51 protein-coding genes and 4 pseudogenes (1 of these 55 running past the window's edge) are annotated in these 56,000 nt (G+C 69.5%); 10 read left to right on the top strand and 45 right to left on the bottom strand.

Translation table 11 applies throughout. The annotated features are described in order from the left end of the window. Positions 1-95: 95 nt before the first annotated feature. The 13 genes and pseudogenes from ACE37J_RS10955 to ACE37J_RS11015 all read right to left on the bottom strand — a co-directional run bounded on the left by ACE37J_RS10955 (position 96) and on the right by ACE37J_RS11015 (position 14,954). A complete protein-coding gene (locus ACE37J_RS10955; RefSeq protein ID WP_409711256.1) occupies positions 96-323 on the bottom strand; it encodes a transposase in 228 nt (75 codons plus the stop codon). Continuing rightward, positions 323-1,487 (bottom strand): annotated as a pseudogene (locus ACE37J_RS10960) (IS3 family transposase). Before ACE37J_RS10960 ends, ACE37J_RS10955 begins: the two are co-directional and overlap by 1 nt. Before the next feature lie 67 nt (positions 1,488-1,554). Continuing rightward, positions 1,555-2,243, bottom strand: a pseudogene (locus ACE37J_RS10965) (IS66 family transposase zinc-finger binding domain-containing protein); the annotation flags it as partial. 61 nt (positions 2,244-2,304) lie between these two features. Further along, positions 2,305-2,652: an IS66 family insertion sequence element accessory protein TnpB gene (gene tnpB / locus ACE37J_RS10970; RefSeq protein WP_409711258.1), complete on the bottom strand. Its 348-nt coding sequence runs from the start codon at positions 2,650-2,652 to the stop codon at positions 2,305-2,307. Between the two features lie 185 nt (positions 2,653-2,837). Further along, positions 2,838-3,038, bottom strand: a pseudogene (locus ACE37J_RS10975) (hypothetical protein); the annotation flags it as partial. Between the two features lie 121 nt (positions 3,039-3,159). After that, complete coding sequence (locus ACE37J_RS10980) at positions 3,160-4,065, bottom strand: DMT family transporter (RefSeq protein ID WP_409711260.1); 906 nt, start codon at positions 4,063-4,065, stop codon at positions 3,160-3,162. A gap of 37 nt (positions 4,066-4,102) precedes the next feature. Further along, positions 4,103-6,055, bottom strand: a complete 1,953-nt coding sequence (locus ACE37J_RS10985) for a hydantoinase B/oxoprolinase family protein (RefSeq protein ID WP_409711262.1) — start codon at positions 6,053-6,055, stop codon at positions 4,103-4,105. A 3-nt stretch (positions 6,056-6,058) separates the two neighbouring features. Further along, positions 6,059-8,086 carry a hydantoinase/oxoprolinase family protein gene (locus ACE37J_RS10990; RefSeq protein ID WP_409711264.1) on the bottom strand — a complete coding sequence of 676 codons (2,028 nt, stop codon included), beginning with the start codon at positions 8,084-8,086 and terminating at the stop codon, positions 6,059-6,061. Between the two features lie 66 nt (positions 8,087-8,152). Beyond that, entirely contained in the window at positions 8,153-9,334 is a 1,182-nt protein-coding gene (locus ACE37J_RS10995) for an NADH:flavin oxidoreductase/NADH oxidase (RefSeq protein ID WP_409711266.1), read from the bottom strand. Between the two features lie 2 nt (positions 9,335-9,336). Further along, a complete protein-coding gene (locus ACE37J_RS11000) occupies positions 9,337-9,804 on the bottom strand; it encodes a nuclear transport factor 2 family protein (protein WP_409711268.1) in 468 nt (155 codons plus the stop codon). 3 nt (positions 9,805-9,807) lie between these two features. Continuing rightward, positions 9,808-11,886 carry a hydantoinase/oxoprolinase family protein gene (locus tag ACE37J_RS11005; protein ID WP_409711270.1) on the bottom strand — a complete coding sequence of 693 codons (2,079 nt, stop codon included), beginning with the start codon at positions 11,884-11,886 and terminating at the stop codon, positions 9,808-9,810. A gap of 12 nt (positions 11,887-11,898) precedes the next feature. Further along, a complete protein-coding gene (locus ACE37J_RS11010; RefSeq protein ID WP_409711272.1) occupies positions 11,899-13,668 on the bottom strand; it encodes a hydantoinase B/oxoprolinase family protein in 1,770 nt (589 codons plus the stop codon). Between the two features lie 68 nt (positions 13,669-13,736). Next, complete coding sequence (locus tag ACE37J_RS11015; RefSeq protein WP_409711274.1) at positions 13,737-14,954, bottom strand: ABC transporter substrate-binding protein; 1,218 nt, start codon at positions 14,952-14,954, stop codon at positions 13,737-13,739. A 391-nt stretch (positions 14,955-15,345) separates the two neighbouring features. Between ACE37J_RS11015 and ACE37J_RS11020 the strand changes: the two genes are divergently transcribed. From ACE37J_RS11020 to ACE37J_RS11040, 5 genes are read left to right on the top strand one after another with little or no spacing between them, the layout of a single operon-like run. Further along, positions 15,346-16,071, top strand: coding sequence for an ABC transporter ATP-binding protein (locus tag ACE37J_RS11020; protein ID WP_409711276.1), 726 nt, complete (start codon positions 15,346-15,348; stop codon positions 16,069-16,071). Between the two features lie 2 nt (positions 16,072-16,073). Further along, on the top strand, positions 16,074-16,811 hold the full coding sequence (locus tag ACE37J_RS11025; RefSeq protein ID WP_409711278.1) for an ABC transporter ATP-binding protein: 738 nt from the start codon (positions 16,074-16,076) through the stop codon (positions 16,809-16,811). After that, positions 16,811-17,728 (top strand): branched-chain amino acid ABC transporter permease, encoded by a 918-nt coding sequence (locus tag ACE37J_RS11030; RefSeq protein WP_409711281.1) that lies wholly within the window; start codon positions 16,811-16,813, stop codon positions 17,726-17,728. Before ACE37J_RS11025 ends, ACE37J_RS11030 begins: the two co-directional genes overlap by 1 nt. A 1-nt stretch (position 17,729) precedes the next feature. After that, positions 17,730-18,791, top strand: a complete 1,062-nt coding sequence (locus tag ACE37J_RS11035; RefSeq protein WP_409711283.1) for a branched-chain amino acid ABC transporter permease — start codon at positions 17,730-17,732, stop codon at positions 18,789-18,791. After that, on the top strand, positions 18,788-19,714 hold the full coding sequence (locus tag ACE37J_RS11040; protein WP_409711285.1) for an aminotransferase class IV: 927 nt from the start codon (positions 18,788-18,790) through the stop codon (positions 19,712-19,714). Before ACE37J_RS11035 ends, ACE37J_RS11040 begins: the two co-directional genes overlap by 4 nt. Before the next feature lie 18 nt (positions 19,715-19,732). Here ACE37J_RS11040 and ACE37J_RS11045 read toward each other — a convergent pair whose 3' ends face one another. The 17 genes from ACE37J_RS11045 to ACE37J_RS11125 form a co-directional block, all read right to left on the bottom strand. Then, a complete protein-coding gene (locus ACE37J_RS11045) occupies positions 19,733-20,698 on the bottom strand; it encodes a biotin-dependent carboxyltransferase family protein (protein ID WP_409711287.1) in 966 nt (321 codons plus the stop codon). Beyond that, a complete protein-coding gene (locus tag ACE37J_RS11050; RefSeq protein WP_409711289.1) occupies positions 20,688-21,563 on the bottom strand; it encodes a 5-oxoprolinase subunit B family protein in 876 nt (291 codons plus the stop codon). The genes ACE37J_RS11045 and ACE37J_RS11050 overlap by 11 nt, the downstream gene beginning before the upstream one ends. Continuing rightward, positions 21,560-22,951: an acetyl-CoA carboxylase biotin carboxylase subunit gene (locus ACE37J_RS11055; protein ID WP_409711291.1), complete on the bottom strand. Its 1,392-nt coding sequence runs from the start codon at positions 22,949-22,951 to the stop codon at positions 21,560-21,562. Before ACE37J_RS11055 ends, ACE37J_RS11050 begins: the two co-directional genes overlap by 4 nt. A gap of 1 nt (position 22,952) precedes the next feature. Further along, positions 22,953-23,189, bottom strand: coding sequence for an acetyl-CoA carboxylase (locus tag ACE37J_RS11060; RefSeq protein ID WP_409711293.1), 237 nt, complete (start codon positions 23,187-23,189; stop codon positions 22,953-22,955). A 15-nt stretch (positions 23,190-23,204) separates the two neighbouring features. Continuing rightward, positions 23,205-23,987 carry a 5-oxoprolinase subunit PxpA gene (gene pxpA / locus ACE37J_RS11065; protein ID WP_409711295.1) on the bottom strand — a complete coding sequence of 261 codons (783 nt, stop codon included), beginning with the start codon at positions 23,985-23,987 and terminating at the stop codon, positions 23,205-23,207. Between the two features lie 72 nt (positions 23,988-24,059). Further along, positions 24,060-25,457: an aspartate aminotransferase family protein gene (locus tag ACE37J_RS11070; RefSeq protein WP_409711297.1), complete on the bottom strand. Its 1,398-nt coding sequence runs from the start codon at positions 25,455-25,457 to the stop codon at positions 24,060-24,062. 24 nt (positions 25,458-25,481) lie between these two features. Next, entirely contained in the window at positions 25,482-25,676 is a 195-nt protein-coding gene (locus tag ACE37J_RS11075) for a hypothetical protein (protein WP_409711299.1), read from the bottom strand. Beyond that, positions 25,673-27,376 carry a hydantoinase B/oxoprolinase family protein gene (locus ACE37J_RS11080; RefSeq protein WP_409711301.1) on the bottom strand — a complete coding sequence of 568 codons (1,704 nt, stop codon included), beginning with the start codon at positions 27,374-27,376 and terminating at the stop codon, positions 25,673-25,675. Before ACE37J_RS11080 ends, ACE37J_RS11075 begins: the two co-directional genes overlap by 4 nt. A 10-nt stretch (positions 27,377-27,386) precedes the next feature. Further along, positions 27,387-29,411: a hydantoinase/oxoprolinase family protein gene (locus tag ACE37J_RS11085; protein ID WP_409711303.1), complete on the bottom strand. Its 2,025-nt coding sequence runs from the start codon at positions 29,409-29,411 to the stop codon at positions 27,387-27,389. Further along, a complete protein-coding gene (locus ACE37J_RS11090) occupies positions 29,408-30,118 on the bottom strand; it encodes a GntR family transcriptional regulator (RefSeq protein ID WP_409711305.1) in 711 nt (236 codons plus the stop codon). The genes ACE37J_RS11085 and ACE37J_RS11090 overlap by 4 nt, the downstream gene beginning before the upstream one ends. 277 nt (positions 30,119-30,395) lie before the next feature. After that, positions 30,396-30,989, bottom strand: a complete 594-nt coding sequence (locus ACE37J_RS11095) for a hypothetical protein (RefSeq protein WP_409711307.1) — start codon at positions 30,987-30,989, stop codon at positions 30,396-30,398. A gap of 13 nt (positions 30,990-31,002) precedes the next feature. After that, positions 31,003-31,815: an Ig-like domain-containing protein gene (locus tag ACE37J_RS11100; RefSeq protein ID WP_409711395.1), complete on the bottom strand. Its 813-nt coding sequence runs from the start codon at positions 31,813-31,815 to the stop codon at positions 31,003-31,005. A 60-nt stretch (positions 31,816-31,875) separates the two neighbouring features. Beyond that, on the bottom strand, positions 31,876-32,301 hold the full coding sequence (locus tag ACE37J_RS11105; protein ID WP_409711309.1) for a hypothetical protein: 426 nt from the start codon (positions 32,299-32,301) through the stop codon (positions 31,876-31,878). Positions 32,302-32,598: 297 nt separating this feature from the next. Next, positions 32,599-33,993, bottom strand: a complete 1,395-nt coding sequence (locus ACE37J_RS11110) for an ABC transporter ATP-binding protein (protein WP_409711311.1) — start codon at positions 33,991-33,993, stop codon at positions 32,599-32,601. Then, positions 33,990-34,769: an ABC transporter permease gene (locus ACE37J_RS11115; protein ID WP_409711313.1), complete on the bottom strand. Its 780-nt coding sequence runs from the start codon at positions 34,767-34,769 to the stop codon at positions 33,990-33,992. The genes ACE37J_RS11110 and ACE37J_RS11115 overlap by 4 nt, the downstream gene beginning before the upstream one ends. Then, positions 34,766-35,692, bottom strand: coding sequence for an ABC transporter permease (locus ACE37J_RS11120; RefSeq protein WP_409711315.1), 927 nt, complete (start codon positions 35,690-35,692; stop codon positions 34,766-34,768). Before ACE37J_RS11120 ends, ACE37J_RS11115 begins: the two co-directional genes overlap by 4 nt. 9 nt (positions 35,693-35,701) lie before the next feature. Further along, the gene (locus tag ACE37J_RS11125) at positions 35,702-37,210 is read right to left on the bottom strand and encodes an ABC transporter substrate-binding protein (protein WP_409711317.1); all 1,509 of its coding nucleotides are present in this window, start codon (positions 37,208-37,210) and stop codon (positions 35,702-35,704) included. A 387-nt stretch (positions 37,211-37,597) separates the two neighbouring features. Here ACE37J_RS11125 and ACE37J_RS11130 point away from each other — a divergent pair, with 387 nt between their 5' ends. Further along, a complete protein-coding gene (locus tag ACE37J_RS11130; RefSeq protein WP_409711319.1) occupies positions 37,598-38,449 on the top strand; it encodes an alpha/beta hydrolase in 852 nt (283 codons plus the stop codon). Between the two features lie 30 nt (positions 38,450-38,479). Next, complete coding sequence (locus ACE37J_RS11135; protein WP_409711321.1) at positions 38,480-40,027, top strand: ABC transporter substrate-binding protein; 1,548 nt, start codon at positions 38,480-38,482, stop codon at positions 40,025-40,027. 60 nt (positions 40,028-40,087) lie between these two features. On the opposite strand, the gene ACE37J_RS11140 is transcribed toward ACE37J_RS11135, so the two are convergent. Continuing rightward, positions 40,088-41,056, bottom strand: a complete 969-nt coding sequence (locus ACE37J_RS11140; protein WP_409711323.1) for an alpha/beta hydrolase — start codon at positions 41,054-41,056, stop codon at positions 40,088-40,090. A 99-nt stretch (positions 41,057-41,155) separates the two neighbouring features. Here ACE37J_RS11140 and ACE37J_RS11145 point away from each other — a divergent pair, with 99 nt between their 5' ends. Next, positions 41,156-41,758, top strand: a complete 603-nt coding sequence (locus ACE37J_RS11145; protein ID WP_409711325.1) for an FMN-binding negative transcriptional regulator — start codon at positions 41,156-41,158, stop codon at positions 41,756-41,758. Here the strand turns inward: ACE37J_RS11145 and ACE37J_RS11150 are convergent. From ACE37J_RS11150 to ACE37J_RS11175, 6 genes are read right to left on the bottom strand one after another with little or no spacing between them, the layout of a single operon-like run. Continuing rightward, a complete protein-coding gene (locus ACE37J_RS11150) occupies positions 41,739-42,482 on the bottom strand; it encodes an MOSC domain-containing protein (RefSeq protein ID WP_409711326.1) in 744 nt (247 codons plus the stop codon). The genes ACE37J_RS11145 and ACE37J_RS11150 overlap by 20 nt on opposite strands. Before the next feature lie 3 nt (positions 42,483-42,485). After that, a complete protein-coding gene (locus ACE37J_RS11155; protein ID WP_409711327.1) occupies positions 42,486-43,322 on the bottom strand; it encodes an alpha/beta hydrolase in 837 nt (278 codons plus the stop codon). Further along, positions 43,319-44,935, bottom strand: a complete 1,617-nt coding sequence (locus ACE37J_RS11160; RefSeq protein ID WP_409711328.1) for a dipeptide ABC transporter ATP-binding protein — start codon at positions 44,933-44,935, stop codon at positions 43,319-43,321. The genes ACE37J_RS11155 and ACE37J_RS11160 overlap by 4 nt, the downstream gene beginning before the upstream one ends. Beyond that, positions 44,932-45,747 carry an ABC transporter permease gene (locus tag ACE37J_RS11165; RefSeq protein WP_409711329.1) on the bottom strand — a complete coding sequence of 272 codons (816 nt, stop codon included), beginning with the start codon at positions 45,745-45,747 and terminating at the stop codon, positions 44,932-44,934. The genes ACE37J_RS11160 and ACE37J_RS11165 overlap by 4 nt, the downstream gene beginning before the upstream one ends. Further along, complete coding sequence (locus ACE37J_RS11170) at positions 45,744-46,685, bottom strand: ABC transporter permease (protein WP_409711330.1); 942 nt, start codon at positions 46,683-46,685, stop codon at positions 45,744-45,746. The genes ACE37J_RS11165 and ACE37J_RS11170 overlap by 4 nt, the downstream gene beginning before the upstream one ends. A gap of 3 nt (positions 46,686-46,688) precedes the next feature. Continuing rightward, a complete protein-coding gene (locus ACE37J_RS11175; protein WP_409711331.1) occupies positions 46,689-47,828 on the bottom strand; it encodes a C45 family autoproteolytic acyltransferase/hydolase in 1,140 nt (379 codons plus the stop codon). A 135-nt stretch (positions 47,829-47,963) separates the two neighbouring features. On the opposite strand from ACE37J_RS11175, the gene ACE37J_RS11180 reads away from it, so the two are divergent. Continuing rightward, entirely contained in the window at positions 47,964-48,926 is a 963-nt protein-coding gene (locus ACE37J_RS11180; protein ID WP_409711332.1) for an FCD domain-containing protein, read from the top strand. 371 nt (positions 48,927-49,297) lie between these two features. After that, a pseudogene (locus ACE37J_RS11185) lies at positions 49,298-50,797 on the top strand (TonB-dependent receptor plug domain-containing protein); the annotation flags it as partial. Here the strand turns inward: ACE37J_RS11185 and ACE37J_RS11190 are convergent. From ACE37J_RS11190 to ACE37J_RS11225, 8 genes are all read right to left on the bottom strand, one after another. Continuing rightward, positions 50,773-51,699 carry an iron chelate uptake ABC transporter family permease subunit gene (locus ACE37J_RS11190; RefSeq protein WP_409711333.1) on the bottom strand — a complete coding sequence of 309 codons (927 nt, stop codon included), beginning with the start codon at positions 51,697-51,699 and terminating at the stop codon, positions 50,773-50,775. The pseudogene ACE37J_RS11185 and the gene ACE37J_RS11190 sit on opposite strands and share 25 nt — an antisense overlap. Before the next feature lie 25 nt (positions 51,700-51,724). Then, positions 51,725-52,627, bottom strand: coding sequence for a siderophore ABC transporter substrate-binding protein (locus ACE37J_RS11195; RefSeq protein WP_409711334.1), 903 nt, complete (start codon positions 52,625-52,627; stop codon positions 51,725-51,727). A gap of 182 nt (positions 52,628-52,809) precedes the next feature. After that, positions 52,810-53,187 carry a DUF2218 domain-containing protein gene (locus tag ACE37J_RS11200; RefSeq protein WP_409711335.1) on the bottom strand — a complete coding sequence of 126 codons (378 nt, stop codon included), beginning with the start codon at positions 53,185-53,187 and terminating at the stop codon, positions 52,810-52,812. Then, entirely contained in the window at positions 53,184-54,263 is a 1,080-nt protein-coding gene (locus ACE37J_RS11205; protein ID WP_409711336.1) for an energy transducer TonB, read from the bottom strand. The genes ACE37J_RS11200 and ACE37J_RS11205 overlap by 4 nt, the downstream gene beginning before the upstream one ends. Positions 54,264-54,266: 3 nt before the next feature. Further along, on the bottom strand, positions 54,267-54,680 hold the full coding sequence (locus ACE37J_RS11210) for an ExbD/TolR family protein (RefSeq protein ID WP_409711337.1): 414 nt from the start codon (positions 54,678-54,680) through the stop codon (positions 54,267-54,269). After that, the gene (locus ACE37J_RS11215) at positions 54,677-55,090 is read right to left on the bottom strand and encodes an ExbD/TolR family protein (RefSeq protein WP_409711338.1); all 414 of its coding nucleotides are present in this window, start codon (positions 55,088-55,090) and stop codon (positions 54,677-54,679) included. The genes ACE37J_RS11210 and ACE37J_RS11215 overlap by 4 nt, the downstream gene beginning before the upstream one ends. Further along, entirely contained in the window at positions 55,053-55,814 is a 762-nt protein-coding gene (locus ACE37J_RS11220; RefSeq protein ID WP_409711339.1) for a MotA/TolQ/ExbB proton channel family protein, read from the bottom strand. The genes ACE37J_RS11215 and ACE37J_RS11220 overlap by 38 nt, the downstream gene beginning before the upstream one ends. A 4-nt stretch (positions 55,815-55,818) precedes the next feature. Beyond that, positions 55,819-56,000, bottom strand: partial view of a hypothetical protein gene (locus ACE37J_RS11225; protein WP_409711340.1) — the final stretch only. Its footprint extends 241 nt past the window's final position; the window shows 182 of its 423 coding nt (coding positions 242-423); its start codon lies off the right edge, out of view — the gene reads right to left on this strand; the stop codon is at positions 55,819-55,821.

Genomic DNA, 56,000 nt, shown 5'->3' on the forward strand with positions numbered 1-56,000 from the left:
ATCCACGACGGATCGAGGAGCTTCTCCCATGGATGTGGAAGGCCAGTCGTGACGCCAAGGCGAAGGCCGCCTGACGACGGGCGCCGAGCGGCCGGTTACGCTCGTTCGGCCGCGTTGTTGTCGATCTCCAGGACGCCATGGTCGAGCCATGGCCGCAGGCGGGCCGTTCGGGACAAGGCGTAGCGGATCGCCGCAGCGAGCGGCGTCTTGGTGGAGAGAGTCGCGCTCTGTGCGGCGAGCCAGGCCTCGAAGTCGTCGAAGATCGGTCTGGCATTCGCCCGCCGGATCTCGACGCGCCGGTCCGGTTGGCCTTTCCCCGTCATTAGGGCCACGGGGCTCTGGAATTCTCCGTTGGGGATTGAGTGTCGAGCGCGGGCGCGGAGACCGCAAGAGTCTCGAGCGCCGGCGCGGCGATGGTGTTCAGGAACTCCTTCGGTGAGAGATATCCGAGCGCCGAATGGGGGCGTTCGGTGTTGTAGTGGGACCGCCAGCGATCGACTTCCTCGCGGGCGTGGCGAAGCGAGCGGAACCAGTGGGGGTTCAGGCATTCATCCCTGAACTTTCCGTTGAAGCTCTCGACGAAGGCGTTCTGAACCGGCTTGCCTGGCTCGATGAAGCGCAGGTGCACGCCGGTTCGCTCCGACCACTCGAACATCGCCCGGCTGGTTCCCTCCGGGCCGTTGTCGAGGACGATCTCCTCCGGCAGGCCGACGCCCAGCGCCAGTTCGTCGAGGAACCGGGCGATCCGCGCGCCGGAGATCTAGACATCGACGATCTGGCCGGGGCAGATGCGACTGTGGTCGTCGACGGTGTTCAGGACCCGGAAGCGCCGGTAGTCGGAGAGCTGATCGCTGACGAAGTCCAGGGACCATCGCTGCATCGGACGCTCCGGCGCCTCGGCCGGGACCCGGTCGCGCCGCGGCAGCTTGCGTCGCTTCTTCGTCCTGACCTGCAGACCCTGCTCGGCATAGAGCCGCCAGGTCCGCTTGCGGTTCACGACGAGATCCTCCCGCCGCAGCATGGCATGGAGCCGCAGATAGCCGTAGCGCCGGTTCTCCGACGCCAGCGCCTTCATCCGCTCGATCACCGCATCGTCGTTCCGTGGCGTCGGGTGGTATTGCCGGACCGACCGCGACAGCCCGACGATCCGGCAACTGCGCCGTTCGCTCAGGCCGAACGTCTCCATGAGATGGCCCACGGCGCGTCGCCGCTCCGCGGGCCTACCAACGCTTTTCCAGGAGGTCTTTCATCGCCGACATGTCGAGCACCTGATCGGCGACGATCCGCTTCAACTTAGCATTCTCGACCTCAAGCTCGCGGAGCCGCCGCGCCTCGCTCACTTCGAGGCCGCCATACTTCTTCCGCCACGCATAGAAAGTCGCCGTGCTGATGCCGTGACGCCGGCAGAGGTCGTCGGCCTTCGAGCCCGCCTTGCTCTCCTTCAGCACGCCGATGATCTGCTCTTCGCTGAACCGCTTCCGCTTCATGGGTCTTCCTCCTTCGCTCATTCAAAGGTGGAAAATTCCAGCTCGCAACGGCCCGGATTCCGGGGGGAAGGTCAAAACCTTCACGGGCGTAGCGCTCGCCCTGGCGGTTCAAGGGCTGGTGCTGGCCGTACTTCTCGAACACGATCATCGCCAGCAAGCTCGGCCCGGCCCAGCCGCGGGGCGTCGGGTGGAACGGCGCCGGCGGCTGGGTGATGCGCTCACAGTCGCGGCAGGTGAACTTCTCACGGACGGTCTGGATCACCTTCCACTGGCGGGGAACGACCTCCAGCGTCTCGGTGACTTCTTCCCCCATCTTCGCCAGCCGCGCCGAACCGCAGGCGGCGCAGACGCAGGGCGCGGGCAGCACGACCCGCTCGCGCGGAAGATGCTCGGGGAACGGTTTGCGCGCCGGCTTGCGGCGCTCGAAGGCGGTGACCTCGACCTTCGCCTTCGCCGCGGCCGCCTCTGCGAGGGCTTCGTCCTCCGAGGCCGTCGCCTCCATCTCCTCGAGCTGGAGTTCGAGCTGATCGAGGAGCCGCTGCTTGCGCTCGGAGCGCTGGCGTAGAGCTCGCGCCGGAGCTTCTCGATCTCGAGCCGCAGATGGGCGATCAGAGCCTCGCTGCCCGACAGCACCGCCTTGGCGTGAGCCGCCTCGGCCTCCACGAACCCAAGCCTGCCTTCGGCCGTCTCGGCCCGTGCTTCGGCGGCCGCCAGTGCGGCGCGCAAGGCATCGATCTGGTCGGCGGCGTCCATCATGCGATGAAGTTTACCGCATGGAGTCAGGGACTTGGAGAAGAATAGACTCTCCGCGCAAGGATTATCCCGCCGCCTGCGGCCGCCAGGTGTGGCGCGGATTTCGCCAGTCGATTCCGTCGAGCATATAGGCCATCTGAGCCGCCGATATCTGAACCGCGCCGTCCGTTGCCGTCGGCCAGATGAACTTCCCCGCCTCCAGCCGCTTCATGTAGAGCGACATGCCGACCCCGTCATGCCAGAGGATCTTGACGAGCGACGCCCCTTTCCCACGGAACACGTAGACGTCGACCGCATGCGGGTCGCGGCCGAGCCCCTGCTGCACCATCAGCGCCAGGCCGGGCATGCCGCGGCGCATGTCGGTCACGCCGCAGGCCAGCCAGACTCGCGCCCCCGGAGGCAGCGCGATCATGCCCGCTCCGCCGCGGCGATGATCCGCGCCAGCGCCGCGGCGTCCACTGTCTCGGACACGATGAGCCGCCGGCCATTAGTCAGAACAATCTCAAAACGGTCGGCCCGTTCGCCGAGTGCGGCTGCGTCCGGCGTGATGAGAACCGGTGCAAATCCCGCCACCCCGGTCGCCCGAACCATCTGGCGGCGCCATCGATAGAGAAGGCATCGGATCGATGCCCCCTCCCGCGAAAACGCCAGCACCGACACGCCAGGCGCGAACGCGCGCGAGACCAGCTGGGCCTTCTCCTCAGGAGCGAAGCGACGACGGCGACCGCCGTCGGAGATCACTTCCACACAATCGAAGACCATAGGGACAGCCACATGGATAGCCTCAGGGACAGCCATGTCGCTCACACATCAGGCCAATAAAAAAGACGGCCCACGCCGGATGGCTACGATGCACTGTGGAAGAAAGAAGGGCCGAAGTCCTTCATAGCGCTTCGAAATCCTAGTTCCATGCACCCCGTCAGGGCCCCGAGGCCCGCGGCCTGAGCGCTACGTGCATGCCGAGGAGCATCAGCGCCCCCGCGACCCAGAAGGCCGGCGCCGGGGCTTCCCCGAACGCCGCCATGCTCCAGAGGATCCCCGCCGCCACCGCGAGATAGTTGAAGATCGAGAACCGCGCCGCGCCGATCGCCGCGACGATCATGAAGAAGAGCGGATAGAAGAGGGCGTTTAACACCGACGCGAGGACGAAGGGCGGCAGATGCCCGGCCCCGGGCGCGCCCGGCGCAAGCGGCGCGCCTATGGCGAGCGCGATGATCACGGCGATCAGCGCGCCGCCGAGGAGCGTGCCGGTCGCCATGACAAGGGCGGAGGCGGCGGGCGGTCGGAGCCAGACCGCGCAGTTGTTCGCGAGGGCGAACATGGCCGGTGCGATCAGCGCAAGAAGAAACCATTTGACATTCCCCGCTCCGATAACCCCGCTTTCCGGCCAGACGATCAGCGCGATCCCGGCGGTCCCGAGAAGCATTCCGAAGAGTACGCGCCGGTCGAACGGTTCCGAGCCAGTGGATGCAGCGATGACAAGCGTGAGGATCGGCGAGAGACAGAGCACAAGCGTGAGGATGGAGGCGTCGAGATGCTGCGCCGCCTCCACGAGGATGCCGATCGGCGCGCCGATCACGAGGCCTCCCAGCGCCAGCCAGGCGATGACGTGGCGCCGCCCGATCCCGCGCCCTTCGCCCCGCGCCAAAGCGAGCAGAAGCAGCACGATACCCGCCGCCGCCGCCGGCCAGAGCGCAAAGGCCACCGCCGGCCAACCGGATTCCGCGGCGAACCGGTTTATCGGAAAGACCCCGCCATAAAGCACGGCGGCTCCGAGCAGGTTCGCGGCGTCCCGGCGCGTCACCGCCGGCGCGGCGGTTGTCACGAGGCGCTCTCCGGCGGGCCGCGCCGAAGGGCGCTTCTCATGCCCATCCCTCCACCGTGCGGAGCCGGAACATCTCCCGGAACTGCGCCGTGCTCTTCGGCAGGACCTCGCCGCTCTCCCAGTCGAGGATCACGGCGAAGCGGCGCACGGCGTCAAGCCGGTCGATTTTCCCGGCCCGATAGTCCGCCGCCACAACCTCCGGGTCAGCTTCGGCCCAGTCCTTGCGCGCGGCGCGGATCGCCTCCCGGGCCTTCTTCGTCTCCGCCGCGTCGATCTCGTAGGCGAGGATTTCCGGGTCGATCGCGCGTATGACGACGCCGTAATCCTTCGCCGCCCGCTCGACGGACACGTAGTCGTCGATAACATCCTCCAGCACCGCCGCCGGATCCCGCTCCAGCGGGTCGCCATAGCCGCCCCCGCCCGCGGTGGGGCGGGAGAAGACGTCCCCCGTCTTCATCGGCAGGTCGGAGAAGACCGAACCGAGCCAGTCCTCATGCGTCTTGCCGGCCCGGACCATGTGGAGCCCGTGCGGCATCGACGGCAGGCCGCCCTTGATGCCCCAGACGACCGCGCGCTCCCGGTCGCAGATATAGGAGAGCACGGCCTTGTCCGCGTCCAGCAGGATCGAGGTCTTCCGCACGCCCGCGCCGCCCCGCCATTTGCCGGGACCGGGCGAGTCCCGCATGATCTGGAATTCGGTCGTGCGGATCGGGTTCGCACGCTCCTGGCCTTCGACTGGCTGCGTCTGGAGCCCGGTGCCGAAACAGGCGGTGGTGCAGTTTGACCCGTCCTTCCCGTTCCGCCCGCCCCAGCCGCCCGGCAGCCAGTCATAGAACATGAACAGCGGCTTGCCCGCGAGCCGCGCGTCCTGCCCGCCGGCGAGGAGGTATTCGAGGTTGAAGGCGCAGGCGATGGCGCGCTCCGGCATGATGTCCGACCACATCTCGAAGATCGAGTTCATGATCTTTTCGAACGGCATCAGGAAGCCGGTGACGGCGACGGGCCATTTCGCGTCGACGATGCTGCCCTCCGGCGCGGTGATCTCGAAGGCGCGGTAGAAGCCGGAATTGAGCGGCAGGTCGGGGAAGAAGGTCTTCATCCCGGCCGCGACGGCGGAGAAGGTCGCGCCCTCCGCCGAGTTGTAGATCGAGGCGATCACGTCGTGGCTGCCGGCGAAATCGTAATAGGCCTTGTCGCCCTTGATCGTCATCCGGATCTTGATCGGGATGAGGCCTTCGGAGCCCGCAGGGTCCCGGTCGATGAAGTCCTGCGTGGCCCATTCGCCGTCCGGCAGGGCGGCGAGGCGGGTGCGCACGGCGCGCTCGACATAATCCTGCACTTCGGCGAAGCCGGCCTCCACCGTCTCCACGCCGTATTTCTCGACAAGGCGGAGGATGTCGCGCTGGCAAACGGCGGTCGCCTCGGCCTGCGCCTGCATGTCGCCGATGATCGAGGCCGGGTCGCGGCTGTTCTGGGCGATGAGCGTGGCCACGTCATCGATGAGAACGTTGTTCTCGAAGAGCCTCACCGGCGTGATGCGCAGCCCCTCGCGGAACATCTCCCGCGCCATCACGTCGAAGGAGCCCGGCACGGAGCCGCCGACGTCGGACCAGTGGCCGTTCGCCTGCGAAAAGGCGATCACCCGCCCTTCGTGAAAGATCGGCCGGACCAGCCGCACGTCGCTGAAATGGGTCCCGCCGGCATAGGGGTCGTTGATCGCATAAACGTCCCCCTCCTTCATCTTGCCGCGAAAGGCCTCGATCACCGCCTTGCATGTGTAGTGCAGCGTGCCGACATGGACCGCGATGTCCTGGTTGCCCTGCGCGATGCAGTTGCCCTCGGCGTCATGCAGGGCGTTCGAGAAGTCGCGGTTATAGATGACGAAGGAATAGCAGGTGCGAAGCACCTGTTCCCCCATCTGGTCCACCGCAGAGATGAACGAGTTCTTCAGAACCTCGAAAGTGACGGGATCGAGCGTTTGCTGCGCCATGGATCAGGCCTCCACACGGATGACGAGGTTGAGACGGGGATCGACCTCCGCCGAGGCGCCCGGCGGGACGAGGACCGTCGAATCCACCTGTTCGAGAACGGCGGGCCCCTCGAAGCGGAAGCCGGCCGGCAGGTCCCAGCGATCATAGACCGGGGTGTCGGTCGGCGCGTCGGGCTCGAACCAGACCTCTCGCCGGCTGATCGGCGCCGGCGTCTTTCCGGTCGGCGCATGGCTAGCCAGTTCGGCCTTCGGAACGACGCCGATGGCCGTCAGGTTGATCCGGAAAAGGCCGACCGGGGAGCCGTCCCGCCGGAAGTTGTATTCCCGCTGATGTTCCCGGTGGAACTGGGCGACGAGGGCGGAGATGTCCGCCACCGGGCTCGGCGCGCTGACGGCGAGGGAGCGCCACTGGCCCTGATACATCATGTCCACGGTCCGCTGTAGGACGATATTCTCCGCCGTGACGCCCTCGTGATGGAGTCGGGCCGCCGCCTCCGCCTCAAGCCGGGCGAAGGCGGATTCCAGCTCTTCCGCGGTGATGTCGGACGCGGCGCGGAGGAAGCTCTCCGAATAGTCGTGCTGAATGTCGACGAGGAGGCAGCCGAGCGCGGAGGTCACGCCCGGATTCGGCGGGACGATCACGTAAGGGATGGCGAGGTCGCGCGCGACATGGACGCCATGCAGCGCCCCGGCCCCGCCGAAGGCCACAAGCGCGAAATCCCGCGGGTCGAAGCCGCGCGCGACGGAGATGAGCCGCACCGCGTCCGACATGTTGGCGTTGGCGACGCGGAGGATGGAGTCGGCGGCTGCGTGCGCCTCGATCCCGAAGGACTTCGCCACCGTATCCTCGACCGCCTGCCGGGCGAGTCCGGCGTCCAGCATCACCTTGCCGCCGGCGAGGCTGGTTCCGAGCCGCCCGAGAAGCACGTTGGCGTCCGTATTGGTCGCCTGCGTCCCGCCTGCGCCATAGCAGGCGGGGCCGGGGCGGGCGCCGGCGGATTGCGGGCCGTTGCGGAGGGAGCCCGCCTCGTCCCGCCAGGCGAGCGAGCCGCCGCCTGCGCCGATGGTCAGCACCTCGATGGCGGGGAAACGGATCGGGTAGCCGTATTCGACATACCAGTCCTTCGTCGTGCGGGACTGGCCGTCATAGGCGAGCGAGACGTCCGTGGACGTGCCGCCCATGTCGAGACCGATGGAGTTGCGGAAGCCGCAGAGCATGGCGATGTGCCGGCTCGCGATGGCGCCGGCGGCGATGCCGGAGCCGGCGAGGCGCGCGGCGTAGTCCTTCACGCTTGCCGGCGTCATCACGCCGCCGCCGGTGTGGAGGAGGAGAAGGTCGCGCTTGTATCCCTCCTCCTTCAGCCGGTCGCCGAGGCGGTTGACATAGGAGACGACGATCGGGCTCAGCGCCGCATTCGCAACCGTGGTGGAGAAGCGCTCATGCTCGAAGATCTCGGGCAGCACCTCGGACGAGGTGGAGACGGGAACGCCCGGCAGCGCTTCCTGAAGGATCTCCTTCATCCGCTTCTCGTTCGCCCCGTTCACATAGGCGTTCATGAAGCACACGGCGACGGCGGCTACCCCGCGCTTCGCGAGGATGCGCGCGACCTCCCGCGCCCCCGCCTCATCCAGGGGCTCGACAACCGCTCCGTCCGCGCCGACGCGCTCCTTCACCGTCAGGCGGTGGCGGCGCGGAACATAGGGCTGCACCACGTCCTTGTAGGTGTCCCACAGCTCCTGCTTGTTGCCGCGCCGGATCTCGATCACGTCGCGGAAACCCTCGGTGCAGACCATCGCCGTCACCGGCAGGCGCCGGGTGATGAGCGCGTTCGTCGCCACCGTCGTCCCGTGCGAGAAGAGCGCGACCTTCGTCAGGTCGATCCCCGCCTGGGCGACGCCGGTGAGGATGCCGTCGATCGGGTCGGCGGTCGACGCGGTCTTCTCGATCCGGATCTGTCCGGTCGTCTCGTCGAGGATGCAGATGTCGGTGAAGGTCCCCCCCACATCGACGGCGACGCGTATCGTTTCCACTCGGCTCTCCTTCCAGTCCCGGCGCGCGGTTCCGCAGAGCCGGGCGCGAAAATTCTTCGTTCCGCCTCAGCCCCGGCCCATCCGCGCCTTCAGCGCCTCGGTGTCCGAATCCCCCGCGCGCGCGCCGAACATTCCCTGCGCCCGGAGCCGCAGCCAGTGCCCGTACTGTATCGGCATGTCGGACCAGGGATCGTCCTCGTTGAGCTCGATCGCGGCGTGGCGCGGCCAGTAGGGGTCCAGCAGGACCTCGCGCGCCAGCGCCACGAGGTCTGCGGCCCCGGCGCGAAGGATCGTCTCCGCCTGCGCGCCCGAGGTGATGAGGCCGACCGCCTGCGTCGGCATGTCCGCCTCGCGGCGGATGCGGGCGGCGTGCCCGACCTGATAGCCCGGCGTGGAGGGGGGCAGGACATTCTCGCCATAGCCGGCGATCCCGCCCGAGGAGCAGTCGATCACGTCCGCGCCGAGGGCCTTCGCCTGTTTCGCGAGCGCGACCGAGTCCGCCACGTCCCAACCGTCCCGCTTGCCGTCGGTGCAGGAGAGGCGGAGGAAGAGCGGCTTTTCCGCCGGCCAGACGGACCGCACCGCCTCCACCAGTTCGAGCGTGAAGCGCATGCGGTTCTCGAGCGGGCCGCCATAGCGGTCCGTCCGTCGGTTCGAGAGCGGGGACAGGAAGGAATGGGAGAGGTAGCCGTGCGCCGAATGGATCTCCACCGCGTCGAAGCCGAGCCGCTCCGCGCGCTCCGCCGCCGCGACCCAGGCGGCCTGCACCTCCGCGATCCCCGCGAGGCTCAGCGCCTCCGGCACGAGCCAGCCCTCGCCGAAGGGAACGTCGGAGGGGCCGACCGTCTCCCAGTTCATTTCGCCCTTCGCGAATTCGCGTTCGGAGAGCGGGCAGTCGCCCTCCCATGGACGGCTGATCGAGGCCTTGCGCCCGGCATGGGCAAGCTGGACGCCAATCGCCGCTCCGGCGGACTTCACCGCGTCGACGACAGCGCGCATCGGCTCCATGTGTTCGTCCGACCAGAGGCCGACGCAGCCATGCGTGATCCGCCCGCGCCGCTCCACCGCCGTCGCCTCGGTGAAGACGAGCCCGGCGCCGCCGAGCGCGAACTGCTTCAGATGCGCGAGGTGCCAGTCGTTCATCAGCCCCTCACGGGCGCTGTACTGGCACATCGGGGAGATGACGATGCGGTTCTTGAGCGTCAGCCCACGGACCGCGAAGGGGGTGAAAAGCGTGGACTTCGCCATGGTCAGGCCCGCACGCTCTCGCGCCCGGCCCAGCTTTCCAGCGCGGGCACGTTGAAATTCACCACGAAGTCGATCTTGCGGAACAGCCAGACGCCGTTCTTCCGGACATAGAGCTCATCGTAGTCGCCGAGGATCCAGCGGGCGACCTTCTCGTCGCCTTCCATCATCGTGCAGGGCATCAGGATGCGCCACTTGCCGGTCGCCTCGTCGCCGTTCACGTCGATCACGAAGTTCATCGCCAGATGGGCGGCGAAGGTGATCTGGGCGGAGATGCCGCCGAAGAACGCCTCAATCTCCGCCCGCCCGCGATGCGTGCCGAAAACGGCGCTCGTCCAGACCGCCTCGGTCTCGAAGAGCGGGCCGAGATGGGCGGGCGGATAGCCGAGGTCGCACCAGTTCATGTAGACGTGCTTGAGGCGCTTGATCGCCTCGGTGGATTCGAGCCTGTCGATCCGATCCTCGAGCGTCATGGGTCAGCCTCCCTTCGCCGGCTTGATGGACAGGCCGCCGGAAGCGGTCCGCCGGTAGGTCGCGCCGGGGCCGACCACGACCGTGGTGAACGAACTTTCGACGAGTGCGGGGCCTGCGAATTCGGCGCCGGCGGGCAGCGCCTCGAACCGGCGCGCCTCCGCCTCGACCCAGCCGACGCGCTCGAAATAGGCGCGTCGTCGGGAGACCGGGGCGGCGGCGGTCTCCTTCTCGACGCCGAGCGAGGGCAGCTTTCCCTCCCGGAGCCTGCAGCTTGCCCGCGCGGTCCAGCTTACGACCTCGATTTCGGATTCGGGGTCGGAGATCGCGAAGATCTCGTCATGCGCCGCATGGAAATCGGCCACCATCGCCCGGATGTCCGCCTCACCGCCGAAGACGCCGCCCCGGAGCGGGAGGTCGATCTCCCAGACCTGGTGCGGGTACCGCGCCTCAGCGCCGAAGGCGATGCGGCTTTCCACGGCATCGTCCCCGGCCTCCGCGATGAAGGCCTCGCAGCGCGCGCGCAATCCTGCGAGGATGGCGTTGACGGCTTCCGCGTCGAAGGCGCCGGACTGGGCGAAGAGCGCGGCGCGGCATTCGAAGACAAGCTCGGACATGAGCGCGCCCGCGGCGCTCAGCGCCGCGCCGACATCGGGGATCAGCAACGTCGGGCAGCCGAGCCGCGCCGCGATGCGCTCCGAATTCAGGCCCGCCGCGCCGCCGCCGCCGATCAGCACGGCCTCCCGCGGGTCGATCCCCTGGTTGACCGTGATGTCGAGGATCGCCTGGACCATGTTCTCGGTCGCGACCCGGATGACCGCGAGCGCGGCGTCTTCGACGGAGAGGCCGAGCGGGCCGCAGAGCCGCGCCTCGATCGCCCCGCGCGAAAGGTCCGCCCGCAGCTTCATCGCGCCGCCGAGGAAGAAGTCGGGGTCGAGCCAGCCGAGCGCCACGCAGGCGTCCGTCACCGTCGGCTCCTCGCCGCCGCGCCCGTAGGCCGCGGGGCCGGGCTCGGCCGCGGCGGATTGCGGGCCGACGCGCAGGAGCCCGCCGGCATCCACCCAGGCGATGGAGCCGCCGCCCGCGCCGATGGAGCGCACGTCCACCGAGGGAAAGCCGGTCATGTGTCCGCGATAGGCGCCGCCGATCCATGTTTCCCGCGTCAGCGGGATACTGCCGCGCCGGACGACGGAGAGATCGTAGGTCGTCCCCCCCGTGTCGGCGACGATGGCCGTCTCCGCCGCCGCGTCCGCCTCCGCGAAGTGGCGGCCGGCTACCGGGGCCATGGCGGGGCCCGAATTGATGAGGTGGATCGGCGCGCGCGCCGCTTCCGAAGCGTCGATCACGCCGGCGTTCGACGTGACGATGAGGACGCGCCCGGCATAGCCGGCGCCGCGGAGCCGCGCCGTGAGGTCGCCCATATAGGCGCTCATCAGCGGTTTCAGCGAGGCGTCGATTGCGGTGGAGGAGGCGCGCCGGTATTCGCGCAGCGAAGGGTTCACCGCGTGGGAGAGCGTGTAGGGCACGCCGGGCAGATGCGCCTCGATCAGTTCGCCGATGCGAAGCTCGTGCGCCGGATTGACGATTGACCAGAGCAGGCAGACCGCCACCGCCTCCACCTTCGCCGCCTTCATTTCGCCGAGCGCGCTGACGAGCGCCGCCTCGTCGAGCGCGCGGCGCACCGAACCGTCCGCCATGATCCGCTCGTCCGCCTCCCAGGTCAGGGAGCGGGAGACGTAGGGCTCGGGGAAGGGCACGGTGAAGTCGAACACGTCCTTCCGCCCGCCCTCGCGCAGCACGAGGATGTCCGGGTGGCCGCGCGTCGTCAGGAAGGCGGTCCGCGCCGTCGCGCCGGTGACGATGGCGTTGATCGCGCGGGTCGTGCCGTGGATGAAGAGGTCGCCCTGCGCCAGAAGGTCGGCCAGCGTCACCCCCTCCGCCTCCGCGGCCCTGGCGAGGCTGTCGATCACGCCGGCGATCGGGTCCTGCGGCGTGGTCGCCGCCTTGTGCATCGTGAGCCGGCCGTCGTCATGCTCGACGAGGAGGTCGGTGAAGGTGCCGCCGGTGTCGACCGCGAAGCGCATTTTCGATACCCCTCAGCCGGCCGCGCCGCGGAGGCGGGCGGTCTCCGCCGCGTCCACCGCGCCCGCCCCGTCGAGCGCGACGCGATAGACCGCGCGCGCGCGGTCCGCGCTCACCCAGCCCTCGCGCACGTCGCGCGCGACGCGTTCCGGCGCCCGCTCCTCCGGCCGGCCGTAGCCGCCGCCGCCGCAGCAATGGGAGATGATGGTCTCGCCCGTGGCGAGGGTGACGACGGCGCAGTTCGGCGTCGGCTCGACCGCCCCGTCCTTCCGCCTTATCGCCTGATAGGCCGCGCCGCCGAGGCCGCCGCCGCGCACGCCCTTCGCCGGGTTGTAGGTCCCGTCGGAAACGAAGGCGACCGCCATGTCGCCCCGCGTCGGGCCGAACTCCACGAGCATCCCTGCCCCGCCCTTGGTGCGCCCGGCGCCCTCGGAATCGGTGAGGAAGCGGCGGGTTTCCACCAGAAGCGGCTGGCGCAGCTCGTCGAGCTCGATGCTGTCCTGATAGCAGAGGCCGGCGTTGCCGACATGGCCGAGCGTGATCCACGCATCCGCATGGGGCCCGGCGGAGCCGCCGGTGAAGGCGAGGAAGAGCTGGTTCACATAGGGCTCCCCCTTCTCCGGGTCGAAGCCGGAGACGACGCCGATGGAGGCGGGGAGGATCGCGCCCGTCTCGGCCATGCCGATCCCGTCCTTCATCTCGGCGAGCGCGGCCTGGACGGAATTGGCGACCCGGTCGGCGATGTTCGTCGTCGCCACGGAGCAGCTCGTCGGGTGCCGGGGCACGCCGCAGACGCTGTTTTCCTTCAGCCTGATGTCGATGCGGCGGAAGGCTCCGGCGTTCTTCGGCACGGTCGGGTCGATGGAGTTGAAGACGCCGATCATGGCGGAGGTGCGGGCGCAGGCCTCCGACAGGTTCAGCCCGCAGGGCAAGGCGTCCATGTTGTCGGTGAGGTCGACAGCGATGCGCTCCGCCTTCGCGTCCACCTCCACCGTGACGTTGATCGGCACCCCGCCTTCGGGCGTGCCGGGCACGGCGTCATGCGTGCTCGTCCAGGAGCCGCGACCGCTCGGGAGCGCGGAGAGCGCGGCGCGCATCCGGGCCTCGGAATAGTCGAACCATGTCTCGGTGAAGTCATCGAGGCGCTCCCACCCGATCTCGGCGCCGAGCGCGAGGAGCTCGCGCTCCCCGATCCGCGCGGCGCCGAGCATGGCGAGGTAGTCCCCCCACCACTGCTCCGGCACGCGGATGCGGAGCATGCACATGCGGATGATGTCCTCGACGTCCCGATAGTCCTTCTGCACGCGCACGCCGGGGAAGATCAGCGCGCCCTCGTGATAGACGTCCCGCGCCGCGCCCATGTAGGTCGTCGGCTCCGAGTTGCCGCAATCGGCCTGGTGCGCCTTCGCGACGACGGTGAAGCGGTGCACGCCCGCATCGTCCACGACGGGGACGAGCAGCGTGTGGTCCGCCGGGTGCGAGCAGCCGTGATAGGGCGAGTTGTGGAGGAAGGCGTCGCCGCGGGCGAGGACGGGATGATGCTCCCGCACCGAGGCGGCCATCATGTCCGGCCCGCTCAGCACATGGATCGGCAGGCTTTCCGCCGTGGCGAGCAGCCGGTCGTCCGCCGTGATGATGCAGCAGGAAAAGTCGCGGGCGATGTTGAGGACGCCGGAACGTCCGGTCCGCAGCAGGGTGTTCGCCATCTTCCGCGCGACGCCTTCGACGCGGCTGATGAGAAGGGCGAGCTCGACCCCGTCGAGCGCCCCGGTCCGGGCGGTCATGCGCGCCTCCGTCGGCGATGCGGGATGGGAGCCGCGCGCGGCGCGCCGCGCGCGGCGTTCGGCCAGGTTCAGCGCGCGATGTACTCGTAACGCTTGCCGAAGAGCACATCCATCGGGACGGGCTCGGAGATCTGGAACTCAGCCGCGACCGCCGGCTTGCCGTCCGTCGTCTCGATCACGAGATAGGGGGCCGAGTTCTGGTGGTGCAGCTCCGGGGTGAAGGTGCGGGTGCCGATCAGGAACGGTTCATCCTTGAACTGGTTCATCTCGGCCAGCACCGCGTCCGTCTCGAAGGAGCCGGCCCGCTCGACCGCCCGCGCCCACATCTCGACCACGAGATAGCCGGGATAGGTGTACTGGCTGTTCGGATACTCGCCGAACCGCGCCTTGTACTTCTCGTTGAACTCCTGGACGGCAGGGCGCGGATCGTCGCCGTAGATCGACGCCTGCTCGGGCACGTAATGGCCAGTGAGGCCCGGCACGGAATCGAGCCAGTAGGTGCCGCTCATGGAGCTGCCGCCGCCGAGCGCCGAATTGATGCCCGCCGCCCGGATCTGCCGGAGCGCGCTGGCGCCGCCGGGGATGTAGGAGCAGTTGATGATGAAGTCCGGCTCGGTGGGCAGGCCCTTGATCCGGGTGATCTGCGCGGCGATCGAGGGATCGTCGTTCTTGTAGACGTCGTGGCCGAGGATCTCGAGCCCCAGCTTCTCCCGCCACATCCAGTCGAAACCGTAGCAGATGCCCTTATTGTACTCGATGGTGGTGTCGAGGAGGATGTAGGCGGTCTTCCAGCCCTTCTCCTTGGCGCCCCATTCCGCGAGCGTCGCGCCCTGCACCGCGGCGAGGACGGAGGAGGAGAAGGAGGCCGGGCCGACGCCCTGGATGCCGGCCAGCACGCTTTCCGCGCAGAGGAAGATCGAGATCTTGTTGGCGTTCTGCGCCGCGAGCGCGGCGGGCGCGCCGAAGTCATAGTCGCAGTCGACGGCGACCATCTGCGCGCCCTCGGCGAGGACCTGCTGGCCCGCCTTGGCGCTCTCGGCCCGGTCCGTCTTCGCGTCCGCGACGACGACCTTGATCTGCTTTCCGAGCAGCCCGCCCTTCTCGTTGATGTCGTCCACCGCGATCAGCATGGCGTTGTAGGAAGGCTGGCTATACGCCTGCATCCAGCCCGAGAAGGAAGCGGCGACGCCGATCACCACCTCGTCCTCGGCCGCCGCCGCGATCGGCGCCGCCGTCACGCCCAGCGCCGCGACTGCGGCGATCACATTCCTCTGGAAGATAGACATTCCCTGTTGACCTCTCTGTAAGAAAGCACCTGCGCCGAATCGGCTCTCCGACCGTTTCCCGACGCGTGACAGGACGAATACTGCGAGGTTGTGGACAGAACGCAAGCGAATCGTTCCCGGCTCTCCCCGCCCGCGGCCGTCGCCGGCGCCCGCGCGCACGCCCGAATTGATCCGGACAAGCTGGACGCTTCGTGTTATGCAACATAATCGCGACAAGTTGCCGCAATTCGCGTGCTTTCTTCGCGGTCGCAAAAAATCCGTTGACGGCGCGCCGGAAGCTGGCGTGGACTGTAGACATGAGGACAGCCGGGGGAGTTCAGGGCGTGAACGACGAAACGGTGTGCAATCGGCCTCGGCCGGCGAACCGGAGGGGCGGAGGCCTCCACGGTCGATGAGGCGGCAGGACACACTCGAGATTTCCGGTGTCACGGTTCGCTTCCAGGGCCTGACGGCGATCGACAGCGTTACGGACGCGCTCGTCTCGGGAGAGATCCTGGGGCTGATCGGGCCGAACGGCGCGGGCAAGACGACGCTCGTCAACGTCATATCGGGCTTCCAGAAGCCCACCGAGGGCTCCGTTCTGCTCAACGGCCGCTCGACCGGCGCGGAGACGCCGCACTCGCTCCGGCGGCGCGGCGTCGCCCGGACCTTCCAGGCCGGGCGCCTGTTCCGGGAGATGAGCGTGCTCGAGAACGTCGCCGTCGCCGGCGTCGGCATGGGGCGGACCCGCGCCGCCGCGCATGCCGAGGCGATGGAGTTGTTGGACTGGATCGGCCTCGCGCCGAAAGCCAACCTGATCGCCGGCGCGCTTCCCTATACGGACGAGCGGCGCGTCGGCATCGCGCGGGCGCTCATGCAATCCCCGCATTTCGTCCTGCTCGACGAACCGGCGGCCGGCATGTCGGACCTTGAATGCGACGAGCTGATGCGCCTCGTCCGCGACATAAGGGACCGGTTCGGGTGCGGCGTGCTGCTGATCGAGCACAACATGCGCGTCGTCATGGAGGTCTGCGAGCGGATCCACGTGCTCGACAGCGGCAGGACCATCGCGCAGGGCAAGCCCGAGGCGGTGCGGAACGATCCGGCCGTGATCGAAGCCTATCTCGGGGGAGGATGAAGATGCTCGAAGTCCGGGATCTGCATGTTCAGTACGGGCGCCTCGTCGCGCTCAGGGGCGTCTCGTTCTCCGTCGCCGAGGGCGAGATCGCCTGCATCGTCGGCCCGAACGGGGCTGGCAAATCCACCACGCTCCTCACCGTCTCCGGCGTGCTGAAGCCGACCATGGGCGAGGTGATCTATGACGGAAAGCCCATCGCCGGCCGTTCGCCGGAGGCGATCGCCGGGCTCGGCGTCACGCAGGTGCCCGAGGGGCGGCATATCTTCACCGGCCTCACGATCGAGGAGAATCTCCGCGTCGGCGCCGCCCTCCGGCGGGACCGGGACGAGACGCGCAAGGACATGGAGCGGATCTACGAGACCTTCCCGATCCTCGGGCAACGCAAGGGGCAGGCTGCGGGCAAGCTTTCCGGCGGGGAGCAGCAGATGCTCGCCATCGGCCGCGCGCTGATGAGCCGGCCGAAGCTGATGACGATCGACGAGCCTTCGCTCGGCCTCGCGCCCAAGATCGTGGACCGCGTTTATGAAGTGCTGACCGAATTGCGCGCGAGCCGTGGCCTCACGCTCCTCATCGTGGAGCAGAGTTCGGAACGCGCGCTGAAGGCGGCGGACCGGCTCCATGTCCTGCGCAGCGGGGAGATCCAGCTTTCCGGCCAGGCGGCCGATCTCAGGGACGGGGCCGAGGTCCACAAGGCCTATTTCGGCTTCACCAAGGCGCATGAAGGCGAGGTGATGATCTGATGGCGTTCGCATTCCAGGTGATAATCGACGGCCTCAGCCTCGGGAGCTTCTACGCGCTGGCGGCGCTCGGGATCGGGCTCCTTTTCGGGGTGCTGAAGCTCATCAACTTCGCCCACGGGTCGTTCATCACGTTCGGCGCCTACGCGCTGATCCTCCCCTCGGCGGCGACTGAGGCGACGCTCGGTATCGGCGCGCTGCCGGTGGTCCCGCTCGTGATCCTGATCGTCGCCGTGGTGGTGGCGCTTGCGCTTCTCTCGGAATTCGCAGTGTTCCGCCCCCTGAGGGATTCCTCGCCGGCGACGCTGATGGTCGGCTCCTTCGCGCTCGGCTTCGTCATCCAGAACCTCATCATCATGATCTACGGGGGCCGTCCGAAGGCGGTCGGCCTCTGGTCGGATCTCTCGGCGGGCGTGACGCTGATGGAGGGCGTGAGCGTGCCGAAGCTCCAGCTCATCATCATCGGCGTGACCATATCCCTGATGCTGGCGCTGGTCTTCTTCCTGAAGAAGACGCGCTGGGGCATCCACATGCGGGCGGCGGCGGAGGATTTCCGCATGGCCCGGATGCTCGGCGTGAAGGCGGACCTCGTCATCATGCTCGCCGTCGCGATCAGCGGGATGCTCGCGGCGGCGGTCTCGCTCCTCTATGTGGTGCAGACCGGCATCCTCGATTTCCGCATGGGCGTGCCCATGATGCTCTTCGCCTTCATCGCCACCGTGGTCGGCGGGATGGGCAGCCTCGTCGGCGCGGTCGCCGGCGGCTTCGCCGTCGGGATGCTCAGCATCCTGCTGCAGACCTTCCTTCCCTCGGACATCAGGGCCTATCGCGACGTGTTCGTCTTCCTCGTCGTGATCGTCGTCCTTCTGATGCGGCCGCAGGGCCTCTTCCTCTCGTCCGCCGTCAAGGAGCGCGTCTGACATGGAGCCGAACAGCCCCTTCCAGCGCACGCTTCGCGAGTTCTGGCCGCTCATCATCCTCTCGGCGCTGGTGACCGCCGTCGTGGTGATCATCCAGGCCTTCGGCGACCCGATCATCAGCCGTTCGCTCACCGAGGCGCTGATTCGTCTGGTCGTCGTCGTGGCGCTCTTCATCTTCATCGGCAATTCTGGGCTCATGTCCTTCGGGCACATCGCCTTCATGATGATCGGCGCCTATGCGACGGCCTGGCAAACCATGCCCGTGATGACGAAGGGCATCTTCGCGCCCGGCCTGCCGCAATACCTGCTGGAGAATTCGCACCACTGGATCCCGGCGACGCTGATCGGCGGCGTCGCGGCCTCCGTCGTCGCCCTTGTGGCCGGGCTGGCGCTGATGCGCCTCTCGGGCATCGCCGCCTCCATCGGCACATTCGCCTTCCTGATGGTGTTCTACTCCTTCTATCTCCAGTGGAGCACCTGGACGGCGGGGCAAAGCTCTCTAGTCGGCCTGCCGATGACGACGACGCCCTGGGTCGGCCTCGTCTTCTCCCTCGTCGCCATCGTTGTCGCGTTCTTCTACGCCCGCTCCCGCTTCGGCCTCGCGCTTCGGGCGAGCCGGGAGGATGCGGTGGCCGCGCAAGCCTCCGGCGTGAACGTGCAGGTCCAGCGGCTGATCGCCTTCGTCGTCAGCGCCTTCCTCTGCGGGCTGGCCGGCGGCCTCTACGGCCACTTCCTCGGCCTCCTGACGGTGGACACGTTCTACCTGCCGCTCACCTTCATCACCATCGCCATGCTCGTCGTGGGCGGGATGAACAGCCTCTCCGGCGCGGTGGTCGGCACGCTCTTCATCTCCTTCGCCATCGAGATCCTTCGGGTGCTGGAGCGGGGGGTGAATGTCGGCGTCTCGGTCAAGCTGCCGGCGAACTCGGCGGAGGTGGGGCTCGGGATCATCCTCCTTCTCGTCCTGATCTTCCGGCGGACGGGAATCACGAGGAACCAGGAAATCTATTGGCCGTGGAAGCCGGTCGTCGCCGTCTCGTCGGTCACGCGGAGACAATCGTGAACGGGAAAGCGCCGATGGACGCACGCTACGCCGCCGGCGCGGCGTATCTCGACGGCGCCTTCATGCCGATCGGGGAGGCGAAGATTCCGATTACGGACTGGGGCTATCGCCGCTCCGACGTGACCTATGACGTCGTGAGCGTGTGGGAAGGGCTCTTCTTCCGGCTCGACGAGCATGTGACGCGGTTCCGCGCCTCGATGGAGAAGCTGCGCCTCAGCCCGCGGGAGTCGGATGAGGAGATCAAGGCGATCCTCCATCGCTGCGTCGCGCTCGCCGGGCTCCGCTCCGCCTATGTGGCGATGGACTGCCTCCGCGGGCGGCCCGAGCGGGGCAAGCCCTATCACCCCGCCTTCGCCCGCAACTACGTCGCCGCCTTCGCGATCCCCTGGGTCTCCATCGTCGACGAGGAGATGATGCAGAAGGGCGCGCACATGATCGTGGCTGACACGGTGCGCATTCCGCCTGAATCCGTGGACCCGACGGCGAAGAACTTCCACTGGGGCGACCTGACCCGCGCGCAGTTCGAGGCGAGGGACCGGGGGGCGGATTTCGCGATCCTGACGGACGGCGCCGGGCTGGTGACGGAGGGCGCGGGCTTCAACGTCTTCGCCGTGACGGGCAAGCGCGTCGTCTCCCCGCACCGGGGCGCGCTGGAGGGCGTCACACGGCTCTCCGTGCTGGAGCTTTGCCCGGAGCTCGGGCTCGAGCCCGTGATCGAGCCGATGAGCGTGGAGGCGCTGCGCGGGGCGGACGAGATCTTCATGACGACGACGGCCGGCGGCGTCATGCCCGTCTCCCGCATCGACGGGCGGATGCTCTGCAATGACCGGCCGGGGCTGGTGACGATGAAGCTCCACGATCTCTTCTGGGCGAAGCGGCGGGCCGGATGGCTCGGCACGCCGGTGGACTACGCCGCCGCCTGAGGCCGCCGGCGCCCGCCCTCAGGCGAGCGCTGCGCGGATCGCCGCGACGCCCTTCGCGCGCTCGGCCCTCGCGGCCAGCGCCGCCTCCATGCCGACCTCCTCGAAATGCACCGGCATGTGCGGCTGCATCTGGGCGATGAGGTCCATGTCGGCCGAGATCACGGCGCCGATCATGAAATAGCCGCCGCCCGAGACGGCGTCCCGGTGGAGCACGATGGGCTCCGTGCCGCCCGGCACCTGGATCGAGCCGTAGGGATAGCAGCCGTCCACGATGTTCGACGGGTCGGAGCCGGCGCCGAAGGGCGGCGTCCGCGGCACGAAGTCGAGCGGGCGGCCGCCGCGGAAGCGGTAGCCCATCCGGTCCGCCTCCGGCGCGACCTTCCACTGATCGACGAAGAAGGCCTTCTGCGATTCCGGCGTGATGCGGTGCCAGTAGAGCCCGGTCACGACGCGCAGCCTGTCCTTCGGGCCGGCGCGGCGGAGGTTTTCGGGCAGCGAGCGGCCCGGCTTGCCGGCGCCCTCCCCGAGCGGCAGAACGTCCCCCGCGGCGATCGCCCGCCCGCCGACGCCCCCGAGCGCGCCGATGGCGTAGGTGGAGCGGGAGCCGAGCGCCGGCTCCGTCGCGATCCCGCCGGAGACGCAGATATAGACCCGCGCGCCGCCGCGGAGATAGCCGAAGCTCAGCACCTGCCCCGCCTTCACCGGGAAGGAGGCCCAGCCCGGCCGTTCCTCCCCGTCGAGCATGACCGGCATGTCGCCCCCAGTCACCGCCACGGTGGCGTCGCGGCGGAAGGCGAGTTCGGGGCCGACGAACACGGCTTCGAGCGCCGCCGCCCCCTCCTCGTTGCCGACGAGGAGGTTGCCGGCGATCAGCGCCTCGCGGTCCATCGCGCCGCCCTCGGGGATGCCGAGGTGGAAATAGCCGGGCCGTCCGAGATCCTGAACGGTGGTGAGCAGGCCGGGTTTCAGTACCTCAAGCGCCACGGAGGGCCTCCATCAGCTTGGCGTTGGTCGCGTCCGGGTTCGCATTGAAGGCGGCGAGGTCGAAATCGACCTCGGCGATCTTCGGCGTCCAGTCCCCGGCTTCGATCGCCGCGGCGATCCGGTCATGCTCCTCGCGCCCGATTGGCGCCCATTTCACGATGTCGCCGGGGCGGAAGAACACCATGAAATCGCGCATGTAGCTGATCGTCTGCGTCGGGTCGTAGATCGGCATGGGCGTGATGCCGAACATCTGGTAGCCGCCCGCGCCCCGCACCGAATAGAGCGCGCCGAAGCAGCCGCCATGACCGATGGTGAGCTTCGGGGTGTCGGTGCGCGGCCTGAGATATTTCGGCGCCTCGAGCTGCCTCTCCCGCTCCACGAGCTGATAGAGAAAGGGAAGGCCGGCGACGAAGCCGACCATCGAGACGAACCACGGATTCGAATGATAGGCCTCGATGAAACCCGCAACATCGTCGAAGCCGTTGATCCGCGCGGCGTATTCGAGATCGGTCCCGTTCGGGTCCTGATGCCGTTCGCGGAAGCGCATCAGCGTCTCGTGCGTCCACGGGTCCTGGAAGTAGACGGGCACCTCGATGATCCGCGTCTTCATCCGCTTCGGCGCGTCTTCCGCCGCGTGCTCGAGCCGCTTCAGTTCCTCCATCATCGCCGCGGGCGCGATCACGTCCGGGTCGAACTTCACCTGGAAGGAGGCGTTGGCGGGGCAGACCTCCGTCACGCCCGGCAGTTTGGCCGCGCGGACGGCGTTCGCCATCGAGATGGCCTTGAAGAAGGCGTCGAGGCTCATCTCCTCGTCCATCTCGACGAAGATGTGCTCGTCGCCGCCGTAGGAGTATCTCGTCTTCATCGCGTATCGCCTCCTCCTGCCCCTGAAGGGCCGAGCGGGTTGGCCTCGAGCCAGGGCTCGAGGAACTGGGTGTGGATGCGGCCCGCCGCGACATCGGGATCGCGCGCGAGCGCGGCGTGGAGCGGGAGCGTGGTGGGCAATCCCTCGATCAGGAGCGAGTCCACCGCCTCGCGCAGCGCGGCGATGGCGCCCGCCCGGTCCGGCCCGTGGACGATCAGCTTGCCGACGAGGCTGTCGTAGAAAGGCGGTATGGCGTAGCCCTCATAGAGCATCGTGTCGAACCGGACGCCCGGCGGCGCCTGAAGCCGTGAACAGAGTCCGGGAAAGGGCAGGAAGCCCTTTGACGGGTCCTCGGCGTTCACCCGCACCTCGATCGCATGGCCGTCCAGCCGCACATCCTCCTGCCGGAGCGAGAGCGGGGCGCCGAAGGCGATGCGGATCATCTCCGCCACGAGATCCACGCCCGTCACCATTTCGGTCACGGGGTGCTCGACCTGGATGCGGGTGTTCATCTCGAGGAAGAAGAACTCCTCCGTCGCAGGGTCGTAGAGGTATTCGAGCGTCCCCGCCCCGCGATAGGAGACCGCCTCGGCCAGGCGGACGGAGGCGGCGCACATCCGGTCCCGCACTTCAGGGCGGAGCCCGAAGGCCGGCGCCTCCTCCCACACCTTCTGGCGCCGGCGCTGGAGCGAGCATTCGCGCTCGAAGAGGTGGATCGCGCGCGCGCCGTCCCCCATCACCTGCACCTCGACATGGCGCGCGTTCCGCACCAGCCGTTCGAGATAGAGGCCGCCGTCGCCGAAGGCGGCGAGCGCCTCGGCCCGGGCCTGCGGCGCGAGGCGGGCGAGATCCTCCGCCGTCTCGGCGACGCGGATGCCGCGGCCGCCGCCGCCCGCCGCCGCCTTGAGCATGACCGGGAAGCCGATCCGCCCCGCCTCGGCGGCGAGCGCCTCCGGCTCCTCGATCCGGCCGGCGGAGCCCGGAACGGTCGGCACGCCGGCCGAGGCCGCCGCCTCCCGCGCCGCCACCTTGTCGCCCATCCGCGCGATGGTCGCGCCCGTCGGCCCGACGAAACGCATCCCCGCCGCCTCCACCGCGTCGGCGAAGCCGGCGTTCTCCGCGAGGAAGCCGTAGCCCGGATGAACCGCATCCGCCCCCGCACCCTTGGCGGCGGCGACGACGCGGTCGATGTCGAGATAGGATTTCTTGGCCGCCGGCGGCCCGACATTTACGGGAATGTCTGCGAGCCGCACCGCGAGCATGTCCGCATCCGCATCCGAATGCGCCTGGGCGACCTTCATGCCGAGCGCGCGCGCGGCGCGGTTGATCCGCACCGCGATCTCGCCCCGGTTGGCGATGAAGAGCGTCCTGCCCGAGGGGTCCGCCATCTCAGTCGACGGTGGCGATCACGGCCCCGGCCATCACCGGGTCCTCGTTCTCCAGCGCGAAGCGGATGTTGGCGCCGCCTGTCTCCGCCTTCACCTCGTGGAAGGTCTTCATCACCTCGACGAGGCCGATCACGTCCCCGGCCGAGACGCTCGCGCCGTCCGCCACGAAGGGCGGCGCGTCCGGCGCGGGGCGGCGGTAGAAGGTGCCGGGAAGCGGCGAGCGGAGGTCCTTGGTCATCTGGTCTCCCTGGGATCAGGCGGCGAGGTCAAGCGCGCCGGGCGCGCGGATGGCGATTCCGGCGTCCAGCAGGCGCGCGCGGACGGCCGTGCCGATGGCGAGCGAGCCCGGCGTGTCGGAATGGAAGCAGATCGACTCGAAGGCGATGGATATGTCGTCGCCCTCCACCGTCCTCACCTTACCCTCGCGGCACGCGCGCACGCATTTCTGCGCCATCTCTTCGGGGTCGAGCGCCCGCATCTTCCGGGTGAAGACGATCGCGCCGGTCCTGTCATAGTCCCGGTCCGCGAAGAGTTCGCGGATCACCGGCTGGCCGAGCTCGCGGGCGACCCGGTCGGTGATCGAGATGTCCATGCAGTAGAGGAAGGCGTCAGGCGCCGTCTTGCGCAGCGCTTCGACGAGGAGGCGGGAGAGCGTCTCGTCCTTCGCCGCCGTCATGTAGAGCGCGCCGTGCGGTTTCACATGCTGGAGCGGCGCGCCGTGGCGGGTCGCGAATTCGCGGATCGCCCCGACCTGGTAGAGCACGTCGTTCACCAGCTCCTCCGGCGGCGCGCCGATCACGCGGCGGCCGAAGCCCTGGAGGTCATGGTAGCCGGGATGCGCCCCGACGCCGACGCCATGTTCCGCGGCGAGCTTCACCGTCGCGTCCATCGTGTTCGGGTCCCCCGCATGGAAGCCCGCGGCGATGTTGGCGGAGCTGATGAGTTTCATCAGCGCCTCGTCCGGCGCGTCGCCATAGCTCCAGTGGCCGTAGCCCTCGCCCATGTCGCAATTCAGGTCCACCGCGTTGCGAAACATCGAATCCTCCCATCCTCAGGCGATCAAAAGGCGCCGCGCGCCGTTTGCAAAGCCGTTTCGTCTCATGCCGGGTCAGGCGGCCGCCGACGCCCGTATCGCGCGCTCCGCTTCCTGGATCGCGCCTCGGAATCCGGCCACGATATCGTCGATGTCCCGCTCCGTCGCGATCAGCGGCGGGCAGAGGGCCAGGCTGTCGCCCATGGCGCGGGAGATGACGCCGCGCTCCTGCAGGAACCCGTTGGCGAGCGGGCCAAGCACGCCGGGCTTGCCGAGCGGCGCCTTCGTCTCCCGGTCGGTCACGAGCTCCACCGCGCCGATCAGCCCGACGCCCCGAACCTCGCCGACGAGCGGCAGGTCGGAAAGCTCGCGGATGCGCGCCTGCATGTAGGCGCCGACCGTCCTCGCATTCTCGACGAGCCCGCGTTCCTCGATGATGTTCAGGTTCTCGAGCGCCACCGCGGAGGCGACAGGGTGTCCGCCCCCCGTGAAGCCGTGGCCAAGCACGCCGATGCGCGAACTCTCGTCCGCAATCGGCCCGTATACGCGCTCGTTGATGAGGACGGCCGAGATCGGGAGATAGGCCGAGGACAGCTGCTTCGAGAGCGTCATGATGTCGGGCTCGATCCCGAAGGTCTCGCTGCCGAACATCCGCCCGGTCCGCCCGAAGCCGCAGATCACTTCGTCCGCGACGAGGAGGATGTCGTATTTCCGCAGCACGGCCTGGATCTTGGCCCAGTAGCCCGCGGGCGGCACGACGACGCCGCCGGCGCCCTGCACCGGCTCGCCGATGAAGGCGGCGATGGTGTCAGGCCCCTCGGCGAGGATCAGCGCTTCCAGCTCTTCGGCGAGGCGGGTCGAGAACGCCTCCTCGGTCTCGCCCGGCAGCGCGTCCCGGTAGTGATGCGGGCATGTCACATGGAGGAAGCCCGGGAGCGGCAGGTCGAAGGAGCCGTGGTTGATCGGCTGGCCCGTCAGGCTGCCGGAAGCGATGGTGATGCCGTGATAGCCGCGCTTGCGCCCGATGAACTTCTTGCGCTGCGGCTGGCCCATCGCGTTGGCGCGATACCACAGCAGCTTCACGACCGTGTCGTTCCCTTCCGAGCCCGAATTGGTGAAGAACACCTTGGACATCGGAACCGGAGCCATGCCCACCAGCTTCTCCGCAAGGTCGATCACCGGCCCGTGCGATTTCTGGGTGAAGACGTGGTAATAGGGCAGCTCCGCCATCTGCTTGCGCGCCGCCTCCACCAGCCGCGGCTCGGAAAAGCCCACGCCGACGCACCAGAGGCCCGACATCGCCTCGATATAGCGGCGGCCCGCATTGTCATAGACGTGGACGCCCTCGCCCCGCGCAATCACCAGAGGCCCTTCGGCCTCGTTCTTGCGCGCGTTGCTGTAGGGATGGAGATGGTGCGCGGCGTCGCGCGCCTCGGGCGAGTTCGGCAGGGTCGCCATCGTCTCGGTTGTCATCGGTCAGGCTCCCGGTTCAGGGTTTCAGGTCGGGCGGGAGGCGGCGCGTCGCGCCTCGCGCTCATGTTTCCAGTCAACGCACCATTGCGAACAGAACGTGGCGCCTTCGAGGGTGACCTTCCGCGCCTGATCCTCGGGGGAGTCGTCATAGACGAGCGTCCCGCAATTGGCGCATTTCACGTAGCTCTCGATGTAGAAGCGGTTCTGCGAGAACTTCATTCCGAGCCTCCCCCCGCGCCATAGAGCCGGCGGGACGCCGTCTCGGAGACGTATCCTTCGCGCACGTCGCGGGCGAGGGCCTCGGCGCTCCGCTCCCCGGGGTCGCCATAGCCGCCGCCGCCCGGCGTCACGAGGCGCACCCGGTCGCCCCGCCTGATCGCCACGTTCGAATAGCGGCTGGTGGAGGCCTTGCCGTAGACCTCCGGCATCGTCCGCCAATCGTCCCGCCCTGCGTTCTGCACGAGGGTCGCGCCGCAGCCGCCCTCTCCGCCGCCGGCGAGCCCCCAGGGCGCGAAGAGATGCCGGTCCGTCATCTGCGAGCAGACGATCACGTCGTTGAGGCAGAGCATCTGCTTGGTGTAGCCGAGCCCGCCCCGGTGCGCCCCCGCCCCGCCTGAATCGACGTTGAAGGCGAGGCTCTCGATCCGCCAGGGAAAGCGCGTCTCGTAGACTTCCACCGGCGTGATCCGGCAATTGCCGTTGATCGAATCCACGCCGTCATTGCCGTCCGCGAAGGAACGGCCGCCCCAGCCGACGCCTTCGAGATCATAGCAGGCGAAGAATTCCTGCGTCTCCGCGTCCACCCCGCCAAAGACGAAGTTGCAATGCGTCGCGCCTTCCGCCGCCATAACCCGGTCTGGCGCGACGGGCGCCATCGCGCCGAGAATCGCGCCGACGAGGCGGGGATGCGTCTCCGTGTTGCCGCCGACCGATGGGGCCGGGAAATCCACGTTCACGATGGTTCCGGGCGGCGCGACGACGCGGATCGGCCGGAAGCAGCCCGAATTCCGAGGGATCGTGGCGTCCGTCATGTGGAGGACGGCGTTGTAGGCCGCCGAGGTGGCGACGCCGAGTGTGGCGTTGATCGGCCCCGCCGCCTGCGGCGCGGAGCCGGTATAGTCCACGACGATCTCGCCGCCGCGGACATGCACCTCGACCTCGATCGGATAGTGCCGCTCCGCGTCGATGCCGTCGCTCTCGATGATGTCGGAGAAGGGGTAGATCCCGTCCGGCAGCGCCTCGATCTCCGCCTGCATCCGCCGCTCGGAATAGAGGAGGAGGTCGGAGACGTTCCGGCGAACCGTCTCCAGCCCGTATTTCTCGTAGACGCCGCGCATCCCCTTCTCGCCGAGATCGACGGCGGCGATCAGCGCCCGAAGGTCCCCGTAATTCACCCGCGGCGTGCGGACATTGGCGAGGAGGAGCTTCCAGACCTCGACATTGTCCTGACCGCGCTTCTTGATCTTGACGGGGGGTACGCGGAGCCCCTCCTGGAAGATCTCGGTCGCCTCGCCGCAGAAGCCGCCCGGCGCCATGCCGCCGACCTCGGCGATATGGCCGATGGCGACGGCGAACCCGACGAGCTCGCCAGAGACGAAGATCGGCTTGAAGAACGTGTGCTCCGGCGTGTGCAGGCCCCCGCGATAAGGGTCGTTGTGGAGGATGACGTCGCCCTCCTCCAGCTCGGAAGCGGGGATTTCCTTCAGGCACGACTTCACGAGCAGGGGCATGCCGCCGATCTGCGCCGGGCAATAGTCGGCCACCGCGATCATGTCGCCGTTCAGGTCCGCCAGCCCGCAGGTGAAGTCGAGCGCCTCGTTGAAGATCGTCGAATAGGACGTCTTCATCAGGGTGATGCCCATCTCCCGGCAGATCGAGACCATCGTGGATTCGAGAATGTTCATCGTCACGTAATCCATCGCGGGCTCCTCAGGATTTCACGTGGAGATGGCCGAAGCGGTCGACCGAAAGCGTATCGCCCGGCTTCAGCAGGGTGACCGAGGCGTCTTCCTCGATCACGGCGGGGCCGGTCAGGACATGGCCGGCGCCGAGGGCGGCGCGGTCATGGACCGGCGTGTCGATCCATCCCTGCTCGAACCGAACCCGCCGCGTTCCGCGCGGGGCGGCGGGGCCCCCGGCCTCAGGCAGGAGCGGGAGCGCGGGTTTCTTCGAGACTGCCACGGCCACGGCCTTCAGGTTCACCGTCTCGATGGTCTCGCCGGGAATGGAGAAGCCGAACCGCGCCTCGTGCTCGACATGGAACCGCGCCCAGAGGTCGGCGACCGAGGCTTCGTCGAACGAGTCCGACGGATAGGAAAGCTCCAGTTCGTGGTTCTGCCCGAGATAGCGGGCCTCGATCGAGCGATGGATCGCAATCCGGTCGCTGTATCCCTGCCCCTGAAGCTCCGCCGCCGCGCCTTGCGACAGCTCCGTCATCGCCTCCGTCGCGCGCGCCGCGTCGAAGAACTTGGAGATCTGCTGGACCGTGCGGTGCCGGTCCACCCGCCCGTCCGTCATGATGAAGCCGAAGGCGGAGAACTGGCCGGGATGATTGGGCACGAGCCCGGCCGGGATGCCCGCGATCTCCATCAGGTCGGAAAGATGTACGGGCCCGGCCCCGCCCGAAGCGAGTAGCGTGAAGTCACGCGGGTCGAGCCCGCGCTGGAGCAGTACGGCGCGGAGGGCGCCGAGCATGTTGTTGTTGGCGATCTGCACCATGGCGAGCGCCGCGGCGTCCGGCTCCATGCCGAGACGAGCGGCGACCGCGGCGACCGCATGCTCCGCCGCCTTCGCGTCGAGCGCCATCGCGCCGCCGAGGAAATTGCCTGGGTCGATCCGGCCGAGGACGACATTGGCGTCCGTCACCGTCGCCTCGGTTCCCCCGAGCCCGTAGCAGGCGGGGCCGGGCGTGGCGCCGGCCGATTGCGGCCCCATCCGCAGCATGCCGCCCTTGTCGATCCAGGCGATGGAGCCGCCGCCGGCGCCGATCGTGTGAATGTCGATCATCGGAATCTGGATCGGCACGCCCCACTCGATCTCGAAATCGGTGGTGACATGCTCCGCGCCGTCCACGACGGTGGAGCAATCGGTCGAGGTGCCGCCCATGTCGAAGGTCACGAGCCGGCGGATGCCGGTGATCTCGGACAGCGCCCGCGTCGCGACAACCGCCCCGGTCGGGCCTGAAAGCGTCATCTGCACGGGGGATTCGGCGGCGCCGTCCAGCGTCGACTCCCCGCCGTTGGACTTGATGACGCCGACCCGCGCGCCGACGCCGAGCGCGTCGAGCCGCGCCTTCATCCGGCGGAGATTCTTCGAGACGACGGGCTTGAGATAGGCGTCCGCCACGGTGGTGGAGGCGCGCTCGTATTCCTTCCACTTCGGCAGGACCTCGTATGAGGTCGAGACCGGGAGGCCCGGCAGTTCCTCCGCGAGGATGTCCCGGATACGGCTCTCATGCCGAGGATCGATGTAGGAGAACAGCGTGCAGACGGCTACGGCCTCGATCGTCCCGTCCGCGCGGATGCGCTCCGCCAGCGCGCGCACAGCGGCCTCGTCCAGCGCGGCCACCGTCTCGCCCTTCGCGGAAAGCCGCTCCGGAATCTCGTGGCAATCGGCGCGGGAGACGAGCGGGCGCGGCTTGATCCAGCCGATATCGTAATGGCTGCGCCGATTCGCGCGCTGGATGAACAGCACGTCGCGAAAGCCTGCGGTGGTGACATAGGCGATCTTCGCGCCCCTGCGGGTCAGCAGCGCATTGGTTGCGATGGTGGTGCCCAGCCTGATCTTCCCGATCTCGCCGAGATCGGCGATCCGGCCCAGCCCCTGGAGCACGCCTTCGATCGGCTCCTCCGGAGTCGTCAGGTTCTTCCACGTCTCGATGCGCCCGCTTTCGACCTCGTAGGCGACGAAATCCGTGAAAGTGCCGCCGATATCGACCCCAAGAATACGTGTCATGACCCGGCCTGCTCCACGCCCTTTCCGGCCGCTGGCGACGGCTCCGTCTCCTGTGCGAAGCGGGACCATGCGTCCTCGATATGCGTGCGGAGAGCGGCCTCGCAGCGCGCCTGATCCCCGAGGCTGAACGCATCCACGATCGGCCAGTGGTCGGAGGCGGCGGCATGGAGCGATTCGAACCGGTGGTCGGCAAGCGCGATCAGCATCTGCACTTCGCTCTGGATGTTGGCGAAGGCGGCCAGCGCGCGGCGGTTGCCTGAAAGCTCACAGATCCTGAGATGGAACGCGAGGTCGAACTCGGTAAGCCGGGCCTCGTCGCCGTCCTGCGCCGCCGCCTCCATCGCCTCCACGATCTTGGCGAAATTGTCGACCTCCCGCGCGTCGATCCGCGGCAGCGCCCGCCGGAGGGCGAACTCCTCGAGCGCAATGCGGAAAGCGAAGAGCTCGTCCACATCCTGTTTCGTCATCGCTCGAACGAACCGGCCGCGATGCGGGGCCCCGACAAGGAGGCCGCACTCCTCGAGCCGGTTCAGCGCCTCGCGGATCGGGTTTCGGCTGATGCCGAGACGCCGGGCGAGTTCAGCCTCGTTGATCCGATCTCCGGGTCGAAGCCGCCCGGTCACGAGCTCCCGCATGAGGTAGCCGCCGACCTGCTGCGAAAGCACGGTCGGAGCGAGGATTTGGCTATCGCTATCGGAGACTTTCATCGTGTTTATATCTCGGTCGCCTGTCGCTGGAACCATTAAGCCCTGCCTTGGCTAAGACGCCGCCCTGAGATTGTAGATTGTGGACAGAATTGAAGTATCTCGGGCCGCGACTGTCAACAGGTTTCGCATCGACCCGGATTCGACCACGCGAGACTGCGCGGCTGGCCTGCCCACATCGGGTGGTCCCGCTTCAGTCTTCGCGCATGACGGGCCTCGGCGCCACGGTCGCGGCGGCCGGCGAAGCGGTTCCGGATGGCTAAGCCGGCCGGTGCGCGACCTAGGGCGCCGGCTGCCTGCGGCCCGGCGATGAGCGCGGGCGCTTGGCCCTGTGGCGGCGGCGCTGCGCGCTCATCGCCTCCGCGCCCCCGCTCGCTCGCGCCGAGGCTGCTTTCCTGCGGGAGCTTGGCGGGATGACGCGCGAAGCGCGCCAGCATCCGTGAGCCGTCTCCATCCCGACGCCGAAGCCGTCGACGAACGGAATCCCGGCGAAACTCGCCCCCTCGATCTGGACCAGAAGGCGCGGGCCGAAGACTCCGACCGCGGAGAGCCCGTCGTCGAACAGAAACTCCAGCCGCCCCGCTTCGAACCCCGTAGCGGCGAGGCGGGTCTCGATTGCGGGATTGACGGGGTCCCCTCCCGAAAAGACCAGCAGGCTGATCGCGTCTCCGAAGAAGCCCGATATTTCGTAGTCCGAGAGGTCAAGGCCCGCCGGCTGTTCGAGGATGTCGCCGGTTATGAGCAGAAAACCGGAGTCAAGAAATCCGTCGGCGGAAATCAGAAGCCGGGGCGAGGCGAGCCCGTCGACGCCGAACGGGGCGGCGGATGCAGGCGCGGCGGCGAAAAGAAGGAAGGCGGCGAGAAGAGCGCGCATGGGATGTTTCCGATCAGGCGAAAATCAGGGTGTCGAAGTCGGCGACGCCGGTGAGGATCACGACGTCGCCGTCGTCCTCGAGCGTCAGGATGGTGTCGCGGCGGGTGCTGCGGACGGAAACGATGTCCACGCCGCCGAGGTCGAGCCGGTCTGCGGACAGGTCGAAGTCCCGGATGGTGACGGTCTCGCGCACGCCGTTCGCGGTCGTGGCGCCGAAAAAGAACGTGTCGGCGCCGCCCCCTCCCGAGACGATGGCCCGGCCCGGCCCGATCAGGACAAGCTCGTCGGCGCCCCCATCCGCCAGGCGGTTCTGATCCGCCGTGCCGATCAGGGCCGCGGAGCCGGCCTCTATGCGGATGTCGAGCGGCGCAAAGCCCGGCCTTGCGGGCGACGCGAGGCTGAGACCATCCGCATCGACGAAGGCCGCATCCTCGATCTCCCCAAGGTAGCGCGCGCCCGGGCGGAGGAAGCCGGGCGGATTCACCGTGACCGTCTCCCCCTCGACCGTCACGCGGCGCGCGTCGTCGGCCGCGATCTCGATCACGTCGGTCGGGTCCGAGCGGTGCACGAGGCGGATGAGGCCGTCAGCGGCGGTCACCGCCTCCGAGAAGACGAGAATGATGTCCGCCGTCGCCTCCGCCGGCCCCTCGCCCTCCGGCGCGGCGCTGAGCAGGAAGGGCGGCAGCGGTTCGCCGAGCGGCACGAGGGCGGGCTCCGTCGTCAGTCCCTCGGTGCGATAGCCGAGCCGGCCGTCGGCGTTGGCCCCGAAGCTGAACACCGATCCGTCCTCGGCGCGTGCGAGAACATGGTTCGGCCCCGTCGCGATCTCGACGACGAAGGGCGCGTCTAGCCCGCCTGTCGGCCCTTCGTCGTTCGGCCCCCAGAGCTAGACATCCCCGTCGGCGGTCAGCGTGGCGGCCCACCGCGCGCCGCCCTTTACGTCGATCACGTTGTCCGGGAGGCCAACCAGTTCGACCGGAGACGAGACGCTCTCCGACGCCGGCGAGAAGGTTCCGTCGCCAATATCCTCGCCCCGGAGGAGCTGTCCGGACTTGCCTTCGCTCCAGCCGAACACGCGGCCGTCCGACATCACCGCATGGGAGGTGAGCGTCGGGGCGGAGACGGCGACCACCTGCGCATCCCCCGGCAGGCCGACCACCTCGACCGGCGATGCGACGCGGATGAGCGGCGCGCCGTCCTCGTCGAGCCCCTCCGGCGATCCGAGCCGCCCCTGCCGGTTCTGACCCCAGGCGAAGACCTTTCCGCTCTCGGTCAGCGCGAGGGTATGCGCATTCCCGCTTGCAAGCGCCACGACCGTCTCGTCCGCGAGAGCGTCGACCCGCTCGGGAGCCGTGCGATCGCGCCCGAACGCTGGTCCGCAAGAAGCACGCCGGAAGCCGGCGCGTTGAGAATGCGAGTCATCTGGTCACCCTTTGCGACGTCTGCGCGCCTGCGTAGGCTTCCGCCCCGTGGGTGATGTGATTAGTTGAGTCTTTTTATAAGGAATATCTCGCAGTGGCAAGCGGCGATCTCGGCCGGGCCGCGCAGTTCCCGGCGCCGCGGCCGGTCAAGCAGGCGACATGGCGAGGGATATCCGCGCGGATGATCGCTAGGCCGGCGCGAGCGAGAGGCTCCGCCCGGCCGTCTTGCCGATCAGCGCCGGATCGTGGCTGACGAGGAGGACGGCGCATCCGCCCTCCGCGAGGTCTCGAATCTGGCGGATCACCTCCGCCTGGGTCACCGGGTCGAGCCGTGAGGTCGGCTCGTCGGCGAAGAGGACGCGGGGCGCGGCGAGGCTGACGCGGAGAAGCGCGAGGCGCTGGAGCTCCCCGCCGGAGACCTCCCCCGCCCGCCGCGCGAGCAGGGAGATGGGTAGGCGCATCCGCTCCATCCCCTCGCCGATCCGCGTCTCCGGCGCACCATGGCGGCGCGCCGTCTCCCGAAGGATCGCGCCGAGCGGCGCGGCGTTGGGGAAAGCGGCGACCGGATCCTGCCAGAGCTTCTGGAAGGCGGTCCGGGGATGGCCGCCAAGCCGCTCCACCCTCCCGGCCGCGGGAGCCGCGAGGCCGAGGAGCGTATCCCCAAGGGATGACTTGCCGCAGCCCGAAGGGCCCGTCAGCCCGACGATCTCCCCCGCCCCGATCTCGATCCCGAAGCCTTCGACCAACGCCCGCCCGCCACGCGCGACGGCGACGCCCTCCGCCCGGAGGAGAGGCGCGCCGGCGCCGCGCGGCTGCGGCGCCGGCCATGCCTCCGGGTCCGCGGCGACGAAGGCGCGGGCATAGGTCGAGCGCGGCGCGGAGAGGAGGGCCGCCGTCTCCCCAGCCTCCACGACCTCGCCTTCACGGATCAGGAGCGCATGCCCGCCGATCCGCCGCGCAAGCGCGAGGTCGTGGGTGATGACGATGAGCGCGCCACCCGCCTCCGGCCCTCGGAGAAGCAGATCGGCCACGTCGTCCCGCCGTGCGGCGTCGAGCCCCTTGGTCGGCTCGTCCGCGATCACGACGCCAGCCCCGCCGGCGGTTGCCGCGGCGAAGGCGACGCGCTGCGCCATGCCGCCGGACAGCTCGTACGGGAACCGGCGCTCCGCTCCGGCCAGACCGAGCGCCGCAAGGTCGCGCGCCGCGGCCGCGCGCGCCTCAGCCCGGCTCGCTCCGCGCACGAAGGCGTGCGCCTCCTCGACCTGCGCCCCCGCCCGCATCAGCGGGTCCAGCGCGAGCCAGGGCTCCTGCGGCAGGAGCGCGACGCGCCGGCCCCAGAGCGGGCGGAAGGCGGCGGGGCGCGCGGCGTCGAACTCGGCCCCGTCGATCCCCACCGTCCCGGAGGCGGCGAGCCCGGCGGGCAGCATCCCCATCAGCGCCTGCGCCAGGAGGCTCTTGCCCGAGCCCGTCTCTCCGAGGATCACCAGCCGCGCGCCCGCCCCGACGGCGAGGGAGAGCGGCCGGAGCAGCGCCTCGCCCGCCGCGCCGGAGACGGCGAGGCCTTCGGCGCTGAGCCGCGTCACGCCTGCCTCCCGCCGGCCAGCAGCACGAGCCCGAGGAGAAGCGCGAACGTCGCCGCCACCGGCGTCAGCAGCGCATGGGGCGCCTCCCGCCAATAGGGCAGAAGCTCCACCATCATCAGCCCGAGCTCCGGCGTCGGCGCCCGCATGCCGACGCTGACGAAGCCGAGCGCCGCGATCCCCATGATCGCCGTCGCCGCGCCGAAGGCGGCTGCGGTGAGGAACACCGGCGCGATCTCCGGCCAGAGATGGCGGCGGAGGATGTAGCCGGGCCCGAAGCCGAGGAGCCGCGATGCGGCGACTGCGGGCGAGGCGAGAACCGCCCGCCCTGTCGCCCGCGTGAGGCGGAAGAACTCGACCCAGAGGATGAGCGAGAGCCCGGTCCAGAAGCCGGCCGCGGTGGCCGGCGCGATGGAGAGCGCGATCAGCACCATCAGCAGCCCCGGCAGGGCGAGGAGGGAATCCGCAAAGAGCGTCAGCCCCCGGTCGATCCATCCGCCGCGCGCCGACGCGAGCCCTCCGAGCGCCAGCCCCGCCGCCCCCGCGGTCAGAACAGCCGCCGCGGCGATCAGCGGCGAGAGCCGGAGCGCATGGGCTAGCCGGTGCCAGAGCGAGCGGCCGAGATGATCGTAGCCGAAGGGCGCGGCCGCCTCCGGCCCCGAAAGCGCCTTCGTGAGCGTCTGCGCATAGGGATCGCCCGGAACGACGGCCGGCCCGAGGAGCGCGAAGAGCAGCACGAGCGCGAGAAGCGCAGCCCCTGCGATCCGCCCCTTCGTCACGAAGCGCCCCGCGGATCGACCCGACGAAGCGCGACGTCGATCAGAGCGTTCACGATCACGAAGGAGAGGCCAAGCGTCAGCGCCGCGCCCTGCACCATCGGCACATCGCGGGAAAAGACGGCGTGGACGAGCGCATGGCCGATCCCCGGCCAGCCGAAGATGCTCTCGATCACCACCACGCCCTCTACGAGCGTGACGAATTGCAGGCCGAGGCAGGTCAGCAGAGGGATCGAGAGGTTGCGGAGCCCGTGCCGCAGGAGCGTGCGGCTGCGGGAGAGGCCCTTCCCTTCCGAGAACCGCCACCAGGCGGAGGCCGCCGCCTCCGCCGCCGCGTTCCGCGCGATGCGGGCCGAGACGGCGGCGAGGCCGAGCGCGAGGGCGAGCGCCGGGAGAATGAAGTGCCGCGGCTCGCCATAGCCCGCCGCCGGCAGCCATCGGAGCTCCACCGCGAGGATGACGATGAGCGCGAGGCCTATCAGGAATTGCGGCGCAGCCTTCAGTGCGGTCGCCGCGACGAGAAGCGCCCGGTCGAACCATCCGCCGGGATTGAGCCCCGCGATGATCCCGAGCGGCGGGCCGATCAGGAAGGAGAGGAGAAGCGCCGCCGCCGCCAGCTCCGCCGAGGCGCCGAGCTGATGCGCGATCTCCTCCCAGACCGGCTGGCCCGAGACGAGCGAGACGCCGAGGTCGAGCCGCGCGAGGTCGCCCATCCAGCGCAGAAGCTGGCCGAGGAGCGGCCCGTCGAGCCCCAGTTCCGCCCGCACCGCCTCCGCCGCGGCGGCGTTCACGTTGTCATAGCCGTAGCGCCCCGCAGCGATGCGGAACGCCGCGTCGCCCGGCAGCGACTGCATCATCAGGAAGGTCGCGACGCCGACGATCAGCGCGACCATGATCGCCTGAAGCGCGCGGGAGAGGAGCGGCATCGCCCTCCGTCACTCCGCCCAGGCGATGGAAGGCAGGCCGAAGGTCCGCTCCCAGGGGTCGATCACGCCGCCCTTCACCGCCTTCGAGACGGCGAGGCTCTGCCGGTACCAGGCGATGGGGATGACGGGCAGCTCCGCCTGCAGGATCGCCGCCGCCTCCGCCCGCGCCGCCGGCGCAGCCTCGCCGCGGGCGATGGCGCCGGCGAGCGCGACGAACTCCGCGTTCTCCCATCCCATCGCCCCCCAGTCGCCGGTGGGCGCGTAATCCTGCATCACGGTCCCGATCGGGTCGGGCACGAGCGCGAAGTTGCGGGCGAGGAGGCCGAGATCGAGCGCGCCGGAAGCGTGGCGGGCGGGAATCTCGGAGGAATTGGTCGAGTCGATGGAGAGCGCGACGCCGACCTGACGGAACTGCTGCTCCAGCACGGCGGCGACGAGCGGAAGCTCGGGCCGGTCCGGATAGGTCGTCAGCGTCAGCGCGAAGCGCTGTCCGTCCCGCTCCAGCATTCCGTCCGCGCCCGCCGTCCAGCCCAGCCCGGCGAGGATCGCCTTCGCCTCCTCGGGGTCGTAGGCGAGCGGCGGGAGCGCGTCGTCGTGCCAGCCGTCCACGGCCGGCGGGAAGAGCTGCGTCGCGCCTTCGGGATAGCGAAGCACGGCCTGCGCGAGGCCGGCGCGGTCGATCGCCAGCGAGAGCGCGCGCCGCGCCTCGGGCGCATTCATCGCCGGATGCGCGGCGTTGACCTTGAGAAGGAGCGAGCGCGGGATCGGCGCGGTGAGAACCGTCACCTCGTCAGACCCGGAGAGGCGGGAGACGGAGGCCGGATCGAGATTGTAGACGAAATCCGCATCGCCCGATTCCGCCATCAGCGCCCGCGTCTCCGCCCGGCTGACCGAAAGGTAGCTCGCCTTCGGGATCGCCGGCGGCGCTCCCCAATACCCCGGGAAAGCTTCGGCGTTCAGCTTTAGCGGCGGCTCCATCGAAGTGACCCGGTAGGGCCCCGTGCCGATCACCGCGGTCGCCGTCCCGTCCGGCCCGTAGGAGGCGGGGGCGAGGATCTGCGCGCGGTACTCGGCGAGGAAGGCCGGGAGGGCGGAGAGCGGCGAGGCGAGGCGCACCGTGACCGCGTCGCCCTCCGCCTCTATCCCGGCCACCCCGGCGCGGTCGAGGAGCCCCGGCTTCGCAAGCGCGATCCGCAGCGCGTTCGCCGCCGCCTCCGCGTCAAGCGGCGTCCCGTCATGGAAGCGCACGCCCTCCCGGATCGCGAAGCGCCAGAGAAGCCCGTCTTCCGAGACTTCCCAGCCTGTCGCCAGGCCCGGGATCAGCGCGCCGTCCGGCCCGACCTCCACCAGCGTCTCCGCGATCGACATCCGCGTGAAGATCGAACCGCTCGTCGTCGGATCGGCCGAGACGATCTCGAAAGGCGCGGCGACGTCGAGGCTCCCGTCGCCGGCGGCGTGCAAAGGCGAGGCGAAACCGATGAGGAGGAGGGCGAGCTTGGGGGCGAGACTGCGGCGCATGTCATGTCCTGATAGGGGAGCATCGTGAGGCGCGTTCTGGGTATGATATGTTATCACATAAAGCAATCGACTGCGGCGCCATCGCGGGGACGGTGTCCTTCATCCGCCCCTCGGGTCTTGGCCGGGTCTCTGGAACCCTTCCGCCGGCGCTCGGCGGACGCCGTCGAAGCGCATGCCGCCGAATACGTCTCGCACCCCGGCCACGCCACCATTCGGCGGGCTCTAGGCCCATCGCCCGCGCATGCGCATCGACGAGCCGCACCGAATGCGCGCCGAGGCGCAGCGACGAGAAAGCGACGTTCCGCCAGCGAGGCGCAATGCGTCAATTTATGCTTTTCATTAAAGCAAAATGCTATAATCTGAGGATGAACAGGGAAACCGCGCCCCATGAGAAACCGTCCAGGCCACGGCGAGCGCCTTAGCTACTATGACTTCGGCGCGACCACCGTCTACGCCGCACAGGGCGATCAACGCCTCGCATGGTGCGCCTATATTCCTGAGAGTTATTCGGAATCCGGCGACGTTCGCTATCCGCTGGCCGTTGTCGTTCACGGCACCGAGCGTGGAATGCTCGCCTACCGCTCCGCCTTCTCGCGCTTTGCGGATCAGGAGCAGGTCATCGTCCTGTGCCCGCTCTTTCCGGCGAATCTCTGCTTTCCGGGAGACTTATCAACCTACAAAATGCTTCGTGCTCCGGGCATCTCCTACGATCTGGCGCTACTGTCGATGATCGACGAGGCCGCGGAGAAATGGCGTATCGCAGGGGAGCGCGTGCTGATGTACGGCTTCTCCGGCGGGGCCCATTTCACCCATCGCTTCCTGTATCTCCATCCCGAGCGCCTGCTTACGGCGGCGGTCGCGGCGCCGGGCGTCGTCACGCTGCTCGACGAGAGCCATGACTTCTGGGTTGGCGTTCGTGATTTCGAGGCGCGGTTCGACAAGAGTCTCGATTTCGCGCGGATCCGCGAAGTTCCGGTCCGGCTTCTGGTCGGCGAAGAGGACCGGGAGACCTGGGAAATCACGATCGGGCCGGGGGACCCCTGGTGGATGAAGGGCGCGGACCTCGCCGGCCCGGACCGCGTGTCGCGCATCCGCGCGCTTGGCGAGAGCCTCGCCGCCGCCGGCGTCGAGGTTGCGGTCGAGACGGCGCCGGGAACGGCCCATGACGACAGGCCGCTCATTCCCCTCGCCCAGCGCTTCTTCGCCGAACAGCTCGCGCGGCTTCGCGCCGGGGGGTGAGACGAAATGAAGACAAACAGGGAGACGACAATGAGACCAAACTATAGTTGGCCTGCGCTGCTCGCCGGCGCCCTGGCGCTTTCGGCGGGGGCCGCAGGGGCGGAGACCCTGACGGTCCGGATGAACGCGGATATCCGCGGGACTGACGGGATCAACCGCGACGCCAACACGGACACCGTGCTTCACCACATCTTCGAGACGCTGGTGGCGTTCCGCGACGATCTATCGATCGGCCCGCTCCTCGCCGAAAGCTGGACTGTCTCCGATGACGGGCGCGTCTACACGTTCACGCTCCGCGAGGGCGCGACTTTCCATAACGGGGAGCCGGTGACGTCTGCTGACGTGAAATGGAACTGGGACCGGCGGATGATGGCCGACAGCGGCTGGTTCTGCATCCCGTTCTTCGACGGCGCTCAGGGGCTGAAGGTCGAGGCGGTGGAGACGCCGGACCCGCGCACGGTGATCTTCCGGATCAATGAACCCAACGCGCTGTTTCTCCGCCAGCTCGCCAACATCCAGTGCAACGGGTGGATTGCGAGCCCGGCGAACGCGAATCCGGACGGGACCTGGAACGCCGAGGCGGCGATCGGCTCGGGGCCCTTCACGCTGGAAGCGTGGGAGAAGGGCCAGGCCGTGCGGCTCGCGCGGTTCGAGGGCTATCGCGCGCTCTCCGAGCCGGCGAGCGGCTACGCCGGAGACAGGACGGCGAAGGTCGATGGCGTGACCTTCCTCATCGTGCCTGATTCCGCCACGGCGGAGGCCGCGCTCGAAGCCGGGCAGATCGACATCCTGCCCGGAATCGCGCCCGACCGGATCGAGGAATTCAGGGGCAAGGGGCTGACCGTGACCTCCGTGCCCGGCCTTTCCTTCACACCGCTCCTGATCCAGACGCTGGACCCGCTCCTGTCGGACCCGCGAATGCGCCGCGCCATCGCGCACGCCATCGACTTCTCCGAGATCGCGGACGTGCGGAGCGCCGGGCAGGCGCAGTTCAACCCCTCCGCGGTCGCGCAGGCCAGCGCCTATTTCGACGAGGATTTCCTGGCCTGGCCGGAATACGACCCGGCGAAGGCGAGGGCGCTGGCGGCGGAGGCCGGCTACGCGGGCCAGCCGATCAAGCTCCAGACGAACACCCGCTATCAGGGGATGTACGAGAATTCCGTGCTGGCGCAGGCCATGCTCGCGGCGGCCGGGTTCAATGTCGAGCTTGAAGTGCTGGACTGGGCGGCGCAGCTCGACAACTACCTGGCCGGGACGTTCCAGATGCAGAGCTTCGGATACTCCGCCCGCCTCGATCCGGCGCAGATGTATGGCGTGCTGATCGGCGACAAGACCAAGACGCCGACCCGGCAATGGCAGAATGACGCCGCCTATCAGCTCTACATCGAGTCGACGAAGGAGACCGACTTCGCGAAGCGGCAGGCGCTGTTCAAGGAGATACACAAGCTGATGGCCGAGGATGTGCCGATTCTTGGCGTCTACTATGAACCGGTTGTGGACGCGGTGCGGCCCGGCATCGAGGGCTACGCCGTCTGGCCGGCGGACAAGACCCGCGCCTGGGGCGTTTCCAGGAACTGACCGCAGGCGCATGTTGGGGGGCGGGCCGGCTTCGGCTCGCCCCCAAATCATTCCGGCCTCTCAGTCGAAGAGGCCCCGGAGCGTCGAGGCCACCTCGATGAACGCGCGCCGCGCGCCAGCGGAGACGCCGGCATGTCCCATGAAATTGTGGACCATCCCCTCCATCCTCCGGACCTTCGCGTCGCCCCCCGCCTCCCGGATGCGCGCGCCGAGCGCCTCGCCCATGTCGCGGAGAGGATCGTGGCTCGGCACGATGATCCGGGTCGGCGGGAGGCTCCCGAGATCAGGCGCGAGGATCGGAGAGGCGCGCGGGTCCTCCGCGACGCCGGCGCCGGCAAGATAACGCCGCGCGAAGAGTTCCATCAGGCTGCGATCCAGAAAATAGCCGCGCCCGAAGCGATCCAGCGAGGGCCAGGACGCAGAGCCCGCGAAAGGGCGGAAATCCGCCGCCGGATAGAGAAGAAGGAGCGCGCGGAAGGGCGCGCCGGCGCGGGAAGCGGCGATGGCGAGCGCGGCGCCGGCGCTGTCGCCCGCAGCGACGATGCGCGCCGGGTCCGCGCCAAGACGGCCGGCATTTGCGACGAGCCAGCGCGCCGCCTCCCCGGCATCGTTCGCCGCAGCGGGGAACGGATGCTCCGGCGCCAACCGGTATTCGGGAAACAGGAGATCCGCCCCGGAAAGCGCGGCGATCATTCGCGACTGCGCATCATAGGCCTCGATATCGCCCAACATGTAGCCGCCGCCATGCAGATAGAGCGTGAGACGCCCTCCTCCGCCTTGCGGCGCCCGGTAGAGCCGCGCTCTCATCGCGCCGGCAGGGCCCGGAATCTCGACATCCTCGGCGCGGACTTCGCGATCGACGACGATTCCCCGCGAACGATAGCGGCTCCGATAGGCCGCCCTGGCTTCATCGAGCGGCAGATCGCCGACGCCGCCTCCGGGTTGCGAGAGCGCAAGCGCGAGCATGGCGCGGATCTCGGGATCGAGGCTTTCATCCTCGCGCGGGTCCTGCGGCGGGTCGATTTTCATCTGGCGGCCTTTCAAATATGCACTATAGTCAAACATAGTGCATTAATCCCGAAAGGACCAGCGATGCGGAACGACGCGCCGGCAGGCGAAGAGCCTTTTATGCATGTCCCGCCCGCCTATGCGCCCGCGCCGGCGCGGCTCAGGGCGTGGATCGTCGCACACCCTTTCGCGCAGGTCGTCACAAGCGGGCCCGCCGGCCCCTTGGCGACGGCGACGCCGCTGGTCTTCGAAACGGACGATCCCGGTGAGACGAGGCTGGTGGGCCATATCGCAAGACGCAATCCGCAGGCGGCCACGCTCGCCGGCCCCGCCCTCGCGATCTTCTCTGGCCCCGACGCCTACGTCTCTCCGCGGAGCTATCTCGGGAAGCCGGACCTGCCGACCTGGAACTACGTCGCCGTCCAGGCGCGCGGGCCGCTCACGCCGCTGGACGATGTAGCCGACGCGCGGGCGGTCCTCGCGCGCGCGATCCATGTCATGGAGCGGAGGCGGCGCGACCCGTGGTCCATGGCGGAGGCGGACCCTGCGCGAGTGGCTGCGCTGTCGCCGCATATCCGGGCTTTCAGGTTGCGGATCGAGAGAGTGGAAGGCGCAATGAAGCTGAGCCAGACGAAGCCGCCGGGCGAGCGAACGAACGTGATCGCCGCGCTCGCGGCGGACGGCGCGGCGGAGGTCGCGGCGCTCATGCGGGAAGAAGCGTGACCGGATCGCCGATACGGATCTCGCCGCCGCGCCTTACGCCGCAGAGGGCGCCGAACGCACCGCCGCCCTTCGCCGAAATGGCGTGGACGATCTTCGGCTCGAACGGCAATTCCGCATCCCGGAGGGACTGGCCGAGCCCGGTGAAGGCGCAGCGCATGCATGGCGCCTCGATCTCGATCTCCGCCGCGCCGATCACGACCCTGCGGCCGGCGAGGCCCTGTTCGAAGAAACCTTCGATTCCCTCCCTCGTTTCGACGACGAGGTTGGGCCGGAACCTCCGCACATCCTCGGCGGCGGCTCCGGGCGTCAGCGCTGCGAGCGCGCGGAGCGATGCGGTCGAGAGCAGATGAAGATCGTTTCGCACGTAGCGCGGCGCGATCCGGCCTTCCTCCGTCCGGTCCGGGCTGCAATGCGGAAGGAGCCTCGCGGGGGCGCCGATCAACCCTGAAACCGCCGCCGCAGCCTCCGCCGATCCGGCCGGAGCCCACTTGCCGGGAGCGGTCTCGACTTCCGGCCCGGCGAGGCCAAGCCGGGCGCGCATCGAGGGGAGCCCGAGCCAGCGCCGGATCTTCTCCGGCGCCGCCACGCCTTCCGCGTCCGCGACGCCCCAGATCCGATCCCCCTCGATCCCGCCCGGCCCGAGCCGCGCCGTCTCGAGCGGCTCGCCGCCCATCGAGCTGACCGGATGCCGCCAGAGCGCGGCTACGCGACCGATGATCTCCAAGCCCTATTCCTCCGCAAGGATGTCTTCGAAGAAGCGCAGGACGGAGGGGACAAGCGCGCTCCCGTCATGCGCGACGCCGGAAACCTCATCGTAGCGGATGCGGCAGCCGAGCGCATCAAGATCGGCGCGCAGCCCGGCGATTCGGACTATCCGGTCGGATCGGGCCTGCCATTCGGCTCCGGGCGCCCACCAGCCGTCTCCGGGGCGGAGCGCGATCTCCCACGTCTCGCGGTCCTCCGCGCCGATCACCAGCTGGACGGGAACGCGCGCGATAGCGGCGAGGTCCGGAGACCGCCCGAAAATCGCTTCGAACCCCTTGAGACCGATCGGCCAGGCCGCCCCTTCGTCAAGCCGGGTGACGACGCCCGGGGCGCCGACCGAGCAGGCGAGCAGCCGTTCGGGATGCGCGAAGAGGAACCGGTGCGCGAAGTGCCCGCCGCCGGAGAAGCCGTGCATGAGAACGCGCCGCTCCTGCACGCCGAACCGTTCCGAGACCTCGTCGATCATGTCGATCAGCGCGAGGTCGTAGGCGAGGGCCCGGCTCCGCAGCCGCTTGTAGCCGGAGAGCGCGCCGGGCTCCTCGATCCCGGCCGGAAACAGCGGGGCGAGCACAAGCGTAGCCGTCGCCTCCGCGAATGCGGCGACGGCGTCCCGGACCGTTTCGGCGCCGCGCCCCGTCCCGTGGACGAAGGCCGCGATCCGCTCCGGGGCGGCCGGGACATGGAGGCAAAAGGAGATGCGCGGGTCGAACCGGGAGGTGAAACAGGGAGTCGGCCCACGCTCGTAGAAGCCGGGAGCGCCGGCCCATGCCTCGACCGGGAAATCGCCGCCCCAGCTCACGACGCAGCCGTTTCCGCATGCCGCGCGAGCCGCATCGACGCGGCGAGGAGCGCGCGGGTATAGGCATCGCGGGGGGCGTCGTAGACGGCGTCGCGCGACCCTTCCTCGACGATCCTTCCGTCGTTCATCACCGCGACCCGATCAGCGACCTCCTCCACCGCGCCGAGGTCGTGGCTGATGAACAGGCAGGCGAAGCCGCGTCGTTCCTGCAGGCTGCGGATCAGGGCGAGAATCTGCTTCTGCACGGTCATGTCGAGAGCGGAGACGGGCTCGTCCGCCACGATGAAGGCGGGGCGGCGGACCATGGCGCGGGCGATGGCGACCCGCTGGCGCTGACCGCCCGAAAGCTGATGCGGCAGGCGCGGCGAGAAATCTGCGCCGAGGCCGACCTCCTCCAGCGTTTCCGCGGCCCGCCTCCGGCGCTCCGCGGGAGATAGTCCCCGGTCGAGCCTGAGAGGTTCCTCGACGATAGAACCGACGCTCTGTCGGGGATCGAGTGAAGAGAACGGATCCTGGAACACCATCTGCACGTCGCCGCGAAGCGTCCTGCCGGACGCGGCGCGCCAGTCGACGTTCCGGCCGAAGAGGCGGATTTCACCGCCGGAGAGCGGCGTGAGCCCCACGACGGCGCGGCCGAGCGTCGTCTTCCCCGACCCCGAGCCGCCGACCAGGGCGACGATCTCCCCGCGCCGGACAGAGAGGTCGACGCCGCGCACCGCCTGCTTCGCCGGGGCCGCGCCGAAGAGCCGGCGCCTCCCGGGATAGGTCACCTCGACCCCGCGAAGCTCCGCCACCGCCTCCCCGAACGCTCCCGCGCGCCGAGCGGGGCGGCGCTGCGGCAGCGCGTCGACGAGGCTCTTCGTGTATGCGTCCCGCGGCGCGGTGAGGACGCTCCGCGCCGGTCCGGCCTCCACGATGCGGCCGAGGCGCATGACGGCGACATCGTGGACATAATGCGCGACCATGCCGAGGTCGTGGCTGATGAGAAGGAGCGCGGTCCCTTCCTCCTCGGTCAGCGCGCTCATCGCGTCCAGCACTTCCCGCTGGACGAGCGTGTCGAGCGCTGTGGTCGGCTCGTCCGCGATCAGGAGCTTCGGCTTCAGCAGCATGACGGAGGCGAGCATGATCCGCTGGCGCATGCCGCCGGAAAACTCGTGCGGATATGAGCGGAGGCAGGCGGCGGGGTTGGCGATCCGGATGCGCTCGAGCATGGCGAGGCAACGGTCCCTGATCTCCGCGGCGGAGAGGCGGCGATGCAGCCGCAGCCCTTCGGCCATCTGCTCGCCGACGGTGATCGCCGGATTGAGGGAGACCATCGGCTCCTGGAACACCATGCCGATCTCCCCGCCGCGAACGCCGCGCAAACCCGCCTCCGGCAGGGCGGCGAGATCCCGTCCGCAGAAATCGATCCTCGAGCCCGCGGCGATGCCGAGCGGGGGCGGGAGGAGCCCGAGCACGGCCCGCGCCGCCATCGTCTTCCCCGATCCGGATTCCCCGACCAGCGCCAGCTTCCCCCCTGGCGGGACGGAGAAGGAGACGGCGTCCACCACCGCGGGGCCGGACGGGCCGACCGTCACGGTCAGCCGTTCCGCCGCAAGGCACGGAGCCGTCACGTCCGCATCCGCGGGTCGAGCCGGTCCCGCAGCGCATCCCCGAGCAGGTTCACGCCAAGGAGCGTCAGGCAGATGCACAGCCCCGGGAGGAGGATCAGATGCGGCGCCTGGGCGAGCCAGGGCCGCCCCGTCGCCAGCATGTTGCCCCAGCTCGGCGCCGGCGGCGGCACGCCGAGGCCGAGGAAGGAAAGCGCGCTTTCCGCCAGCACGACCCAGCCCAGCATCATCGTCGCGATCACGAGAACCGGCGCGACGCAGTTCGGCGCGACATGCCTCGCCATCGTCACCCATTCCGGATTTCCGATGACGCGCGAAGCCTCCACGAACTCCCGCTCGCGGAGGGAGAGGACGGCCCCCCGCACCACCCGCGTCACGACCGGCGCATAGGCGATTCCGAGCGCGACGACGATCCCCGCCCGGCTCGCCCCGAATACGGCCATGAAGCCGAGCGCGAGAAGCAGCCCGGGAAACGCCAGCAGCGCATCGTTCGCCACCATCAGCGCACGGTCCACCCAGCCCCGGAAGAACCCGGCGGCGAGCCCGATGACCCCGCCGAGCGAGACCGCGAAGGCCGTCGTCGAAAGCGCGATGGCCAGGCTCGTCCGCGCGCCATAGACGAGCCGCGCGAGAACGTCCCGCCCGAACTCGTCCGTGCCGAGGGGCGCGGCGCCGAGCGGAGCGCCAAGCCTCGCCCGCAGATTGACGGCGAGCGGATCGACCGCGAGAAGAAACGGCCCGAGGATCGCCGCGAGGACGAAAAGCCCCACAACCGAACCGCCGAAAACCGCGTTGAAGCGAAGGCCCCCCGTCATGCCGCCACACGCGGGTCGAAGAGCGGATAGAGAAGATCGACGACGAGGTTCACCGCCACGTAGATTCCCGCGATGAAGAGCAGGCATCCCTGGACCACCGGATAATCCCGCGCATAGATCGCATCGACCAGATGCCGCCCGAGACCGGGGATCGAAAAGACCGTCTCCGTCACCGCCATGTTGGCCAGCAGGCTGCCGAGAACGAGCCCGATCAGCGTCCATGTCGGCGCGAAGGCGTTGGGAAAGGCGTGCCGCCACATCACTGTCCGTTCGGAGAGGCCCTTCGCCCGCGCATGGGTGATGTATTCGAGACGAGAGACCTCGATCGCGCTCGCCCGCGTCATCCGCGCCAGCGGGCCGAATTCGGCGAGGACGAGCGTCAGCACCGGCAGGGCGAGATAGAGCGCCCCGGCGCCGAGGTCCCGCCAGACCGGGACGAAGCCGACGATGGGAACCCAGCCGAGCGTCAGTCCGAACACGAGGAGGAGGATCAGCCCGAGCCAGAAACTCGGAATCGAAAGCGAGAGCGTCGCGGCTGCGATCACGGCGAAGTCGGCGGGCCTGTCCTGCCGCCAGGCGGCGATCATCCCCGCCGGGGCGGCGATCAGCGCGGCGAGCGCCACGGCGACCGCCGCGACCGTGAGGGTGATGGCGAAGCGGTCGAGGATGACGGGCAGCACCGGGTCGCCCGTCGCGATCGACCGGCCAAGGTCGCCGGACAGCACGTCGCCGCCCCAGATCAGGAACTGGACCGCCAGCGGCTCGTCCAGACCCATCGCCGCGCGCGCCGCGGCCACTTGCCCGGGCTCCGCAAGGTCGCCAAGCATGAGCTTGGCCGGGTCGCCCGGGATCGCGCGCATCAGCGCGAAGACGATGATCGAGACGAGGAGCATCGTCGGTATGGCGGAGAGCGCGCGCGCGATGAGAAAGCGGCCCATCGCCTATTCCGCGGCCGCGGCGGGGGCCGACTGCATTTCCAGCCGGTACTGCGTGAAGGCGCGGTTCAGCGCGGGAAGGGGCGCGATTTCCATCAGGCCGAGCGACGGGCGCATGACGATCATCGCAACCGTGGCGGAAAGGTTGCCGCTCTCCTTTCGGAGCGGCGGACGGCAGACCGAATAGGGCGCGCCGAAATCGTCGAAGAGCGCCGCCTTGAAGGCTTCGGCGTCGATCCGCCCGCGCCGCCCGGCGAGCGCCCTGCGCACCCGTTCGTCGCGATAGACGCTGTCCGGAACGCTCGCAAGGCCGGTCTCCCGCAGTTTCGAGAGCGCCGCCGGGCTCCGCCAGTGATTGGCGTGGACGAGCAGCCCATCCTCGGGGTGAAGGATGAAGGCCTCGTCCGGGGCGCATTCAAGGTCGACGGCCTCGCCCGCCTGGTGCGAGAGCATCATGTTGTTCGAGCCCGATTTCTGCGTGGTCGCCACCACCCTGATCGCCAGCGCGTAATGCGCGGCCTCGAGCGCCCGGCGGCGGATGAATGGCAACGGCACCCCGGTCGCCCGGTAGTCCCTGTCGCATTCGAGATAGTTGGCGGTGATCGCGATTCCCGCGGCGTTGAACCCGCTCCGCGCGAGGCCGCCCGCCTCGGTGAATGTCAGGATGTCCGGTCCGTCCGTGCGGCGGATGCGGAGGACGACCGAGGTCTCCACGCAGTCGGCCTTCCAGTCCCAGTTCTGACCGTGGATCAGCGCGCCGTCGGCCGTCGTCTCCGGCAAGGCGACGGCGCCCGTGCAGCCGTCGGGGTCGTCGTCCCGCCCGCCGGAGCGCCGCTGCGCGATCTGGAGCACTTCTGTCCGGGCGTTGACCAGAGTGACATCCGCAAGCGTGATCCCGGCGCCCTCGGCGACGCCGCGCATCTCCTCCACGAGGTCGGGCGCGAAGGCGTCCAGCGCCGGCAGAAAGCCGAGCGCGGTCTCCGCGACTTCGGCCCGCGTCAGGCCGATCCGCGAGAGCTGGGCGACATAGTGTTCCGCCGAAAGGCGAACGCGCTCCCGCGCGCCTTCCCCGTGAGCGCGGCCGCGCGCCCGGGGATCGCCGGCGATCTCGACGAGAGGGAACGGGGCGGGCGGGGTTGCGTTCATGGCGATGCCTCCTGCTTTTGGATACAGGGTAGTTGCATTTTATAGCGATGAAAAGCATAAATGACAGGTGAGGGACAGCGCTTGCCGATCCGACCAGCCTGAGAAATTGTCGCAATCAGCGAGGAGAGCCCGACGATGCCGGAAACGCCGAAGGAGCAGGAGGCCAGTCCGCTCCAGTTGGAACTGGCGCGCAAGGTCCTTGCGCGCATGCGCGACGCGGCGCTTCCCGTCGGCGCGCGGGTCTCGGCGCCCGAGCTCGCCGCAGCCTTCGGCGTCTCGCGGTCGCCGATCGGGCGCGCGCTCGACATCCTCGCGGAGGCCGGGCTCCTGGCTCCGGGGCCAAAGCGGGGTCTCTGCGTCGCGCGGGACCTCGCGGGCGTGAAGCTGGACGAGATGCTCCCGGCGTCTCCGCTGGACCGGCTGCACCGGGAGATCATGCGAGACCGGGCGCTGGGGCGCCTGCCCCGCGAGGTCTCGGAGGCCGAGCTCATCCCGCGCTATGGCGCCTCGCGCGGGGCGGTGAGGAAGATCCTGATGCGCTTCGCGGCGGAGGGGCTGGCCCACCGCCTTCCGGGCCATGGCTGGCGCTTCGCCGACAGCCTCGACGACGATGAGGCCTATCGGGAGAGCTACGAGTTTCGCCTCATCGTCGAATGCGCGGCGCTCACGGCGCCCGCGTTCCGCGTGGACGCGCATCGCGCGGCGTCAATCCGCCGGGCTCACAGCCTTGTTCTGGACCAGCCGGACGCCGTCTCCGGCGGCGAGGAATGGTTCCGCATCAACGCTGAGTTCCATGAGAGTCTCGCGGGCTTCTCCGGCAACCGGTTTCTCGCCGACGCCGTGCGCCAGCAGAACGCGCTTCGCCGGATGCAGGAGGCTGCGGCTTTCGAGGAGCTTCCGGCGGACCGGATCCTGCAGTCCTGCCGGGAGCATCTCGACATTCTTGACGCAGCGGAGGCGAGGGACGGCGAATGGGCGGCGGCGTTGCTGCGCCGCCACATCCGGGAGGCCGCCGATTACCGGTGGCCCAGGGCGGACGAGCCGGTTCGCGACCCGGAGCCCGTCGCCGCCTCGCCGGAAACCGGCGCTGATGGCTAGGGCGAGTTCCCGCCGGGCGAAAGCCCTGCGCCCGGAACGTCTTCGCCGCGGCGCGGAGCGCGCGAGCCTCCTGCGATCGCCGGCCGGGCGCGGCCGCTCCTTGGCGGCGATAGTTCAAGCCTGCCTCCGATGAGCGGCCGCGCGCTTCAAATTTGAACTTCACCTTCCGGCGATGCGCCGGTATCCGGAGCTCAGAGCGACGCGACGCGACCGCTCGTCACACGCCACCCGGTCTTCTCAGCAGGCCCCGGCAGCAAGCCAAGCGCAATTGAGAAATCGACCGAGGGAAAACGATGCCTTCAAACCCTGTGGCTGCGCGTCTCGTGACGCTGCCGCCGATCATCGCCGCGCTCGCCGCGACGGCTCCCGCAATGGCGCAGGACGTGCGCTCCGGCGGAGCGATTCCGCTGCCGCCGGTCGTCGTCACGGGCGCTGTCAGCGCCGACGAGGATGTCGGCGCGGCGGATCGCTCCGCCTCGATCTATGTCGAGCGGCCCGCCATCGAGCGGCGCGATCCGGGCGACGCCAAGGAACTCTTCGCCGGCGAGTCCAACGTCTCCGTCGGCGGCGCGCATCGGACGGCCGAAAAGATCTACGTCAACGGGATCGAGGAGAACCAGCTGGCGGTGACTGTGGACGGAGCCCGTCAGAACCGGAAGATCTTCCACCATTCCGCGACGAACTTCTTCGATCCGCTGCTCCTGAAGTCCGTGCGGGTCGATCCGGGCGTCGCGCCGGCGGATGCGGGGCCGGGGGCGCTCGGCGGCTCTATCGTGTTCGAGACGGTGGACGTGGGCGACCTCCTCGAGCCGGGAGACAGTTTCGGGGGCTTCGCGACCGGCTCCTTCGGCTTCAATGGCGACGTCGCCGCCGGGGGGCTCGCCGTCTTTGGGCGGGCGCAGGGATTCGAGGGGCTCGCCTTCATGCGCGGCGGCGTCGGGGACGACTTCGAGGACGGGTCGGGCCGGCGCGTCTTCGGCACGGAGACGGATTTCCGCACATTCCTCCTCAAGGGCGCCTATGAGAGCCCGGACGGGCATCGGATCGAACTGTCGGGCGAACGGATCGACGACGAGGCCGACCGTCCCTTCCGCGCGAATATCGGCCAGGTTATCGGGCGGCCCGATCCGGTGGTTCGCGAATACGACGTGAAGCGGGAGAATCTTGTTCTCAACTACGAGCTCACGAAGCCGCAAGGGCTCTTCGACCCCCGCGTTACGCTTGCCTATAGCGGGGTCACGTTGAAGGTGCCGGAGCCGTTCGGCAGTCTCGGTGAGGCGTTCGGCTGGAACGGCAAGGTTGAGAACCGGTTCGCCCTCGGTGGAGGGGACTCGCTCACCGCCGGGTTCGACGTCTTCCATGACGTCGCGCGCTATGAAGACCCGGCGACGCCGCGGCTCCGCGAAAAGGCGACCAATGTAGGCGCCTACGCGCAGCTCCGGGTGAGCCCGGTCGAGACCGTCGACCTCTCCGGCGGCGTCAGGGCGGACCATATCTGGTTCACCGGGGTGAACGGCGCCGATTTCGAGGAGACCGGGCTCAGCGGCAATCTCTCGGCCTCCTGGGAGATCGGCGGCTTCCTGACGGTTCACGCCGGATATTCCAATGTCTATGGCGGGGTCGCGCTCGACGAGCCTTTCATCTTCAACCCGGCCTGGACCTATGGCGGGCTGGATTCGGTCCGCTCGGAGAACGTGATCGCCGGCCTCGAAGTGAAGCATGCAGGCTTTTTCGCCGGAGCCAGCATCTTCCGAAGCGACTTCGAGAACGCGCGCGACGCGTCCTTCGGCGGCGGCCCCTTCATTCCGTTCGACTTTCGCGCCGAAGGCTTTTCGCTGGCCGCCGGCTACAACTGGGGCGCCGGCTTCATCCGGGCGAGCTTCACCGACAGCGAGGTGTCCTCGGGCGGGTGGATCACCAGTCGCCCCAGAAGGTCGGAGCCGAGGACGAGGACCGCGCCAAGCCAGGCGGTCCACGGCAGGGTCCGCCTGATATTGTCTCCCATCAGCCGGCTGGCGATGTTCGGCGCGACGAGGCCGACGAAGGGAATCGCGCCGACGGTCGAGACGGTCAGCGCGGCGATCGCGGCGACGATGAGAAGGCCGACGGCGACGATCCGCCCGTGGGCGAGCCCGAGCCCGACCGCCGCGTCGCGGCCAAGCCCGGCCACCGTCAGCCGGTCTGCATGGAGATAGGCCAACGCCGCCAGCGCGCCGGCCGCCCAGACAAGCTCGTAGCGGCCCCGGATCACGCCGGAGAACTCGCCGTTCAACCATATGTCGAGATACTGGAGCAGATCGGCCTGATAGGCCAGAAAGGCGACCGCCGCGCCGATCACGGAGCCGTGGATCAGGGCGACGATGGGGATGAGAAGCGTCTCGGTCGGCGGCAAGCGGCGGATGAGCAGAAGGAACCCCGCCGAGGCGAGCAGCGCCGTGAGCGTCGCGATGGCCATCGAGGACAGTATCCCCGCGCCGGGCCAGAGAAGGGCGGTCAGCAAGATCCCGAGCGCCGCGCCGGAGCCGGCGCCCGCCGTCGTCGGCTCCACGAAGCGGCTGCGCGCCAGCATCTGCATCACCAGTCCGGAGACGCCGAGCGAGGCCCCGACAAGCGCCGCGGCGAGGGTCCTCGGCGCGCGGCTGACCGCAAGCAGGCGGAGCGCTTCGGCGTCATGCGCCAGGGCGGCGGGCCGAAGCTCGGCCGCGCCGACGAAAAGGCTTGCGACCGAGAGCGCCGCAAGCAGCGCCGCCGCCCCCGCCGGTCGTCCAGGCATCCTGTACGCCACCCTCGCGCCAGCCCTAGCGGCGCGCCTCGAAGGCCCGCCTGAGCGCGTCGAGCGTGCGCATCGTCGCTGTGTAGCCGCCGCCGGCTATGTAGAGGTCGGCGGCGTCAAGAATGATGATCCGGTGGTTCCGCGCCGCCTTGCCGCCGGCGACGAGCTCGTTGTCGAGCGTCGCGGCGGCGCCGGCTCCGCCCTGCCCGATGGCGGCGCCCCTGTCCACGACGATCAGCCTTTCGGGGTCCGTCTCCGCGATGAACCCGAAGGAGATCGCCTGGCCGTGCGTCAACGCTTCGAGGTCCGGCGAGGCGGCCGGAAGGCCGACGGCGTCATGCAGCCAGCCGAAGCGGGATCCGGGGCCGAAGGCGGAAAGCTTCGGCCCGTTGGTCAGGATGACGAGAGCCGCGCCGGCGCCGGAGGCGGCGGCCTGCGTGGCCTGCAATGCGGCGAGAAGCGCGGCGTCCAGCGCCGCGGCGCGCGCCTCAAGCCCGAAGATCGCGCCATAGGCGCGAAGCCGCGCGCGGGTCTGGCCGATCTGGTCCGCGCCCCAGATCGTCATGTCGATGGTCGGAGCGAGCCTCGCCAGGCTGTCCACCTCCGCCGATGATCGCCCCCCTGCGATGATCAGATCGGGCCCGAGGGCGTTCAGCGCTTCGAGATCGGGTTCGAAGAGCGTTCCTGCCGGCGTCGCGTCCCTTGCGACACGGGACAGGTAGGAGACATAGAGCCTCCCCGGAACAGCGGCGAGCGGAACGCCGAGCGCAGCCAGCGTGTCGATCGCCGGCACGTCCAGCGCCGCCACCACGGCCGGCCGGTAGGGAACGGAAACGGCGCCCCGCGCCGTCTCCGCCTGAATCTCGCCTGCGGCCGCAGGCGCCGCCATGAGCAGCATCGACAAGACGGAGAGGGCCTGGCCCATCATTGATTTCGTCCTTCCCTGAAGCGGCGGCCGCGGCGGGTTCTCGCCGGTCCGCGGGGCTGCGATCTGACGCGGGGTCGGCGCGACCGGCGATCCCGGCGAGGCGGCTCGCAGGCCGCCCCTTTCACATCCCGCCGGCGCCCTGTGCGCCTGATGTGAAGCCGTGAGGTCGGTGGAGGCTCCCGTCATTTCCCCGGCGCGGGCGATGCGGCGCGCCAGTCGAGCGGGCCCGCATTCTCCCTGAACGCGAAACGCACAAGATGCTCCTCGAAAACGTGGCGCGCCTGCAGGAACGCGGTCGTCGTCTCGCCCTCGACGGCGACATGAAGGGCGTCGGCTTCCGCACGCAGCCGAATGCGCCCGCCCGGCATCTCCACCTCGCCGAAGGTCTCGTCGAAGCGCGCCTCGACCTTGTGCGCGAAGTGCTTGCAAAGCTGCTGCAGGTATTGCGAGGCCCTGGGCGTCGCGAACGTCGCCGTTTGCGATGCGGAAGGCCCGGCGGCGCGCGCTTGCTGTTCGGTCATCTCGGAGTGTCTCCCTCGTGTTGTGGATGCGGCGTTCATCTCAGCGTGAAGCTGATCGGAACGACGAGCTCCAGCCGTGCGACGCCGACTTCCGGCGGAATTGGCGGGAATGACCCGACGCGGCGGACGAGAGCGAGAATCTCCTCGTCGAGCGCGCCGTGGCCGGAGCTTCGGCGAAGCTCCGCGGCGGCGAGGGCTCCGTTCGCCTCGACCACGAAGTAGAGAAGGCCCGTGCCCTCCTGCCGCCGCGCCTCGGCTCGGCGGGGATAGCGCTTGTGGCGGGCGAGGAGGGCGGCGAGCGTCGCGGCGTAGTCTCGCTTCACGCCGGGATCGCCGCCGCCCGCGGCGGCGGGAGCGGAGGCCGCGGCGCCGCCGGCCGCCGGCGCGGCGGCCGTCTCGCCCGGGCCGGGATCGGCGCGCGCCGTCGCGGTCGTCGGCTTCGGCGCGGCGTGCGAAGCGGCCGGGGCGGCGGGACCCGGCTTCGGCTCCGCGGCGCGCGCAGGCTCCGCTTTCGGGCGTTCCGGTTTCGGCTGCGGGACGGGCGCAAGCGCTATCCGGGGTTCGGCCGGTTCGGCGGGTTCCGGCTCCGGCGCGGCGAGCGAGACGGTCTCCTGCGGCGGCTCCGCTTGCGCGACGGCCTCGACGGCGGGGGCCGCTTCCATGCGGGCCCTCTCCGCGGAAACCGGCAGGGGCTCGCTCGTCGGGGCGATTGCGGCGGCCGCCGCCGGCGCCGCTTCGAGCGGCTCCGCCGGAACGGGCGCGGCGCTTTCGGAGGCGACGGGTTCGTCTGGGGGCGCCTCCGCCGAGACCGCCTCCGCGGCGGCCGGCTCCGCGGCCTCGGTCGCGGCGAGAACCGGCTCTGGCTTCGGGGCGTCGAGCGCCTCGGCCGCTGCCGGCGCGTCTGTCTCCGCCGCGTTCGGCGCCTCCGTCGTTCCGGGCATGGAGGCGACCGCCTCTGCGGAGGCGGCCCCGCCGGCGCCGAGCGCGATTTCCAGCCCGCCGGAGCCTGTCGCCGTCGCGCCGGATTCCGCAGTCTGGCGGAAGGCGATCGCAAGCGCCGCGAGGTGCAGGGCGGCGGCGGCGAGGAGGGGCAGGGCGAGGGCGCGCGCGCGCATCGTTCAGCCGCCCGCCCGCGCGGTCAGCAGCAGCGCCGTCTCGACCCCGGTCGCCTTCAGCTTCGAAAGGAGCGTGACGAGCGCCGCAGCCTCCGCTCCGCCATCCGCCTTCAGTTGCGCTGCGGTCTGGCCGCCCGCAACGATCCTGGCGGCGACGGCCTCGATCAGCGCCGTCTCGTCCATCTCCGTCCCGTCGAGCGCCAGCCGGCCGTCCGCGGCGAGGAGGATCAGCGGCGGCTCCGGCGGCGCCTCGCCCTCCGCCGCGGAGCGGGCGGGCTCCACCGTGAACGGGTCGGTCGCCGCCAGACGGCCCGCGACCATGAAGAAGATGAGGAGAAGAAAGACGATGTTGACGAGCGGCAGGACGCGCTCGTCCTCGTCCCGCCGCCGCGGGCGGCTTCGCGACAGCCGCCTCACGGCGCGGCCATCAGCGCGGCTCGTGAGACGCCGAGCGCCTCCAGCCGGTCCATCAGCGTCACCGCGCCCTGCACGTCCACCCCCGGAGCGGGCCGGACGAGCACCCGCAAATCGGGCTCCGCCGCGAGCCGCGCGGCGAGTCGCGCCTCGAACGCCTCCGCCGACACGGCCGCGCCGCCGAGCCTCAGGCCCTCGGGCCGGAGATCGACAAGCATCGCGCCCTCCGCCGAAGGCGCGGCCCCCGACGGACCGGCGACCGCGAGCCGGAGGCTCCGCCAGTCCGCGAAGGAGGACGCGAGCATGAAGAAGATCAGCAGGATGAACACCACATCGATCAGCGGCGTGAGCGGCAGGCGCCCGCGCCGCCGCCCCTCACGCGCGAGACGGGGCTGCGCCGAAGCTGCGCTCATGGCCGCTCTCCTTCTCCGCCGGGGCGAGGCCCGGCCCTGTGGCGAAGAAGCCTGCGACGAGGCTGTCGATCCGCCGCTCCAGCCGCTCCACCCGCCGCTCCAGCCAGGCGAGCGCCGCCACCGCGGGGATCGCGACGGCGAGGCCGACCGCCGTCGTCAGCAGCGCCTCCCAGATGCCGCCCGAGAGGATCGCCGGGTCCACCCGGCTCCCCGCCGCCTCGAGCGCGGCGAAGGCGTCGATCATGCCGAGCACGGTGCCGAAGAGGCCGAGAAGCGGGGCCAGCGAGGCGATCACCTCCAGCGGGCGGAGCCAGGCGCGGAGGTCCTCGATCCGGTCCGCCGCAAGGCGGATCACCTCTTCGCGAAGCCCGCCCGGGTCGGCGCCCCGCATCGCGCCCTCCAGCGCCTCGCGCATCGCCGCAGAGGCCGGGCCGCGCCCGCCGCGCGCCGCGGCGAGCGCCCGCGCCGCGTCCCCCCGCCGCCAGAGCGCCAGCGCCGCCTCCGCCGCCCGGCCCTCGCCGACGCCGGAGGCGAAGAACTGCCATGCCTTCGCGATCACGATGGCGAGCGCCAGCACCGACATCCCGACAAGAACGCCGACGATCGGGCCGCCGAGAAGAAGCGTGTCCATCCCCGCCTCGATCCCGGCGAGGAGGCCGGGCTCCGGCGCCGCGGCGAGGGGCGCGTCGAGCGCGGGGTCGGTCTGGATCAGGGTCTCTTCCATCGTCTCACTCGTAGAAGGCGACCGCGCCGCGCGCGCGGGTCGAGACGAGGGCGAAGCAATCGCCCGCCTCCGGCGCCGGCGCGCAGCCGATCACATCGTTGAGAAGCACGCCGCCGATCCGCCCGCATTCGACCCCGTCGACGCGGAAGACCTTCACGCTGGTCTTGCCCGCCCGGAGCGGGCCCA

The organism is Pikeienuella sp. (genome assembly GCF_046290545.1).
Lineage (GTDB): Bacteria > Pseudomonadota > Alphaproteobacteria > Rhodobacterales > Rhodobacteraceae > Pikeienuella.

Excerpts from the sequence above, each read along its gene's own strand:
- ACE37J_RS10955 (WP_409711256.1), bottom strand. The coding sequence starts at position 323 with ATGACGGGGAAAGGCCAACCGGACCGGCGCGTCGAGATCCGGCGGGCG.
- tnpB (WP_409711258.1), bottom strand. The coding sequence starts at position 2,652 with ATGATCGCGCTGCCTCCGGGGGCGCGAGTCTGGCTGGCCTGCGGCGTG.
- ACE37J_RS10985 (WP_409711262.1), bottom strand. The coding sequence starts at position 6,055 with ATGGCGCAGCAAACGCTCGATCCCGTCACTTTCGAGGTTCTGAAGAAC.
- ACE37J_RS10995 (WP_409711266.1), bottom strand. The coding sequence starts at position 9,334 with ATGGCGAAGTCCACGCTTTTCACCCCCTTCGCGGTCCGTGGGCTGACG.
- ACE37J_RS11000 (WP_409711268.1), bottom strand. The coding sequence starts at position 9,804 with ATGACGCTCGAGGATCGGATCGACAGGCTCGAATCCACCGAGGCGATC.
- ACE37J_RS11005 (WP_409711270.1), bottom strand. The coding sequence starts at position 11,886 with ATGCGCTTCGCGGTCGACACCGGCGGCACCTTCACCGACCTCCTCGTC.
- ACE37J_RS11010 (WP_409711272.1), bottom strand. The coding sequence starts at position 13,668 with ATGACCGCCCGGACCGGGGCGCTCGACGGGGTCGAGCTCGCCCTTCTC.
- ACE37J_RS11015 (WP_409711274.1), bottom strand. The coding sequence starts at position 14,954 with ATGTCTATCTTCCAGAGGAATGTGATCGCCGCAGTCGCGGCGCTGGGC.
- ACE37J_RS11020 (WP_409711276.1), top strand. The coding sequence starts at position 15,346 with ATGAGGCGGCAGGACACACTCGAGATTTCCGGTGTCACGGTTCGCTTC.
- ACE37J_RS11025 (WP_409711278.1), top strand. The coding sequence starts at position 16,074 with ATGCTCGAAGTCCGGGATCTGCATGTTCAGTACGGGCGCCTCGTCGCG.
- ACE37J_RS11030 (WP_409711281.1), top strand. The coding sequence starts at position 16,811 with ATGGCGTTCGCATTCCAGGTGATAATCGACGGCCTCAGCCTCGGGAGC.
- ACE37J_RS11035 (WP_409711283.1), top strand. The coding sequence starts at position 17,730 with ATGGAGCCGAACAGCCCCTTCCAGCGCACGCTTCGCGAGTTCTGGCCG.
- ACE37J_RS11050 (WP_409711289.1), bottom strand. The coding sequence starts at position 21,563 with ATGAAGACGAGATACTCCTACGGCGGCGACGAGCACATCTTCGTCGAG.
- ACE37J_RS11055 (WP_409711291.1), bottom strand. The coding sequence starts at position 22,951 with ATGGCGGACCCCTCGGGCAGGACGCTCTTCATCGCCAACCGGGGCGAG.
- ACE37J_RS11060 (WP_409711293.1), bottom strand. The coding sequence starts at position 23,189 with ATGACCAAGGACCTCCGCTCGCCGCTTCCCGGCACCTTCTACCGCCGC.
- pxpA (WP_409711295.1), bottom strand. The coding sequence starts at position 23,987 with ATGTTTCGCAACGCGGTGGACCTGAATTGCGACATGGGCGAGGGCTAC.
- ACE37J_RS11070 (WP_409711297.1), bottom strand. The coding sequence starts at position 25,457 with ATGACAACCGAGACGATGGCGACCCTGCCGAACTCGCCCGAGGCGCGC.
- ACE37J_RS11075 (WP_409711299.1), bottom strand. The coding sequence starts at position 25,676 with ATGAAGTTCTCGCAGAACCGCTTCTACATCGAGAGCTACGTGAAATGC.
- ACE37J_RS11080 (WP_409711301.1), bottom strand. The coding sequence starts at position 27,376 with ATGGATTACGTGACGATGAACATTCTCGAATCCACGATGGTCTCGATC.
- ACE37J_RS11085 (WP_409711303.1), bottom strand. The coding sequence starts at position 29,411 with ATGACACGTATTCTTGGGGTCGATATCGGCGGCACTTTCACGGATTTC.
- ACE37J_RS11090 (WP_409711305.1), bottom strand. The coding sequence starts at position 30,118 with ATGAAAGTCTCCGATAGCGATAGCCAAATCCTCGCTCCGACCGTGCTT.
- ACE37J_RS11095 (WP_409711307.1), bottom strand. The coding sequence starts at position 30,989 with ATGCGCGCTCTTCTCGCCGCCTTCCTTCTTTTCGCCGCCGCGCCTGCA.
- ACE37J_RS11120 (WP_409711315.1), bottom strand. The coding sequence starts at position 35,692 with ATGCCGCTCCTCTCCCGCGCGCTTCAGGCGATCATGGTCGCGCTGATC.
- ACE37J_RS11125 (WP_409711317.1), bottom strand. The coding sequence starts at position 37,210 with ATGCGCCGCAGTCTCGCCCCCAAGCTCGCCCTCCTCCTCATCGGTTTC.
- ACE37J_RS11130 (WP_409711319.1), top strand. The coding sequence starts at position 37,598 with ATGAGAAACCGTCCAGGCCACGGCGAGCGCCTTAGCTACTATGACTTC.
- ACE37J_RS11135 (WP_409711321.1), top strand. The coding sequence starts at position 38,480 with ATGAGACCAAACTATAGTTGGCCTGCGCTGCTCGCCGGCGCCCTGGCG.
- ACE37J_RS11140 (WP_409711323.1), bottom strand. The coding sequence starts at position 41,056 with ATGAAAATCGACCCGCCGCAGGACCCGCGCGAGGATGAAAGCCTCGAT.
- ACE37J_RS11145 (WP_409711325.1), top strand. The coding sequence starts at position 41,156 with ATGCATGTCCCGCCCGCCTATGCGCCCGCGCCGGCGCGGCTCAGGGCG.
- ACE37J_RS11165 (WP_409711329.1), bottom strand. The coding sequence starts at position 45,747 with ATGACGGGGGGCCTTCGCTTCAACGCGGTTTTCGGCGGTTCGGTTGTG.
- ACE37J_RS11170 (WP_409711330.1), bottom strand. The coding sequence starts at position 46,685 with ATGGGCCGCTTTCTCATCGCGCGCGCGCTCTCCGCCATACCGACGATG.
- ACE37J_RS11175 (WP_409711331.1), bottom strand. The coding sequence starts at position 47,828 with ATGAACGCAACCCCGCCCGCCCCGTTCCCTCTCGTCGAGATCGCCGGC.
- ACE37J_RS11180 (WP_409711332.1), top strand. The coding sequence starts at position 47,964 with ATGCCGGAAACGCCGAAGGAGCAGGAGGCCAGTCCGCTCCAGTTGGAA.
- ACE37J_RS11190 (WP_409711333.1), bottom strand. The coding sequence starts at position 51,699 with ATGCCTGGACGACCGGCGGGGGCGGCGGCGCTGCTTGCGGCGCTCTCG.
- ACE37J_RS11195 (WP_409711334.1), bottom strand. The coding sequence starts at position 52,627 with ATGATGGGCCAGGCCCTCTCCGTCTTGTCGATGCTGCTCATGGCGGCG.
- ACE37J_RS11200 (WP_409711335.1), bottom strand. The coding sequence starts at position 53,187 with ATGAACGCCGCATCCACAACACGAGGGAGACACTCCGAGATGACCGAA.
- ACE37J_RS11205 (WP_409711336.1), bottom strand. The coding sequence starts at position 54,263 with ATGCGCGCGCGCGCCCTCGCCCTGCCCCTCCTCGCCGCCGCCGCCCTG.
- ACE37J_RS11215 (WP_409711338.1), bottom strand. The coding sequence starts at position 55,090 with ATGAGCGCAGCTTCGGCGCAGCCCCGTCTCGCGCGTGAGGGGCGGCGG.
- ACE37J_RS11220 (WP_409711339.1), bottom strand. The coding sequence starts at position 55,814 with ATGGAAGAGACCCTGATCCAGACCGACCCCGCGCTCGACGCGCCCCTC.